We start from the raw sequence: 42,315 nt of genomic DNA, 5'->3' as shown, positions 1-42,315 counted from the left end.
GGTAATAAACTTAACTGATCTTGATCATAGGTCTTAAAAACTACTTTTCTACTCATTCTTAAAGTTAAAAAATAACTCAAAAATCTACAAAAAAAAGACTGCCTTTTTAGACAGCCTCTTTTCGTTAAGCGTGAGTTTTAGGTTAGGGTGTGTTAATGTCTAATAGGATTAATTAGTTGGCATCATTACTGATTCTATAGTGTGAATAATCCCATTAGAAGCCTCGATATCATTAGCCATGAGTCTTCCGGCATTTCCTTTTTTATCAATTAAATATATTTTGTCATCTCGCATAGAAGCAATTATTCGGGTGCCTCCTATGGTTTTTAATTTTACACTTCCCCCATTTTCTTTTATAGCTTTGATAATATCTTGTTTATTGATCAATCCACGAAAAATATGACAATCTATAACGGCTTCTAGTTTAGAGCTATTTTCGGGTTTTTGTAGATTTTTAAGAGTTTTAGGGTGTAACTTTTTAATTGCTCCATTTAATGGGATAAAAATTGTATAAGGTCCCTGTTCTTCTAATAATTTAGGGTATTTGGTCTCTTTAAGCATTTTATGAAGCTTTGTAAAACTTACATCAATAGAGATCTTTTCATAAATCGTAGGGATCTTTTTTTCTGTAGGAATGATACTTGCTTGTGCTAATAATTGATCATTTTTAGTAGCACTTGTCTTTCTGGTCTCATTACATGAAGTAAAGATTACTAATCCAGAAATCATAAGAATGCGAAGTGACTTTGTTATATTCATGGGGTCAATTTTTATTTCAAATGTATATTTTCAAATGATAATTTCCCCATATAAATGAGTATTCGTTGAGGTTAAATTAGAAAACGTTTAGGAATAATTAACATTTATCCTTTTTGAAATAGAATAGCTAAATACTTGATAAAAGCTTTGTTTTTTAGTTAAATTAAAAAGTATTTGGCATGAAATTGATTTTTTTAGAGCTAATACAGAAACACAAATTGTAATGTGTTTTATAGGAAGGAATACTATTTCTGAGATTCTATTGTAGAGATATTGTAATTATCAGAAAACAAAGAAAAGTTGCAGGGATACTACAATTAACCTGCAACTTTTAATCTGAGTTTAACACACTCAACACTTATGCTATGTATCGCATACCTTAGAAGACTAAGTCATGTATACCTATCGCTCTATATCATAAACATATCGATCCTTTCTAAAAGGAATACAGTCTTCATAGGTATTGTTATACCGGTTGATAACCTCGCTTAGTACAATACGTTGTTTTTGTAATACGTTTTTGATTTTCTTTCTACGACTTCTAAAGATGCTCATAACAAGTTGTTTTTGATTGATTAGTTGATTTGATTGATGAACGGATTATAGGTATTACCTATATCGTCTTTTGGTATTCCAGATATATCCTCTCGATGCACTTAATTTTTGAGCTATTTGATTGTTGTTTAAAGTTTTCATAACTGTACGTTTTTTGATTGATTATTTGATTTGATTGATGAATGAATATTTATGAATACTATCTATATCGTCTTTTGTTATTCCAGATATATCCCTTTGTACTACTTAATTTTTTAGTAATTTGATTGTTGTCTAAAGTTCTCATAATAGATGTTTTTTGATTGATTATTTACTTACAAGACGCAGAGAGTTGAAATTAGTTACAGTACTATGTATAAAAAGGTACTATTTTAACATTTTTTAACAATAATACCCTTTTTTTGAGGAGTATTTACATGAAAATCATGTAATAGTCAGTGATCTATTTAGATTATTTAGGAGGTGTAGTTTAAACAAATAGTAGCCAAGGTGCTACTGTTGTAAGTTATCTTAATAAAAAAGACTTTCAATATGAAATATGAAAATATTAATAGAACGGCAACATGATACTATCGAGTTGGTAGTTGTTTTTCAAGATTCAAGAAAGAGTACTGGGAGTCAGTTTATTTATAAAATATAGTATACTATAGTAGAAAGTACGTTAATTTAAAAAGACAGTCTAAATACAGCATTAGGTGTTATTCCTAACGAAAACCGTTGAATTACTTGTTCTAAAATTACTTCGAGCTCTTCTGGTGTGCTTCCTGTAGTACCTTCTATAGCAATTCCTCCGTCATCCAGTGGTTTTCGTTCTGCTTTGTAAATTAGATTTAAAGGCTTTATTCTATTATAAATATTTAGAACAGATACTCCCAATTGCGCTTTTAATTTTTTATTTCCTGCTGTAATAGTAAAGTCATATAAAGCAGAAGCATCTAACCTATGAAAATCAGGTAGCCTTCCACTATTTATTGACCCAAAATTTACAACCCCTGCATTTTCACCATCGGCATCAATTTTTATTTCATAACTATTTACCGGGGTTGTAGGTCTTCCGGATCTAAATTGCCACCCTAATGAGAATTGCCATTTTTTTAATTGTAAGGTATTAGAAATTCTAAAGCTATGCGTAATATCATTATTACCAGGAAACTTAAAAGGAGTATCTTTCAGATTAGGAAATTGAAACGTAATATCATTATAGGTATAGCCTGCCCATATTTTGTAGTTGTTCCATCGGTATTTTAGTAATACATCCAATCCTTTTATTATGCTTTCTCCTTTCTCCAGGTTTTCTAAGGGGTTACTAAATCCACTGGTAAAAGTAGTGAGCCCTTCTAGCTCTTTATAGTAGGCATCTACATCGATATTTAGACTTTTATGATGATACAATAGCCCTCCCGAGATTTGATTACTACTTAGTAAAGGAAACTGGTTGTCATCAGATAACCTCCATAAATTATTTTCTAATCGAAGTTCGGTATGATTAAACTCTACCAGTTGAGAAATAGGTTGATTTCTTCTTTCTACAGCCGTTTTGATTCTTAACCGATCTATTAAAGGATATTCAAAATTAACACGAGGTTCGATTAAAAATTCTCCTAATGAATTGTAGTGTAAAAATCTTAGGCCTGCATTGATGAAGCCTGTGTTTTTAAATGAAAAAGTATACTCTCCAAAAAGTGCATTTTTGAGATTGGTATCATCTTGATTCGCTACTTCTTTTTCATTATCAAAAGGTTCTTCTTTACTAATGGCGATATCTAAATCTGTATAAGAGAGTTCATACCCCAGGGAAAGCTTCTGAGTCTCTTTTAAGGTAGTAGTAGATATAAATTTTAAACCAACATCTGTAATATTGTTCTCCCGAATACTAATTTCTGACAGGTCTAAGATGTTATTGCCCGTTTCATCTTTTAATTCATTATTTTGATAAAAAGAGTTGTATTCAGAAAAATAAGCGGTAAGCTCTTCTTTTTGCTTTTCACTGGTTTTGTGCTTCCAGTTTGCACTTACTCCTTTGTTTTGTGTAATTAACGAGTCTACAATTTTCTCATCTCCTCCTGTAAAATCAAAATCCAAACGATTTCTGGTATATAAACCACTTATAGATATATTATTTTTGGTATTGGGTTTTAGAATGTACTTAGCGCTCACATCGGCAAAAGCAAATTTGTTATTACTCGTCTCTGGACTAAAATCGTCATCTGTTTCCAACTCAAGAATAGTACCATTAACATCTCTGGCTACACCAAAGTTGGTAAAAATCTTATCAACATAACTATCATAGGTGGGAGTTTCTACTACATCTGCATACGATCTTCTGGCAAAAGCATATATAGCAGCTTTTTCTGATAGCGGAGCCTTTACAAATCCGTTTACCGATAAACCATCAATTTCAAATCCTCCTTTTATTTTTTGCGGAATTGCATCTCCGCTCGAGATATCGATTATACCAGAAATACGATCCCCGTAACTGGCACTCGTACCAGATCTGAAAATAGTTGCTTTTTGGGTGGCAAAAGGATTAAATAATGAGAACATACCATAAAAATAACCAGTATTGTATAGTTTAATATCATCATATAATACCAAATTTTGATCGGGAGAACCTCCTCGAATCTGTATGCCGGTAGCAGATTCATCCAAGGTAGAAATACCAGGGATTAATTGAATACTTTGAGCGATATCCGGACTTACTAATCCAGGTAAGATTCCTAATTTTTCTGTATCGAGACTTATAGAACCATCTTTGTTTCTGTCAATACCAGAGGTAATATATCCCAATACAACAACCTCATCTAATGTAGAAGATAAAAGGTTTAATCCTACTGTGATACAGGGGGCTCCTATGGTATATGCAATGTTTTCTTCATCATATCCAATAAAACGAATACGAATAGTTCCTGTTTTTGAGGGAACATTGTCAAAACTAAAATACCCGGTATCATCTGTAACAATAGCTTGATCAGGATTGATACTAATGGTAACAAATGGAATGGGGTCTTTGGTACTTGCATCAATAACATACCCGCAGATGTTTCTTTTTGGAGTAATAATGACTTGTTGTGCAGATACTTTTTCAAAAATGAGATGCGTTTGTGACGCCAATAAAGGTAGCAGTTTATCAATAGTGATGTTTTCTTGCGATAATGTTATTGTTTTCGAAACAATAAAGTCCTGACTATATGAAAAGAGTAATGAAGTTTTGGATTCGATATCCATTAATACTTCTTTAAGCGGGGTATTGGTATAAGAAACAGAAATGTTTTGTTGTGCAAAAGATAGTGTGGTAACTAGAAATACAATTGCAAATACTACGTTGTGCTTCATTTAAAAACAGTTTATTAATATGTTTTACGTTAAGAATGTGGTGAACTTCTCGTTAAGTTAGAGAGATGTTCGATCATAGTCGTGTACAAATAACAACTATAAGTGTAATCTTATAAGGGATAATTTTAAGTTGGCTTATTGCAAATATACGATAGTTTTATCTTTAGATAACGCATAAGAAACTCCCATTGGGGTTAAAGTTGATTTCAATGCTTTTTCTAAGTCATCGTGTACAAAACTACCAGTAAATACTTTAGATAAGTCTATTTCATTTGTTTGGAATGTAATATTGTATTGAATACGAATTTCATTAAGCACTTCGTTTAATGGTTTTTCTTTAAAAGTACTGATACCGTTCATCCAACTGGGTATGTTTTCTTTTGTATTTTGGTTGGTAACCACATTTTCAGAGGAGGTAATTTGATCATTTTTCTTAAGAATATGACTTTCTGAAGTAGCTATTTTATCAAATCTTACGACTCCTTCAAAGCACTTTAGCTCGAAGGTATTTGATCTGGTTTTTACATTAAACTTTGTACCAAGAACAGTTACATTACCGTGTGATGTAATGACTTCGAACCCTTTTCCTTTTTCGACTTCAAAATAGGCTTCACCTTGTAGAGAAACACTTCTGTTGTCTAACCATAAAAAGCGTTTGTGGCTTATTTTAGAATCAGCATTTAGTTGTATTTTAGATCCATCGGGTAGTGTAACGGCTAATTGCTCACCAAAGGAGGTTGTGTAACTTTTTGAAGAGTTAAATAGTGTGAATAAGCCAAAAATTACCACTATCGAAGCGGCAATGGCAAACCAGGTTCGGTAATTGGTTTTTCTTTGCTTACCAAATGTGATTTTGGTTTTTGTAGCGATAAGCGACTGCCTTTTATCTATAGGAGGCGCTTTGTACTTTTGAATTTCTTCGTTGATACGATTAAAATCCTTGAAAGCTTCAGATTTTTCGAACTCAGATGCTTCTTCCTCGCTCAATTCTCCAGCTACCCATCGGGCTATAAAAGTCTTATCTGATTCATATTTTTCCATGACACTAATTAATATATACCTTTTCGGTAAATTGTAAACTATTTAAAACCCGTTTCTAAATAGCCTTATATGTAGTATACAGCTACAAACAAGAATACCCTATTTTTTTTTAAATATTTAAATCGCTTCCCAGTAGTTTTCTAAGGGTGATAAAAGCATTACTCATTCTTCTTTCTACTGCTTTTACAGTAATATTTGTAATTTCTGCTATTTCTTTATAGGTTTTTTTATCAATTCTACTTAACAGAAAAACTTCACGTTCTTTTACAGAAAGTTTGGCAATTGCCCATTCTAGTTTTTTACGGTATTCTTCGGTTTCCATAACAAAATCGGGACTTTCATTATTGACATCGTTTCTGGGGGTAGCTTCATACCTAAGCACTACTTTTTGATGTGCAAATTCATTAAGAAGCGCATTGTTGCATATAGTGAAGATCAAATTTTTAGCTTTTTCATAGATAATCTCTGCACATTTTTTCCAAAGCTTTACAAAAGCATCCTGTGCAATATCTTCTGCCTGCTGTAAATCACCACATTTATAATATATAAAATTTCTGGCCGATTCAAAATGTGTATTGAATAGGGAATCAAAGTTTTTTTCTTCACAAACAGAACGAGACTTTTCAGACATTTTCTAAAGATAATAAGTTTTCAAAATTATTAAAATAAAATAAAATTGTAATAACGTAGAAGTTAAACTTTTGACTTAAAAACATGGATTGAGATGAGTTAAATAGTACAACTCCATGATAGAGGTATTAATAGGAGATATGTCTTCTTTCTATACCAATCCACTAATAAACTGCTCTAATTCTTGTTCTCGGGTTAATCCCATTTTTTTACGAATACGATGCCTAGAAGCTTTGATAGAGCCCATCGTTACATTTCTAATGATCATGATTTCTTTAAGACTTAGATTCATGCGCATAAGTGCACAGATCTCACGCTCAGACTTGGTAAGATCAGGGTATAATGCTCCAAGTTTTTGATAAAACTCACGGTCTAATTGCTCTATGTTATCGCTTACAAAATCAAACTTACTCTCTGTAGTAATTTGTGAACTTAGGTCGGTAATTAAAGATTGAAAATCAGAAATATCAATCGCATCGGCATATCGTTTTACCTTTTTTAGTTTTAACAGGAACTCTTGCTTAAACTGCAAACGCATTTTATTATCTGCAATCAATTGTTTGGTCTGGTAGGTAGTATGCTTTAGTTGTTCGTCTAATAATTCTTTTTCTAGTTGTTCTTTTTTAAAACGTTCCCGGTTTAATTTTCTACGGTTATTGACGATGATCAATAAGATGATGATTCCTGCAGAAGCCAAAAGTAACAACGTAATATAAAGTCGGTTGGTGGCTTGTTCAGCTTCGTTTTTTAGCTTGAGTTCTTTTTTTTCACTGACAAACTGAAGGCTATCTGCCAGTTTTTCTTTCTGAAATTTATGATTTAACTCCAGGGCAGTGATCTTTTTAGCATTTTTTACATTGAAAATAGAATCATAATAAAATTTATGAGTTTTATAATACCCGAACGCATGTTTATAATCTCCCTTTTTTTCATAAATATGACTATGTAATTGGTAAATAAGAGGAAGCTTAGAAGTACCTCCATACTCTTTGGCATGGTTTAACGCTTCCTCTACATAGGCAATAGCTTCCTGATGCTTACCCAGGTCAGAATGTATTTTGGCAAGATGCATTAAATTATTGATGGTGAAATTGTAATCTTTTGTAGAGTTAAAAAGACCTAAATTTTCTTTATAAATCTTAATAGCTTCTTTGTAATTACCAGTAGTATAATAGATAGCAGCAATATTGTCATTACATTTTGCTTTACCCTTAAGCGTAGGGTAATACTTCTTAGAAAATTGATAACAATACATAGCAGAATCATTCTGCTTGTTATAATAATAGATGACTCCAAGCATATTATAGGTTCTTGCCAACTGTGTGCTATCTATTTTGCTTTGTTGTAGGGCAATAGACTTTTTAAAATACGATTTGGACTTATCATATTCTTTTTGATATCGAAATATCATGGCTATATTATGGTAGCTTTGAGCAATTTCAAAAGAATCCTGTAACTGTTCTCTGATTTCTAAGGCTTGTAATCGTAGTGCCAGGGAATTATTGTAGTTAGTTTGTCTGGATTCATATTTTCCTAATACATCCAGAACACGTGCTTTTTTTGCTAAAAAATAAGGAGAAGGAGTTTTGATACCTTCGATAAGTTGTAGAGTTTGATTCATCAAATCTCTTCCCTGATCAATGTTATGTTTTTCTACAACTCTGGTAAGCTCGATCAGGTAATGCACTTTTAAAGAATCATTGGCTGCAGTATCTACTTTGTGTCTTAGATCTATCTCTAAACTGTCTTGTTGTATCTGTCCTTTTACAGGAAGTAAAAACAATAGCAAGACCATCAACAACAAAACTCTCATGGGGTATAGGGGGATTAATAGCATACTACAAATATAAGAATATTGGTGAAAAGCAGCTCAACTGTTGTTTTTGATATTTCTTCGAAACCCTTATGAACAAAGGGGTGAAACTTTTTGTAACCATAAAAACAACTCCCATCCCGGTACAGATTTGTACTATTGCCTATTGAATTGCGAATATTTTTTTAACCTACAAGTTCCCTTTATATGAAAAAACGACTACTATTATTTTTTGTGGTGTTTTATACGATAGGAAGTAGTACTTCCGAAGTAGCTGCAAAAATTCTTAATGAGCCCCTTAAAGAAGAATTTTTTACACCACAGATGAGTATCATCAGCCCAGACGGCATGACCGTTATACCCAATGGTGATACAACTCCTGATCTAATAAAGGGGACACTGTATTTCGAAACCGGAACAGGTAACTCAGAAAAGACGCCTTTTACCATTCAAAACAGCGGCGACAGTGATTTAAATATTTCGAATATTACCGTTACCGGAGCCAATGCTTCAGATTTTGTGCTCAATGACATGTGGCCAGTCACGGTATTAAACGGAACATCAGAATTTATTGAAGTAAGTTTTGCACCACAATCGGCTGGAGTAAAAAACGCCGTAGTAACGATTACCAGTGATGATCCTACTAATCCGGTCTATACCTTTGCCATACAAGGAACCGCATTCGAAGGTGCTACAGGATTACATTTTGATGGTGTTAATGACAACGTTACGTTCAATAATGGTAACTATAGCCTGAGCGATGATTTTACCATCGAACTTTGGATAAAACCCGAAATTTCTGGTACAGGAGAGCATTTTATACTAGATAATCATACCGGTAGTACAGGATATAATTTACGTATCGATATGACCTCGCAATTACACTTTAACTTTTTTACCTCGAGTGGTGCTAAAAACCTAATGACTCCGCCGATAGTAAATAATCAATGGCAACATGTTGTAATTGTATATAATGGTACTAATTATAGAATATTTATTAATGATACAGAAGAAAACAGGGTAACACTCTCTGAAGCTATTGTAGATAGTAGTAATAATCTAACCATGGGAAGTGCCATGGGCGGAGGAGAACATTATGCCGGCGCCATAGACGAGCTTCGTGTATGGGATAAAGCGCTTTCTACCTGTAGACTTTCGAGCCAGGCAAATTGCCAGTTAACAGGAAGTGAAAGTGATTTAATCACGTATTATAATTTTAATAATGGAGAAGTTAACGGAAATAACTTTCCTGAATATGGTCTATTAGATCCCAATCATACCATTACTTCAGGGATCCCTCCTCAAGGAACATTAAATAATTTTGGACTAACAGGTGGTACATCCAACTGGATAGATGCTACTGCCAATGGAGTTTCAGGAACGTGTACCACATATAACGAACCTATTATAGGAATTACGTCAAACAGTAACGCCATTACTAATGGAGATACCACTATAACTACGAATAACAACACCTCTTTCGGAAATGTACAGTTAACACAGGCAGAACCTGCTGATTATACCATTAGCAATACGGGAGATAGTACATTAAATATTTCAAATATTGTGATCGACGGAGCTTCTGACTTTACCATTATAGAATCGCCAACTACAGTTGCAGCAGGTGCATCAGAAAATTTACGTATCCTTTTTACACCAGCTTCTATCGGAACCAAAAATGCAACGGTTCGTATTCTAAATGATACCTGTGACGATGCTACTTTTGAGTTTGCAATAGAGGGAACTGGTTTTATCCCTGCAACTGGATTAAGTTTTGACGGAACAGATGATCATATTAGTATTAATCATAATACTGCATTCAATACAAATACTTTTACAATAGAAGCATACTTTAGAGCAACATCTACAGCAGCGGGACAAGGCATTATATGTAAGTATGATACGACGGACATTAATGGGTTCTGTTTGTACTTAAACAGTTCTGGAAGGTTACAATTTGAGTACGCAGTACCAAACATTGAATCAACTAGTTCATCTGGTGCTTCTGGGCTTAATGATGGTAACTGGCACCATATCGCTTTAGCATTTGGAGATGGAAAGGTTATATTTTATATAGATGGTGTACTAGACAATGAGATTACTTTTAATAATATTCCAGATGACCCAACAAACACAGAATCACTTTACATAGGGTATTCTACGTTTAATAACGTTTATTTTAACGGAGATATAGACGAAGTACGTTATTGGTCTAGAACACTATGTTCAGATGAAATTATAGCACAGCAAAGCTGTGAATTAGCAGGAAATGAATCTGGATTAGTAGCTTACTATGACCTAAATGAAGGTAATGTTAGTGCTAATAATGCTACAGAAACAACTGTTGATGATGCTACCTCAAACAATTTAGACGGAACTTTAACAAATTTTGCATTAACAGGGAGTACTTCTAACTGGATAGATACGACGGCAAATGGTATTTCAGGAAATTGTTCAATTGCGATCCCAGAAATTAATGTACAAGGTAATGGTAATGATATTTTGAATGGGGATACGACTCCTGGCACTACCGATAATACAGATGCAGGAAGTGTCAATGTAGGTAGTGCCAAAGAAATGAGTTTCTTTGTGCGTAATACAGATGGTTCTGCTGCATTGAATATCGATGGTGTGATACTTACAGGGGATACAGATGATTTTACCATTACTCGAACCCCCCATAATAATCCTATACCAGCAACTGAATCTGCTTCATTAAAAATAGAGTTTACACCGACTTCGGGTGGTACAAAAACAGCTACGGTAATTATCGATAGTGATGATTGTGATGAGCCTTCATATAGTTTTACTATACAAGGAACTGGAATTCCTCCCGGAACTGGTTTAGATTTTGACGGCGCTAACGATTTGGTAACCATCCCACACAATGCCTCACAGAATAACTTGAATTTTTCTGTAGATTTCTGGATCAAAACTACCGATGGATTAGGAGGGGTCATCAATAAGTTTACCCCAGATGATAACAACGGGTGGCGTATTAACCTGGATGGAGGTAGAATAGAATTTTATTACTATGCCAGCGCGACCAATTATACTACGAGATTATTAAGCCCGACAACAAAAGTAGATGATGGGGATTGGCATCACGTAGCAGTTACGTTGAACTCTGGAAACGCCAGATGTTATATTGATGGTGAACTAGCAAGAAGTACCGGATGGAATGGAACCGCAACTGCAACTACGACTACTGCGAATATTCAACTAGGATACGCTGTTGCAGATTCACCTAGTGGTGATACGGGAGGTTATTTCGATGGTCAGTTAGACGAATTACGTATATGGACAAAAACATTAAGTGCATTTGAGGTAACACAACTTAATGGATGTACAACAGATATTTCTCAATCTAATTTAATAGCCAGCTATAATTTTAATGCAGGTATTGCAGCAGCAGATAATAGTGGGTTAACCACCTTAGCCGATAATTCTGGTAACAGCTATAACGGAACGTTATCCAATTTTGCATTAACAGGTGCAACCAGTAACTGGATTGATGCATCTGGTAATAATGTCTCAGGAAGTTGTGATTGTGTTGTCACTGGAGGTGTTACCTTAACTACGCAAGCAGAAGTAGATAATTATATAACTAATACGTTGGGTAACTGTGGGGTTATAGAAGGAAATGTAACGATCAACGGAACCATTACTGATCTGTCTGGGTTTTCTAATGTACATACCATTTTTGGGGATTTGTATTTAGAAGGGAATATTGTAGATGATCTGTCAGGATTTAATGCATTGACCACTATTGATGGAAATTTTACTTTAAAAAACATGTCTAACACTACCTCAATTGCTGATTTTTCTAATATTACAGACTTGGGAGGTAATTTTGAAGTTAATAATCTGGATCAATTAACTGACATATCAATTCTGAATCAAGTTACTTCTATTTCGAACATAACGATTACGGGTAATGGAATGCTATCAACGATTGCTTTTGATGAATTGCAAACCATGAGTTCAAGACTTTCTGTAACCTTTAATGGACAGCTAAGCGCTATTTCAGTTCCTAAACTTACCCAGATGAGTGGTGAATTTAGAATGAATAATAATGGTGCTACCATGACTAGTCTTACATTACCTGTTCTGGAGAGTACAGGAAATTTCCTAATTGCAGATATGTATGGTTTACAATCTATAAACGCTCCAGAGTTGCTAACGGTTACAGGTCGTATTTCTATTGGTAGTTGCGTTGCTTTAACTACGCTTACGCTTCCAAAACTAACCAGTATTGGAAACGATTTTTCTATAGATAACTCTTCATTACTGAACTCCATAACAGCAACAGTGTTAAGTACCATAAGTGGTGCTGCCCTATTTCATGATATGGCCGTGACTGATTTATCATTTTTATCAAGTGTTACAAGTATTGGAGGAGGCCTTTCTTTAACCGATATGACCGTTCTTAATACTATTCAGGGAATGGATAATTTAACAACTTTTGGTGGTTTCAATATATCAGATTGTGATTTGGTAACTAACCTGGAGGGCTTTCCTAAATTGGCTGTTACTTCTATAAACTCATTAAATATTGCTGAAAATGAATTAATCACGACATTCGATAATTCTTTCTTAACATCGTTAACTTCTATTGGGATTCTGGGAATTAGTTTTAACGGAAATCTGCTAGAAATTGATGCCTTACAAAATGTAGCTTCCCTTACAGGAAGTGATTCAACAATAAGAAATAATGATAGTTTACAGAGTGTGAACCTATACGCCCTTAGAAATGTTAGCAATAATTTGATTATCCAAAATCAGAGTAGTGCAATTACGAATCTATGTGGTTTGTATGATTATGTTACTATCGGAGATGGTGCTACGACCTTAACATTTCAGGGGACTAATCAAACTGCCTGGGACAGTGTACAGGATATTACTGATAATTGCGAAACCCCTATCATTACACTTATAGGTGACAATCCACAGACGATTGAATTGGGAGACGGATATACAGAGCTGGGAGCTACTACCAGCGATAGTTCTACAGTCATTATTGATAGTTCTGATTTTACCGATGCGGTAGGAAGTTATACGATTACTTATAATGCAGTAGGATTGTTAGGTAATAATGCTGCCGAGGTGACCAGAACGGTCGATGTAGTCGATACCACTGCACCGGTGATTACCTTGACTGGAAACAATCCACAAACCATAGAATTGGGAGATGGATATACCGAGTTGGGCGCTACAACAGATGATGGCACCATGGTAGTCATAGATACTTCAGACTTTACCGATGCAGTAGGAAGCTATACAATAACTTATAATGCTACCGATGCTTCTGGGAATGGTGCTACAGAAGTAACCCGAACCGTTGAAGTGGTCGATACCACTGCACCGATAATTACCCTAACAGGAGACAATCCACAAACCATAGAATTAGGAGATGGGTATACCGAGCTGGGTGCTACTGCAGACGATGGTAGTATGGTGGTTATAGATGCTTCAGACTTTACCGATGCGGTAGGAAGTTATACGATTACTTACAATGCAACCGATGCCTCAGGAAATAATGCTGTAGAAGTAACCCGAACCGTTAATGTTGGTGATACCACTGCACCAGTGATTACGCTAACAGGAGCGAACCCACAAACGATCGAATTAGGAGATGGATATACCGAGCTGGTTGCTACGGTAGATGATGGTAGTGCGGTGGTCATAGATACTTCAGATTTTACCGATGCGGTAGGAAGTTATACCATAACCTATAATGCAACCGATGCTTCGGGTAATAATGCTACAGAAGTGACTCGAACGGTGGATGTAGTTGATACGACTGCACCCGTCATTACTCTAACAGGCGCTAATCCACAAACCATCGAATTGGGTGATGGATATACTGAGTTGGGAGCTACTATAGACGATGGCAGTATGATTATCATAGACACTTCCGATTTTACAGATGCTATAGGAAGCTATACCATAACTTATAATGCTACCGATGCTTCGGGTAATACAGCTACAGAAGTAACTCGAACAGTTGATGTGGTGGATACGACTGCCCCGGTCATTACCCTAACAGGAGCTAATCCTCAATTTATAGTAGTAGGTGATGGATATACCGAGTTGGGCGCTACTACAGATGATGGTAGTATGGTGGTGATAGACGCTTCAGCTTTTGTAGATGCCTTGGGTGACTATACCATTACTTATAATGCTACTGATGTTTCGGGGAATATGGCTATAGAAGCAACCCGAACAGTGAGTGTCGTTCTGGTGTGTCCTTTATTGGATTTGCCAGCAGATAACTTTAATATTCAGGTTTCGGGAGAAACTTGTACCGATAAGAATAATGGAGGAATAACAATCAATGCAGCAGAGGCATTAGATTATGTTGCTCAGATAAATAATCAAACCTATAGTTTTAGCTCGACATTAGAAGTGACTGATTTAGCTCCGGGAACTTATCCCGTTTGTATTACCGTTGATGGAATTTCAAATTGCGAGCAATGCTATGAAATCACTATTCAGGAAGGAGTAACATTAGCAGGAAAGACTACAATAGATACGAACAATTCGTCAAACAAAATGTTAATAAACATCGAATCGGGTACAGCACCTTATACGCTTAGTATTAATGATAACGTCATTGCAGAATACCAAGATACTTCCTTTTCTGTAGACGTAAAACATGGGGATATTGTTGAGGTATCTTCTGGTAAAAGTTGTGAAGGGAAACTAGCTGCCAAAGTAGATTTGTTAGATCAGATCAGCATAGCACCTAACCCTACCTCGGGAGTATTGCTACTTACTATTCCGCAGATCACATCAAGCACGGTTTCAGTAGACATCTATAATACCGTAGGGGTAAAGGTAACTTCTGGGTTTTATACCGTTACTTCTGGTCAGGCCACGATATCGTTAGAAGCCCTACCAGTTGGAGTCTATTTTATGACCCTTAATGAAGCAACTTTAGGAACATTTAAAATCGTAAAACAATGAGAAAAATTTATGTAGTTCTGTATAGTGCCATGATGCTTTTTTCTTGTCATGGTGATGATGATTTTTCATCAACTACGAATCCACCAGTGACCAATACAGCACCGTCAACTCCAGCATTGATATTTCCGGTAAACAGTCAAACCTGTACCGCTCACAATCTGGAATTAAACTGGGGGCTGGCTAGTGATCCAGATGGAGATACGGTAAGTTATGTTGTTGAAGTTGCAACCAACAGTGATTTTTCAACCTTGTTTTTAAACGAAAATACAACAACTACTAACCAAACAGTTACCCTCGAAAAAGGTGTGATTTATTACTGGAGGGTAAAAGCTATAGACAGTGAAGAGAATGAAAGTGAATATGCTACCGCCCAAACATTTTTTACAGAACCCAATGCTCCTATACATAGATTACCGGCCGTTCCTATAGTAACAAGTCCGTCGTTAGGCGCCTCTTTATCTGGGAGTACGACCAATTTAGCATGGACTGCAGAGGCTACCAATGGAGATGAATTGTTGTATGATCTTTATTTTGGAGATACCAATCCGCCAGTATTATATGCAGAAGATATAGCGGTAAATTCGGCAAGTATATCCGTTGTAGCAAATACCCGATATTATTGGAGAGTGATCGTTAAAGATGCTTATCAAAACGCTACTATTGGACAGATATGGAATTTTGAAACAGAATAATAATATCAATTAGTATTTACATTGTAATTTTTATAAGCCATCGGTAACCCCGGTGGCTTTTTGTCTTTTAACTTCTCAAAAAGGGATGTCATTCTGCACTTGATGCGGAATCCATTATCATATTTTGAATACTCGCCTATAGTTTATCCCAAGTTCTTCAAAGGGCAGTGTAAAGAACTATGTTATGAATGTGTGTAGATATATAAAATAAAAATAGGGTATATAGATACTTAACTGTATAACATATAGAAATAAATAAGATAGTATCTCAAAATAATAATAATACCAGTTATACTTTGAATTTACTGTTAAAGAAAATGAGCTATTTTTTGTTTATGAGAAGAAGAAAAAATAAGCATAGCAGTAGTTACGGTTCTTTTTTATTCTGAAACAGAAACGAAAAAGAGTATTTTATTACGGTAAATTCAAAGTGTAAATGGTATAAATGCCCCTTGTATGATGAAAAAACTACTATTCCCTTTTTTAGTATTATTGATCAATGTTTATACCTATGCGCAAACATTTAGCGAACTCGCTACAGCAAATTTAACCGATGTAACTCAAAGTGATGTAGCTTGGGGAGATTATGACAATGATGGAGACTTAGATGTATTATTAACTGGTAGGGCAGGAAGTCCTAGAGTATCAAAAGTATATACCAATACAGCAGGAACGTTTACCGAGCTTGCTACAGCAAACTTAACAGGAGTAAATAATAGTGCTGTAGCCTGGGGGGATTATGATAACGATGGAGATTTAGACATACTATTGACTGGCTTGACAGGAAGTACACCCATTTCAAAAATATACACCAATACAGCAGGAACTTTTACAGAACTAGCTACAGCAAATTTAACCGGAGTACATTATGGTGCTGTAGCTTGGGGCGATTATGATAATGATGGGGATTTGGATATCCTATTAACAGGAAATACAGGAAGTACGGGAGTTTCAAAGATATATACCAATACAGCAGGAATTTTTACAGAACTAGCCACAGCAAACTTAACAGCAGTAACAGATAGTGCAGTAGCTTGGGGAGACTATGATAATGATGGAGATCTAGATATTTTGCTAACTGGGTATACAGGAAGTGTAGGGATTTCGAAAATATATACCAATACGACAGGAACCTTTACCGAACTAGCAACAGCGAATTTGGCACAAGTATCTTTTAGTTCTGTAGCTTGGGGAGATTATGATAATGATGGGGATTTGGATATTGTATTAACCGGTATTGAGGGGGTGAACACAAGTATTTCGAAAATATACACCAATACAGCAGGGACTTTTGCCGAACTTGCCACTGCAAACTTAACAGGAGTTAATGTTGGTGCTGCAAGTTGGGGAGATTATGACAATGATGGAGATTTAGATGTTTTGTTGAATGGCTGGACACCAAGTGGAAACATTTCAAAAATATACACCAATACGGCAGGTACTTTTACTGAGCTTGCTACGGCAAATTTACCAGGCGTTGCATTTGGTTGTTCTGTTTGGGGAGATTATGATAATGATGGGGATTTAGATATATTAGTAACGGGAGAATTTCCTACAACCTCAAAAATATTTACCAACAATACAGTTACCCCCAATACAGTTCCTACTGCACCTACTACTCCAACAGCAATTGTAAATAAAGACGAGGTTACCTTAAGTTGGACAGCAAGTACCGATGCAGAAACACTTAGTAATGGTTTAAGTTATAACGTATATATAAAAGAAGCACCAGTAGGATCACCTGTGTATGCTATAATACCATTGGCACAAGAAAATAATGGTTGGCGTAAACTCCCTGTTTTGGGCAATGCACAACAAAATACTTCATACACCTGGAAACTACCACAGCAATATCATGGTTCAAATACTAACTTTACTTTTAAAGTACAAGCTATTGATCATAGTTTTGCAGGTTCTGCGTTTTCTGCCGAGGGTACTTTTAGTGTAGATTTAAGACCGTTTACTGAACTTAATACTGCAAACTTAATGGATTTGCTTAATAGTTCAGTATCATGGGGAGATTATGATAACGACGGAGATTTGGATATACTTTTAATAGGGCAGGATTCACCAGCAACACTTAATGCATACTCTAAAATATATACGAATAATAATGGGACTTTTACAGAGCTTACTTCGGCTAATTTACAAGGTTTGAATTACAGTAAGGGAGCCTGGGGAGATTATGATAATGATGGGGATTTGGATGTATTAATAACGGGTTCTACAGGTAGTTTTTCAGGAATAACAAAAATATATACCAACACTAATGGAGTTTTTACTGAAGATACTGGTGCCAATTTACCAAACGTTGCGGGTGGTTCAGTAGTCTGGGGGGATTATGATAATGATGGCGATTTAGATGTTTTAATAACAAGACCATCTAAATCAGAAATTTATACAAATGATAATGGAGTCTTTTCAGAACTTGCTACTGCAAATTTATTAGGGGTTAGTGATAGCTTTGCCACATGGGGCGATTATGATAGTGATGGCGATTTAGATATTTTATTAACAGGATATACCGGGAGTACAGATGTATCAAAAATATATACCAATACTAATGGAGTTTTTACAGAACTTACTTCGGCAAATTTAACAGGGGTATCTTATAGTCATGTAGCTTGGGGCGATTATGATAATGATGGCGATTTGGATATTTTAATGGCAGGGCTTACAGGAAGTACTACAGTTTCAAAAATATATACCAACAATGCAGGTACTTTTACAGAATTGGTTACTGCGAATTTACCGGGAGTTCAATACAGCTCAGTTGCTTGGGGCGATTATGATAATGATGGCGACTTAGATGTGTTACTCTTTGGATTAAATAGTGGTATTCCTATTACTAAGATATATACCAATAATTCAGGTGTTTTTTCTGAATTAATTTCTGCAAGTTTAACTAGTGGATTTAATGGTAATGCTACTTGGGGTGATTACGATAATGATGGAGATTTGGATATATTAGTGTCTGGAGATAAGTCTCTTGGGGTAGGTTTTTCAAAAATATATACTAATAATACGCTTATTTCTAATACACCACCTACAGCACCTACGAATCCAACGGCTTTGGTAAATGGAAATGAAGTAACCTTAAGCTGGACAGCCAGTACCGATGCAGAAACACCTAGTAGTGGATTAAGTTATAATGTGTTTATAAAAGAGAGTCCGGTAGGATCTCCTGCGTATGTAAAATCTCCAATGGCACAGGAAAATGATGGATGGAGAAAGTTACCAGCTATAGGTAATGCACAACAAAACACTTCTTATATATGGAAATTGCCCGAAGAGTATCGTAATACAAACAAAGATTTTACTTTTAAAATACAGGCTATTGACCACAGTTTTGCTGGCTCAGAATTTTCTACAGAAGGTACTTTTAGTATTGTAGATTTAAGAAAGTTTATAGAATTGGGTACTGCCAATTTAACGAACGTTTTTCAAAGTGCTGTAGCCTGGGGTGATTATGATAACGATGGGGATTTAGATCTATTAGTAACCGGTAAAAAATCAATTTCCGTATCTACCGATCCTATTTCAACAATCTATACGAATACTAACGGAACTTTTACAGCATTAGCTACGGCAAATTTGATAGGAGTACAATCAGGAGCTGTAGCATGGGGCGATTATGATAACGATGGAGATTTAGATATACTCTTAACTGGTTTAGCTGCTGGCAATATAAATGTAGCAAAAATATATACGAATAATGGAGGGAGTTTTACAGAGTTAGCAACTGCTAACTTGCCAGGAATCGCTTTTGGAGATGTAGCTTGGGGCGATTATGATAATGATGGAGATTTGGATATATTCTTAACGGGAGGTATTTCTAAAATATTTACCAATGATGCAGGAACTTTTACAGAACTCGCTACTGCTAGTTTCCCAAGATTAAGTAGCGGTTCGGTAGATTGGGGCGATTATGATAATGATGGAGATTTAGATATACTATTAACAGGATATACAGGGAGTTTAGATATATCAAAAATCTATACCAATACCAATGGAGTTTTTACAGAACTTACCTCAGCGAATTTGACTGGAGTATCCTACAGTTCAACAGCTTGGGGCGATTATGATAATGATGGAGATTTAGATGTTTTATTGTCTGGATACACAGGAAGCGCTAGAGTGACAAAAATATACACCAATACAGCAGGAAGCTTTACCGAACTTGCAACTGCCAATTTATTAGGGGTGCAAGAAGGTTCTATAGCTTGGGGCGATTATGATAATGATGGCGATTTAGATATATTATTAACAGGTTCTGGGGGTAGTGCCTCAACCAGAATATATACAAATACTGCGGGTGTTTTTACTCACCTTATCACTAATGACTTACCAGGCTTAGTGGTTAGTGATGCCGTTTGGGGCGATTATGATAATGATGGAGATTTAGATATCGCATTGGCAGGGGTTACAAACAGTTCTTTCTTTTCAAAAATATTCACTAACAATATTGCAACTGCAAATACAGCACCTACAGCACCAACAAATCCAACTGCTGTGGTAAATGGAGATACCGTAACCTTAAACTGGACAGCTAGTACCGATACAGAAACTCCTGGTAGTGGATTAAGTTATAATGTATATATAAAAGATGCTTCGATAAGCTCAGCATACATAGTTAGTCCAATGGCACAAGAAAATGACGGGTGGCGTAAACTTCCTGCTATAGGTAATGTAGGACAAGGTACCAGTTACCTATATAAATTGACTGTTGCTTGTACTGCTAATTACACCTTTAAAGTACAGGCCATAGACCATAGTTTTGCGGGATCAGCTTTTTCTGCCGAAGGGAGTTTTAGTACTGTAGATACAACTAAACCAACAGTAGTTACTCAAGATATTATTATACAATTGGACGTGACAGGAAATGCTAGTATTACTTCAGCTCAAATCGATAATGGTTCTTCAGATAACTGCGGAATCCAATCGATGAGTTTAGATATAACATCTTTTGATTGCACTCATGTTGGAGCAAACACAGTTACTTTAACCGTAACCGATATCAATGGAAATTCGGATACTAATACTGCTACAGTAACCATAGAAGATAACATTGCACCAAGTGTAGTTACTCAAGATATCACCGTACAGTTAGATGCTTCAGGAAATGCAAGTATCACACCTGCACAAATTGATAATGGTTCATCAGATGCCTGTGGGATTCAATCGATGAGTATAGATACAACTGCTTTTGATTGTACTATGGTCGGAACAAATACAGTGACGTTAACAGTAACAGACGTGAATGGAAACTCGGATACCAATACCGCTACAGTAACTGTAGAAGATAACATTGCGCCAAGTGTAATCACGCAAGATATTACAGTGCAACTAGATGCTTCAGGAAATGTAAGTATCACGCCAGCGCAGATCGATGATCGTTCCTCAGATGCATGCGGAATCCAATCGATGAGTCTAGACACTACTACTTTCGATTGTACCCATGTAGGAATAAATACAGTTACTTTAACCGTAACAGATGTCAATGGAAATACAGATACTAATACCGCTACAGTCACAGTAGAAGATAACATTGCACCAAGCGTAGTTACACAAAACATCACGGTACAGTTAGATACTACAGGAAATGCGAGTATCACACCTGCTCAAATTGATAATGGTTCTTCAGATAACTGTGGGATTCAATCGATGAGTTTGGATGTAACGTCATTTGATTGTACTCATGTTGGAGTAAATACAGTGACCTTAACAGTAACTGATGTTAATGGCAATTCAGATGCTAATACTGCTATTGTAACCGTTGAAGATAGGATTGTCCCTATGGTGAATTGTGTAGCGCCATTTACGTTACCATTAGATGCTACTGGCAATGCCGTTATTACTACTTCTGATATCGATATTGGTAATACTGATAATTGCGGTGTGGCTTCAATGAGTATTGATACAACTACTTTTGATTGTACTACTGTTGGAGATAATATCGTAACCCTTACCATTACTGATGCCTCAGGAAATGTAAATACCTGTTCGACTATAGTAACCGTTGTAGATACGATTGCTCCTGTGGCTACTTGTGTAGCTCCCTTTACCGTACCTCTGGATGCTACAGGTAATGCTGTGCTTTCTCCTCAGGATATCGATTTAGGATCTATAGATGAATGTAATCTGGCAAGTTTGAGCATAGATCGACAACTATTCACACTCGATGATCTGGGAGCGCATACAATAATATTAACAGTGACCGACCATGGAGGCAATATGAGTAGCTGTACCACTGTAATCACTGTGGTAGATATAACCCCGCCGGTCATTACGTTATTAGGAGATGATCCTCAAATCATTTTTCTGGGAGATCCTTATGAAGAATTAAGTGCCGTTACAGACGATGGGTCTTCTGTTAATATAGATAACTCAGAGTATCAGAGTGAATTAGGAGAATACATCATTCGATATAGTGCCACTGATCCTTCTGGAAATCGATCTGAAGTAACAAGAAAGGTAATTGTACAGGAACGAGATGAGTTTATTTTTGAAATATACCCCAATCCGGCAATAGATCATTTCATAATCATAGGATCAAAGGATATGGATTTCTTTGAAGTCTATGATACTTCAGGACGAAAAATACAAAGTTATCCCAAAGAATTTGTCGGGCAGCGTATTCCTGTAGATCAATACCCGACCGGTATGTATTGGATAAAAGCCAACTTAGGATCCAAAGGCGTAGAATACAAACAAATCATGATAAAGAATAGATAAACCGATTGGATACCAATTGGATTTTTAGAACCTTATTAGAATTACGAAAAATAAAATAGGGTATCTAAAAACTTAACTGTATATGATATGATGCCATAAGTAATATGGCATCAAAATATCAAAACATTAATAATAAGCAGCCCTATTATGGTTCAAAATTACCCTAGTTTAGTAAACAAAGAACGACTAAAATATCTAAGATGGATTTTATATCTGATAATAGTTATCTTATCACAACAAAGTTATGCTCAACAATCGTTTAATTATCAGGCAGCAGTTCGAGATGCACAAGGAAACCCAATAGCAAATCAAGAGATTGGGGTGCAAATTACCTTACTTCAAAATAGTGCAACGGGTGCCAATATATATGAAGAAACACATACGATAACCTCAAATGGGCAAGGTATCATTGCTTTGGCAGTGGGCACAGGAACAACCCAGGATAATTTTATGGATATAGATTGGAGTACACAAAATTATTGGCTTCAAGTAGCCATAGACAGTACAGGTGGTTCTACTTATCAGATTTTAGGAGCGACACAGTTACAATCTGTACCTTATGCTAATTATGCCACAAACGGACCAGATGCTGACCCATTAAATGAAATAGAATTACCAATAGGAGGAGCTAACGGACAAGTTTTAGTAACTGATGGCTCTGGTAATTATAGTTGGGTAACCGATAAAGTAGATGATGCCGATGCCGATGCTACCAACGAGATCGAATTACCAATAGGAGGAACGAATGGTCAGGTTTTAGTAACCGATGGCTCTGGTAATTATAGTTGGGTAACCGATAAAGTAGATGATGCCGATGCCGATGCTACCAACGAGATTGAATTACCAACAGGAGGAACGAATGGTCAGATTTTAGTAACCGATGGCTCTGGTAATTATAGTTGGGTAACCGATAAAGTAGATGATGCCGATGCCGATGCTACCAACGAGATTGAATTACCAACAGGAGGAACGAATGGTCAGGTTTTAGTAACCGATGGGTCTGGTAACTACAGTTGGGTAACCGATAAAGTAGATGATGCTGATGCTGATGCTACCAATGAGATTGAATTACCTACGGGAGGAACCAACGGACAAGTTTTAGTAACTGATGGTTCTGGTAATTACAGTTGGGTAACCGATAAAGTAGATGACGCTGATGCTGATGCTACTAATGAAATAGAATTACCAACAGGTGGAGCTAATGGACAAGTTTTAGTAACCGATGGATCTGGTAACTATAGTTGGGTAACCGATAAAGTAGAGGATGCCGATGCTGACGCTACCAATGAGATTGAATTACCAACAGGAGGAACGAATGGTCAGGTTTTAGTAACCGATGGTTTTGGCAACTACAGTTGGGTAACTGATAAAGTAAATGACGCAGATGCCGATGCTACCAATGAAATAGAATTACCAACAGGAGGAACGACTGGTCAGGTTTTAGTAACTGATGGTTCTGGCAGCTATAGTTGGGTAACCGATCAGGTTGATGATGGTGATACCGATGCTACCAATGAGATAGAATTGCCAACAGGCGGTACTAATGGGCAAATACTACGAACCGATGGTAGTGGAAACTATAGTTGGGTGACTGACGCACAAGGAGCATTTAGTACTACAAATAATATCACCAGTAATACCTCTGGCACAATTGCTACAGATGACTTTGTGTTTGGAAGTTCGCAACTTAACGATATACAAAACAATGCCTCAGATAATATCAGAATGTATTTTGATAAAAGTAAAGGAGCTTTTAGAGCAGGTAGTGCTGTGGCTTCAGATGGATTTACAGGAGATTGGGATGATCCCAACGTGGGAACGTTTTCTGCAGCTTTTGGACGAGGAAATCTTGTGCAAGGAACGGCTGCGGTAGCTTTTGGAAGCTATAATAACTCAGGAGGAGAAAATGCTTTTTCTGCTGGGTATAATAATTTATCTTCTCGTTTTGCTTCTATTTCATTAGGAGCAGATAATAGTACTTCTGGTAATTATGCCGTTGGTATAGGACGAGGAACACAATCTACCAGTTATGGGCAATATACCATTGGGTTGTTTAGTGAGTTTGTAAACGGAAACGATGCAGCTTACATTGCTACAGATCCTTTATTTATTATAGGTAATGGGCTTAGTGATGGAAATAGAACTAATGCGTTGGTGATGCGTAAAAACGGGAATACGCAGTTAAATGGTTCTTTAACAATTGATGGAGATAATAAAGGAGCTGGTGCAGGTTATACGCTACCAGCGCAAGATGGAACAGCTAATCAAATTATGACAACCGATGGAGCGGGTAATGTATCATGGTCTAATGCGTCTTCTGGAAATACACTTCCTTCTGGAGGAACCAACGGACAAATTTTAGGAGTTTCTGCATTAGGAGTACAATGGCTGGATAGTGATGAAGTAATCTTGGATAATAGCACTACCAATGAGATCGAATTACCCGTAGGAGGATCAAATGGACAGATATTACGTACCGATGGTAGCGGTAATTATAGTTGGGTAAATGATAATGTGAATGATGGTGATGTAGATTCTACTAATGAAATCGAATTACCCGTAGGAGGAACTAACGGTCAGATATTGCGTACCGATGGTAGTGGTAACTATAGTTGGGTAACCGATGCGGTAAATGATGCTGATAATGACCCAACCAATGAAATTGAACTACCAACAGGAGGTACAGCTAATAGCTTATTGACTACCGATGGTAGTGGTAACCATAGCTGGACAAACGACGTATCTGCCAGCTCGGTAACTACACCTGCCCTAACGGTAACAAACCTACCTAGTTTTTCTGCGGATTTAACCGGTACACTAGTATTATCTGGTGCGGGTAACTTCTTTAGAGTACCAAGCTGGAGAACCAGTGATGCAACACTTACCAATTTACATGATAGTGGAAATCATTTTGATGAAGCTTCAGGAACGTTTACCGCTCCTGTAAACGGATTGTATTTCTTCTCGGCACAAGTACGCTTTGATGGAGTGAACTCGGGAGATTTTAGATTGTTACTAGGAATTCAGAATAAACTAAGCCTGGATAACGGAATGCACGCCATAAGCAAAGGAGATGCAGGCACCGATTTCCACACTCTTACAGTTAGCGGTGTAATGAAACTAAATGCAGGAGAGAAGGTACATGTAAATGTACAATCGAGTACCGATACAAGCTGGAGTTTACATAGCGAAAGTGGATTTAGTGGATATCTGATTAGTCGATTTTAAGAAGGTTAATTGTATGATAAAATAGAAATAAATTGTCACACTGAGCTTGTCGAAGTGTAATCTTCGATAGGCTCAGACTGACATAAGAACATGATTTAGTTGTATTCTTAAAGACATTTATCTCATGTTAGTTAATATAGAATTACCAATGAAAAAATATATACTTATTACAATAGTCTTACTTACGATCATGCAGTTGCAAGCTCAAGGCATAGAACGCCAGGTGATTGCATCATCAGGAATGACATTGATGAACGATCAGGTAACATTAGATTTTACGATAGGTGAAATTGCAATCACTACCATCAATAATGAAAGTTCTGTTTTGACACAAGGGTTTCACCAACCATCATATATGGTGATCACCACAGAACCTGATACACCAACAACTTTTTCATTATATCCCAACCCAACTTCGGGATGGGTCATCATAGAAGGAGAAGGAGTAAAAGAAATCAATTTATATAGCATAACCGGGCAATGGGTATTTACGAGTAATCAAAATAGTTTTGATATTTCTCATTTGTCGTCAGGAGTATATATGGCTCAAATAGAAACTATATCAAAAATGATCATCAAAAGAATTGTAAAAAAATAAACTACAGAGGGGAAAAGTAGTTTTGTTGACTGGTTATTTTTTAATCACCCGCTTCGGCGGGTGTTTTTTTGCTATCTAATCTATTCCAAATAGCAAAATATAGTTTGTAAAGGGAGCTTTTTGATAAAGTTTAAACCAGTTCAAATTAAAAGTAGGGTATAGTAACACAAAACTGTATATCATAAAAGGTCAAAAGGATGATGATATACCAAATGATTGGTTATCGATCACTTCTTTTTACTAGAATAACCGGTATAAACAATTTTGATGATTTTGAGTATGAGACTTACTCTATGTATTATAATGATATTTTCTCTGGCACAGGGACAACAGAAATCAGAGTATGTCGATACTCAAGACAGTCTGAAGGTCGAGCAATTATATAGGTTAGCCAAAGAAAATTCGGATCGCCAACCTCATGAAGCTAAAAAATATCTCTATCAGCTTGTACAGTATATAGATAGTTTGGTAGCTCCTCGAGGGTCGAAAAAGAAATACTTTAATAAAAAAAAGGCAGATGCTTATCATTTTCTAAGCTATTATGAGCGTAGAGAGCATAATTTTGATGAAGCTGCACTATTAGCGCAAAAAAGTATAGATATAAAACATGCAGAAGGGTTAGACTCTTTGTTAGCGATATCGTATCACCAAAAAGCGATAGCGTGGATTTCTGTAATAAACTCTATGGACGATGGTATAAAACAACTTAAGAAAGCAGAACAGGTTGCAGAAAAATATAAACAAACTGGGCAGTTACTAGAGATATACAGCTCGTTTGGGTCGGCATATGGCGTAAAAAAAGATACCGTCAACGCTATGAAGTATTATGATAAATCTATTCGTCTTGTTGATTTGATAGGTACAGATTATCAAAAGGCTGCCATATATGCTAATTATGCAAGTATCCTAAGACGTTTTAATGATTTTGAAGGTAATTTGTTTTATTTACTAAAGGCGATAGCCCTCCACAAAAAAAACAATAATAAAATAGGCTTGGAGTCTGGTTTATATGCTTTGGGAGTTCACTATACCAAAGTTGGCCAACCTAAAAAAGGCATTTCATATCTAAAAGAAGCAATTGAAATATGTGAAGCACTTAAAAGTGATGCCGTATTACCGTTTAGATACCAGGCCTTGAGCAGAAGTTATAAAGCTTTAGGTAACTATAAAGAAAGTTATAAGGCATATGTTACCTATCACAAGCTATTAAAAAAACGTAATGATGTAGAAGAAGCTAAGAAACTGGCAAAGTTAGAAGTCACTTTTGCGTTTAAGAAGCAACAAGCTATAGATAGTTTGAAGTTTGTAACAGAAAAACGAGAATTGGCTTTAATGACCAAGTCCGAAGAATCAAAAAAATATTTGTATTTAACCCTGTTTTTAACGACACTTATTGGTGGTGGCATTATAGCTTACTTTAGAAATCGAATCCATAAAAATAGAGAAGAAGCCGCTCTCGTAGCATTAGAAAAAAGTAGACAGGAATTAACAGTATATACGCAACGTCTATTAGAAAAAAGTAAAGAGCAAGAGATTTTGTCCACAGAATTAGAGCAACTAAAAGAAAAAATGGATGAAAAACTACCTATCGAGAATCTGCTAGAATTATCTAACTCCAGAATATTAACTAAAGAGGATTGGTTATTGTTTAAGCAAAAATTTACATTGGTGTATCCTTATTTTTTAATCAACCTAAAGAGCAAAGGTTTTCAGTTTACAGAATCTGAAGAACGTTTATTAGCATTAGAAAAACTGAATTTAAAGAATAGTGATATCTCCACCATTCTTGGGATTGCGCCCAAAAGTGTTATGGTAACAAGATATCGTCTTAAAAAGAAATTAAATATTCCTAAAGAAATTGATCTCATTGATTTTATCGAGAGGCGATAAAATGTAAATCTTCCCTATTTGATTCAATGTCTTCTATAAATCAACTGCTTTTTTATTAAAATACTGGTAATGAGTGTTTTTAGGGATAATTGTATCCCTTTTTGTATACCTCATTTTACTTAAATAATCGATGAATGGTCATATTATTGTGATCAATTACATATGCTTTTAGTCTTGTTACAAAAAATATTTTCAAAAAATAAATAGGGTTAAGCAGATGTTACCTGTATTAATTAAAAGAGATACAAAATATCAATAACTAATAAAGCCCCAGGTTTATGAAAAAAAAATACTTCTTCAGTTTAAATATTCCATTGCATATATATCAAAAGATGCTTTTCGAATCATGTCTATTCTATAGCTACTTATTAATGAAGTAGTAAATCAACCCATATATCAATCTGACAATGTATCTCAATGATACCATTGCATAGAAGATCTTATAGATTCATTTATAATCACTTTTAATACCTAAAAAACCCCTATACCTATGAAATATTACTATCAACTATTTAAAATCTTAAAAGAAAAGTTGGTTTTGCTACTTTTCTTTTTGGCGCTAGGAGCAAATGCCATAGCGCAGACCTATACCGAGGTAGAAAACAACAATACTATCGGTAATGCCTTAGCAAGTTCTCAAGTTCGAAAGTTTGGTCCTGGGAATTTTGAAGGAACTGTTTCTTCTTCAGATTCTGATTTTTGGGTAGTTTCCAGAAAATCTGATCAAGCAACACAAATAAAATTATTGGTACATACCAACTATGTTGGTAGCCCTTCTAGTGTAGATTTTAGAGTATGGGAGTATACTGGTGGTAATTGGGGAGTATCAGGTTCTGTAGTCGGCACTTTAAAATCCTCTCCAAACCCGGGTATTCTTTATTATGAAGTAGCACTCAATTATCAAAATAACCTAAATGGCGGTGGGATTAGTAATAACTATTATGCATTAGAGGTGTTTACAACTTCTGCAACTCCTATTAATTATTCGATACCATTTAATCCGTCAATACAATTCCCTTATTGTTATGAGCTTACTGTACCGGTAATAACTCCTTTACAGGTAAATGATACCGATGTAACTTTACCTAACTTAAGAGTAGATACATTTGACGATCGTTATTATATTGTTAAGTTCTCTGCAACTAATTCTTTTACAGATTTTACCGATCATTATATTCAGGATCAGGCCTTACCAATAGAAGCAGCTACAAATTTATATAGTGGTTCGGGAGAGCATATTGTGTACGTAGGTACTGATAACGGAGCGATTCAGTCGGCTATGAGCATGACCAATTTACAACGAAATACAACGTATTATTATAAAGTATACACCTATAGCAATTGTCAGGGATATATCAATTATAATAATACGGGAACACCTGTAGCGGTAACTACTTGTCCAGGTACAGTACCAGGTACGGGATCGGTAAATTCGGTATCACCAACATCACCAACGACCGCAACTATAAATACTTTAGGAAGACCAGCAGGAGCAGATACTTCTATGGGGTATTTAGTAAAAATTAGCGATACTAATAGTTTTACAGCACCACTTAGCGGAACCACTATCCCAACTGCTTCTGCAGACTATTCTGGTAAAACAGGAGAACAAGTAGTGTACACAGGTGCAGTAGGAAGTGTAGCAGGAACCACAGATGATATTAATCAAGTGATTACAGGTTTACAGATCAATACAAACTATTATGTAAAAGTATATACCTACGATTTATGTGGTGGTACATATAATTTTGAAACCACAGGTTCTACGGTAGTTACTACCAATTATGTATGTGCAGCACCATCATCGGCAGTAACAGGTGTAAATGCAAATGTAACAGGAACCGCAACAATGGATATTAGTTCATTTACACCACCTTCTAATACATCACAAGGAACGTTGGCATATGTAGTTAAGGTAAGCGATACAGATTCTTTTACAGTGCCTACAGGTGCACCAGCTTCTTCAAATACAGTTTACAATACAGTAACTGGTGGTGAACAGGTAGTATATGTTGGTACATCAGCATCACCAAATATATCGATTACAAGTTTAGCAGAAGTTACAACCTATTATGTAAAAGTATATGCATATAACACCTGTGCAGGTACAGATTATTTTGAAGCCATAGGAAGCACATCTGTTGCTATCACTACATGTGGAACACCCACAGGGAATTCAGAATTAAATTCGTTTAGAACAGATTTGCATTGGGAAAATAGAGTTTCCCCTATTATCTCAAACGTACCGGTTGGTGTAGAAGGACAGATTGTAAAAATGAATAGAGAGAATTCATTTTCAGATATAACGGGTTCTTTAAATACCTTACCAACAGCAGATGTAAATTATAGTGGTTCTGGAGAACAGGTAATTTTGGCAGGAGCATTTCCCGAGGGACAAGCCTTTACAGGACATAACTTATTGCCTAATACTCAGTATTTCTTTAAAATATATTCTTATAAAGAGTGTTCAGGAATCTATTATTTTTCAAATACTTCAGATGCTATCTCTACGTATACGGCAGGAGTAACAACAAATCTTGCTTCAAATGCTACTATAAATAATTTTACAGGAACTGCTTTTACCCTTGCATCATTTTCGGCTCCAGCTGTTAGCACTAATGGAAACCCTAAAGGATATATTGTAAAGATAAACACAACGAATAGTTTTACACCTCATAGTTTTAGAGGCCCTATACCCACACCTGATGCCGATTATAAGGGAGGAGAGCAAGTCGTGTATGTTGGGAGTTCTATAACACCTAATCAGGTAATTACAGGATTAACACCTAATACAACTTACTATTTCACTATTTATGCATATACAGATTCTGGAGCTCCATATTTCCGTAATAGCTATCAGCAAACAGGGCATGAATTTTCAATAGTTAATAATGGATCTTTGGTAACTCCAACAATTACTTTTGATAATGTAACTGTAAATGTAGGCGATGCAAATTTCAATTTGAATGGAACATCAGATTCTACCGGAGCAATTAGTTATCAGATTATTGATGATGGAGGAACAGGGACTACCTTAAGCGGAACTAATAATGAGACAGTAACGGTTGGAGGTAGCTCTGGAGTGGTTATTGTCAAAGCTTCTCAAGAAGCAACAGCAACGCATCAAAGTGCGGTTAAAACGATGATACTTACAATAGATAACCCACGAGCTACCTTATCAGGTTTTATTGGGTATCAAGTAAATTCAGGTATCGTAACATTAGATATGACCACTACTTTGGGTTCAAATTCTACTGGAGCGTATTCTTTTAGTATTATAGGACCAGATCTTGGGTATTCTATTACAGGAAATTTATTAAACGTTAATAATGTTGCAGGATCGATTATTATAGAAGTTACACAAGCAGCTGATGCTAATTATGGAGAGACAGTAGGGTATTATTCAACCCTATTTTATAATGGAGCTCTTACGCCTAAGGTATTTGCAGCACATAATCTATTTGATTTCTCAATAGATGCAGAAGAAAGTAAAACGATCCAAGAGTCAATAAATGCATTTGGGACGCCAACAACATACAGTATTGTAGATGACGGAGGTACCGGATCTACAATTTCGGGGAACATATTTACTGCAGGAATGGTACCGGGAACAGTAACATTACGATCTTCTTCTATAGAAGATCCAGGATATCTGGCTACCACAAAAGATGTAACGGTAACTGTAATTAGAACAGGAACATTACCACAAAGTATAACTTTTGGAGCTTTAGCAACAAAAACATACGGGGATACTACTTTTAATCTTACCGCAACTTCAGATTCAGGTTTGCCTGTTAGTTATGTGAGTTCAGATACCTCGGTAGCTACAATTTCTGGGAGTACGGTTACTATTGTTGGTAACGGTACTACTAGGATTACAGCTAGCCAAGCAGGAGATGTCGTATATGATCCAGCATTAGATGTAACGCAGGATCTAACAGTTGGTAAAAGAAGTATAGAAGTGACGGCAGATACTGGTCAATCAAAAGAACAAGGAGCAAGTGACCCCGTATTTGCTTATAGTATTACCAATGGAAATCTGGTAGGTAGCGATACATTTACAGGTGCGCTTAGCAGAAATACAGGAGAAACCGTTGGGACATATCCTATTACACAAGGAACATTAGCCTTAAGTGCTAATTATGACCTGTCATTTGTTTCTAACAATTTTGAAATTACAAAGAGAACAGCAACTGTTACTATTAATGATTTAACACAAACCTATGATGGTGGTGCTAAGCCTGTTTCGGTAACTACAAATCCGATTGGTCTAACAGTAGATGTTACCTATGATGGAGGAACAACAGTGCCAACCAGCGCAGGTGATTATACCGTGGTGGCAACCATTAATGATCCTAACTATCAAGGAAGTACTACAGAAACATTAACAATTACTAAAGCAACAGCTGCCGTAACAATTAATGATCTTGCACAAACGTATGATGGTACTACAAAACCAGTATCAGTAAACACAATACCAAATGGGTTAACAGTAGATGTTACCTATGATGGAGGAACAACAGTGCCAACAGATACTGGTAACTACGCAGTGGTTGCGACTATAAATGATACTAACTATCAAGGAACTTCTAATGAAACCTTAACGATTAATAAAGCAGACCAAGCAATTACTTTTGCAGCTTTAACAGCGGTAACTTATGGAGATGTTGATTTTAATTTAACCGCTACGGCTTCATCAAGCTTGGCAGTAAGTTTTACAAGTTCTAATACAGCGGTAGCTACCGTTTCTGGAAATACAGTGACTATTATAGGAGCAGGTACTACAACAATTACAGCGAGTCAAGTAGGAGATGCTAATTATAATGCTGCTACTACTGTTCCACAAGTATTGGTAGTTAATAAGAAAGATTTAGAAGTAACACCGGTAGTAACTAGTATTGAATACGGTTTACTTTTAGATCAATCAGGAACAGTACCATTGAATGTTACAGGGTTTGTAAATGGAGATGATAGTAGTACACTAACTCCTACGGGAGGAGGGTTTAGAGTTGAATACTTTGAAGGAGTATTTACTGGTATTCCGAGAAATGTTGGAATATATACTAACGGAGCTAGAGTTACTGAAGAAGGAACAACTCCGTATGAAATACATCCTAATTATAATTATACATACCCGTATGTATCTTTAGAAATTGTACCAAGAGAGGTTACCGTTACAGCCAATACGAATCAGTCTAAAGTGTATGGAGCTACAGATCCAGTATTAACATATACACCTACACCATTACCTGTTAATAATAATCCGACAGGAACAGTTTATAATTTTAACACATTTGCTTTATCAGGAAATTTAGCTAGAGCAGCAGGAGAAAATGCGGGAACCTATGCTATTAATCAAGGTGCTTTAGATGCTACAACTGGAAACTATAATGTGAATTTTGTATCTGATACTTTTGAAATTACAACAAGAACTATCGAAATCACTGCCGATGCCAAGTCGAAAACTTATGGAGATGCTGATCCTATATTGACGTATCAAATTACTAGTGGAGCGTTACAAGGTAGTGATACCTTTACAGGAAGTTTGACCAGAGCGACCGGCGAAAATGTAGGAACCCATGCCATTCAACAAGGAACACTATCGGCTGGTGCTAATTATACTCTAACATTTGTATCTGATGATTTAACCATTAGCCAAAGAGCTATAGAGGTTACTGCCGATGCCAAAACGAAAATTTATGGAGATGCAGATCCTACATTTACTTATACTATTACTAGTGGTAGTTTAGCGGGTAGTGATAGCTTTACAGGAGCATTAGCTAGAGTAACTGGACAAGCACAAGGAAACTATGCTGTTAATCAAGGTACTTTATCACTAGGAGCTAATTACAACCTTACTTTTGTACCAGGTAATTTATATATCGATTATAGATTTATTCGAATTTTACCAACAGCAACAGTTCAAAAAACGTATGGGAATCCTGACCCAGTGTTTTCTGTACCTTATGTACTTAATCTAGGTTCGTTGGCTTTTGATGATACAATAGAAGTGTTTGGTAACTTTAGAGAGTCTGGAGAAGATGTTGGAAATTACTTTTTCCGATCAGGTCTAAGTGCTGATATCACTTCTACAAATGGTGGTGGTTCTTCATATCAAATTACTTTTATGTTTCCGAGATCAACATATTTAGAGATTCTTCCTCGTGCTATTGAAGTAACGGCAGATGTACAAGCCAAAACTTATGGTGATGCTGACCCAACCTTGAGTTATCAAGTGACCAATGGAGCATTACAGTTTAGTGATACGTTCTCAGGAAGTTTAACTCGTGTAGCGGGAGAAGACGTAGGTACTTATGGTATTAATCAAGGAACGTTATCCGCTGGGAGTAATTATACCATAACATATGTTGGTAATGATCTAACGATTGGGCGAAGAGCCATCGAAATTACTGCCGATGCGTTAAATAAGCAATACGGAGATTCCGACCCTGTGTTGACTTATCAAATTACCAGTGGAAACTTAATTGGTAGTGATGCCTTTACAGGAAATTTAACTAGAGTAGCGGGAGAAACTATAGGAGCTTATGCGATCCAACAAGGAATGATTACCGCAGGCGGAAACTATACAATAACATTTGTATCGAATAACTTAACCATTGGTAAAAGAACCATTGAAGTGACTGCCGATGCCAAAACAAAAATCTACGGTGATGCAGATCCAGCATTTACCTATCAAATTACTAACGGAAGTTTGGTTGGTAGTGATGCCTTTACAGGAACTTTGGATAGAGCAGCTGGACAAGCACAAGGAAACTATGCTATTAATCAAGGTACTTTATCATTGGGTGGCAACTACAACCTTACATTTGTACCGGGTAATTTATTTATTAATTATCGATTCATTAGAGTAATCCCGGTCGCTCCTATTTCAAAAACCTATGGAGATGCAGATCCAGATTTAACCTGGCCATATATTATTACACAAGGATCATTAGCTTTTGACGATACCTTAGAAACTTATGGAACATTTAGAACTCCAGGTGAAAATATAGGAAGATATCAAATAAGAGGGTTGTCTGCTCGATTTACTTCTACTAATGGAGGGGAGTCTTCTTACTCCATAACATTTACTAATGGAGGATCTGTAAGTCTTGATATTACAGCTCGCGCGATCGAAGTAACGGCAGATGTACAGCATAAAATTTATGGAGATGCAGATCCAAACTTAAGTTATCAGGTAACCAACGGTGCATTGCAGTTTAGTGATACTTTTACAGGAAGTCTAACTCGTGTAACCGGAGAGTCTGTAGGAGCCTATGCTATTAATCAAGGCACACTTAGTGCAGGTAGGAATTATGCTATAAGTTATGTCGGTGATGACTTAACTATAGGGCAAAGAGCAATAACGATTACAGCCGATGATCAAATAAAAGTTATTGGATCAGCTGATCCAACGTTTACGCATCAGGTTACGTCTGGAGCCCTACAGTTTTCTGATACGGTTACTGGTAGCTTAACTAGAGTTGCAGGAGAAACATTGGGTAATTATGCTATTAATCAAGGCACGTTAAGTGTAAATAGTAATTATAATCTAACTTTTGTAGCGGGTACTTTAAATATTACCAATAAAATCCCACAGATAATTACCTTTGGTACGTTAACAGATCGTACTTATGGGGATGCTAATTTTGCTTTAACAGCTACAGGAGGCGCTTCTGGTAACCCAATTACTTATGTAAGTTCTAACACAGCAGTAGCTACGATATCAGGAAATACAGTTACTATTGTGGGAGTCGGTACAACTACGATAACTGCCTCACAGGCAGGAAACGCTACGTATGCCGATGCTGTAGATGTACCACAGTTACTAACGGTAAACAAAGGAGATCAGACAATTACTTTTAATGCATTGCCAAACGTAACTATCGATGATGCAGATTTTAACCTTACGGCTACCGCATCTTCTGGACTGGGAGTTACCTATACAAGTTCAGATCCAACTGTGGCAACGGTTACAGGAAATGTGGTAAGTATTGTCGGATTGGGAACTACTACGATTACAGCTTCGCAAGCAGGAGATACCAACTGGAATGTGGCAACCGATGTTTTACAATCATTGACCGTGGTAGAAGCTTGTCCTCTTGTAAATCTGTCTGCAAATAATTTCCAGATACAGACAGTAAGTGAGACTTGTACTGATAAAAATAACGGAAGTATCAGTATAACAGCAGTAAGTTCTCAAAACTATACCACTAACATTAATGGTCAGGCATATAGTTTTACAACTGCACTTACTGTAGATAATCTAACACCAGGAACTTATCCAATATGTATTGCTATCGATGGTTTTAGCAATTGCGAACGTTGTTTTGAGGCAGTGATTGAGGCAGCTTCTGTACTAGCAGGTAAAACAGAAATAATTTCTGGTATAGTTGCTAAAGAGGTACAGGTACATATAGAATCAGGTACAGCACCATATACGGTCATGATCAATGATGAAGTTATAGGAACCTATGCTACCAATAGCTTTTCGGTATCAGCCAAAAACGGAGATACTGTTGAGGTTACCTCTAGTATAGCTTGTGAAGGGAAGTTATTAAAAAGCATTGTCTCCAATGCTGGTATAAGTGCATATCCAAACCCAACACAGTCTGATATCACCCTAACTATTCCAGAAGGAAGAAGTACAATTGCTGTGACTATTCATAATATGTTAGGTACACATGTATTAACTAAAACATATGCTGTAATAGATAATAAGGTAATTATACCAATGTCTGCAATGCAGGCAGGAGTATACTTTGTACAGGTAAGTGAATCTTCAGAAATAATTAAAATTATAAAAGAATGAGAATATTATTGATCACTATAATAAGTTTTGGGGTACTGTTTTCTTGTAAAAAAGACGAGTTTTCTGATACAGTACCCAATCCAGATAGTACGAATACTGTCCCCGAAATACCTAATCTGGTATTTCCGGCAGATAAGCAGACCTGTACCCATACCAATCTGGAGTTTAGTTGGGAGGAATCTTCTGATGCCAATAATGATGTTTTGGCATACCAGGTAGATGTTGCGTTAGATGCCTCCTTTACAACAGGTTTAGTTACAATTTTTACCACCAAAACCTCACGTATGTTTACCATGCAAAAAGGAAAAACCTATTACTGGCGTGTTAAAGCTATTGATAGTAAGCAAGCCGACAGTGGTTATTCTATGGTTCATTCATTTTTTACAGAGCCCAATGCTGTGGTAAATCATATTCCTAATCAACCGGCGATCAACAGCCCACAAAAAGGAAGTAGTGTTTCAGGAGGAATGGTAACATTGGATTGGAGTGCGGCAGACCCCGATGGAGATCCTATAGTCTATGATGTGTATTTTGGAAATAGTACTCCTCCAACCTTAGTAGCTCAGGATATCACTACAACAACTTATGATGTTGCTGTAGCCTCTAATAGTACTTACTATTGGAAAATTGTTGCCAAAGATACGAAGCAAGGAATTGCCATTAGTCCAATATGGAATTTTAAAACGAATTAAGAATAATACGGTTAGTTATCTGAGTGGCTCCTAGTGATTGGTTTTTAGTACTTCTAAATACTAACACGATCAGTTGTTGGGAGCCTTAACTTGTAATAAGTTGATGCTAACTGGTACAGAAAATTTACTGTGTAAACAAAAAATAAATAGGGTCAACCCTAATTTAACTGTATAGTATAAAAGATAACTAATTAAATACCCCCTTATTACTATGAAAAAACTAGTACTGTTTTTATGGATATTGACTTTGTCTGTATATGGGTTACAAGCGCAATGCGGCCCAGGACAAGATACCACACCACCGGTTTTGGGTACGACTCAAGACGGAACTTTATCTAACCCTTTTAGAAACTTATTACCTGCAACAGTAGGTAGTGTGCCTAGTGGTACGTATTATTTTAATTTTAACGGAAACACCTTTCAAGGAGTGTTAGACAATGATACCGATGGTGGTGGTTGGCTAATGATTCTTAATTATGTGCATTTGGCAGGAGACAATTCTGCGTTACAAGTAAGAAACACAGACCTACCTTTATTAGGATCGTCTACCCTAGGAGATGATGAGGCTGCAACGGCCAATTGGGGACATATGGGTAATCAACTGGCAGCAGCTATTGATTTTGAAGAAATGCGATTTTATGCAGAAACTTCAGGGCATAGTCGAGTGATTAGTTTTAAAACCAATTATGCTAATGCTGTAAATTATGTAAAAACAGGAATTGGTAGTTTTAGCGGGTTAAGAGGAAGATTTAACATTCTTCCTGGCCATACAGCCAATATTCCGGGAAGTAGTCTTAATGGTTTTTTTAGTAGTAAAGGAGACTTTGCACTGACTGATTTCCCTTTTTATGTAGGTGGTACTTACCATTGGGGAGTTCGAGGATTAGGAAATCGTTGGGAGGTTGATGATTTTGGACTTAATAACAACAGTACCATTCATAGAGTATGGGTACGTGGGGATGCATCTCCTTTTGCACCAACCTCAAGCCTTACAGTTACCTTAGATACCAACGGTAATGCAACTGTAGATCCAACTAGTTTTGGTTATGGAGCCACAGATAATTGTGGTACTGCTAATTTAAGCTTGAGTCAAGCCAATTTTGATTGCTCTCATATAGGAGCCAATACCATACAACTAATCGCTACCGATGCTGCTAATAATGCGGCTAGCATCGATGTAACTGTTACCATAGTAGATTCTCCACCGGTAATTACAACCGATGGTTCTGCAACTATTGAATTAGATCCAATAACCGGAATGGCAACACTTACATTGGCAGATTTGAACGCTAGTGTTGCAGATGATTGTGGCAGTGCGACTTTAAGTCTAAGCAAAACCAATTTTACTTGTGAAGATACTGGCATAAGTCCAATTCAGTTAACGGCTACAGATGACAACGGTGCTACCAGTACAAGAGTTGTTGCAGTATTCGTAGAAGATAATACAGATCCTGTAATAGAATGTGTTGCACCTTTTACTTTAGAATTAGATGCAACCGGTACTGCTACCCTTACGCAAGAAGATATATTAACAAGTTTTACCGATAATTGTAGTATAAGTAGAGTAAGAATAAGTCCTTCTAGTTTTAGTTGTTCTGATTTGGGAGATAATTCGATCAGTATAACGGTATATGATAATGGTAGAAATCGTGTGAGTTGTACTACAACAGTAACCATAACCATGCCTTCTTGCCCGGGGGATCTCGTATTAGATGCTGATTCAAATGCATGTGGTGCAGTATATAATTATCCATGTGCCAGTAATATTACAGCAGGGCCGGCCAGTGGTACACTACTAGCCGTAGGTAGCACAACTACATTTACCTATGATATTCCAGATAATAACGGAGGTACTTCGACATGTACGTATGATGTAACCGTAAATGATACCATGGCACCACAATTTACCACCAAAGATCATACGGTGATGTTAGATGCCAATGGAACCGCAACTGTAGATGTGAATGATTTAATAGGTCCAGATGCTTTGGCTCGTGATTATACCGTAGAAACTACAGGAACCCTAGATAGAGTAGATATTAGTGCAAATGGTACTCAAGTGGTATTAGATGATGATGAGTTAACACCAGCCTTGCCTATTGGTTTTGAATTTGCATTTTATGGGTATCTATATACCGAGTTCTATATTTCGTCTAATGGGTTTATTACCTTCTCTGATGAAGGAGAAGATGGTTGTTGTAATGGACAAACCTTGCCAGATACTAGTGAACCTAATAATTTAATCGCTTTTGACTGGAACGATATAGATCCGGAAAGTGGTGGAACCATGCGTTATGCAACTATTGGAGATGCACCTAATCGAATCCTGATTATGGACTGGGATAGTGTGACTCATATAGATGATTCTAATGATATCACTACCACACAAGTAAAACTATTTGAAGGAACGAATCGTATCGAAATTCATACTACGAATATTCCTTTGACCGGTGATGATAAAACACAAGGATTAGAAAATATAGACGGTACCGCTGCGATACCTGTACCAGGTCGTAATGCTACACAATGGGGAGCTACCAATGATTATGTAGCATTTATACCTACATCGGCTGTGGCAGAAAATTGTGGGATTGATACGCTAGAGGTTACACCTAGTACTTTTGGTTGGACCAGTACCGGAGATAATACCGTGACCATTACTGCAATAGATGTGAATGGAAATACATCGATAAAGACTGCAACCGTAAGAGTTACTGCGGATTGTCCGTATATGGATTTGCCAGATGACAATTTCCAGTTACAAGCATTTAGTGAGACCTGTGTAGGTAAGAATAATGGAAATATACAGATTACAGCCAGCGAACATTTAAATTATATAGCATCAATTAATGGGGAAACCTATCCTTTTAATTCGAACCTTACAGTGGGTGACCTAGCTCCTGGAACCTATATGATATGTATTACCGTAGATGGAACTTCTGACTGTGAGAAATGCTATGAATTCACTATCGATGCATCATCATCACTACTCGGGAAAATAACAAAGAGTACATCAAAAAATCAAATTTTTATAGATATCGAGTCGGGTACAGCACCTTATATAGTGACAGTTAATGATAAAGAAATTGGACAATATAATTCTAAAAGTTTTACAGTCGATGTAAAAAATGAAGGAGTTGTAAATGTGTTTTCTAAAGTTACCTGTCAAGGAAAATTATCTCTAGTATTAGACCAATTACAGAATGTAGCTGTATATCCTAACCCTACCAATGCCAATGTAACGTTCAGTATTCCAGATGTGAATAGTGATACTATGACAGTAGAAGTTCATAACGCATTAGGAGTAAGTGTGTCTCTTGGAGTACATCCTGTAATAGCAAATAAAATAGAATTGCCTATGCAAAGCTTATCTGCTGGGATCTATTTTATTACCCTAAATCAAGACACTTCAAAAACCATGAGAATTATTAAAAAATAAATAAAGAAAACCATGAGATATTTATATATAACCATTTTAGCCGCACTATTTTTTTCTTGTGATAATGAGGAATTTTTAGCGGTAGATTTTCCTTTTAACGATAGTGATTTAGTATTAGAAATACCGATACTAAAATACCCCACAGACAACCTAATTTGTACAAATTTTGATTTGGAGTTTAAGTGGGATAACTCGTACTCGGTTTTTGGAGGGCCTTATACCTATAGTGTAGAAATTGCCAAAACAAATGATTTTAAAGAAGTACTCTTTAATGCATCTACTACAGATAACAGTTTTGCTTTTACATTAGAAAATGAAACCGCTTATTTCTGGAGAGTAAAGGCTCGTGATAAAAAAGGCTATGAGAGTCCATATTCTATTGTGCAGTCATTTTTTACAGAGCCGATAGCTATCGTAAATACACTACCAGTAATTTCTTCGGTGATAACACCTTCTCATGAACAAAATATATCTGGAAGTAATATAACGTTAGGTTGGAGTGCAACAGATGCAGACGAAGATGCTTTGACATATGATGTATACTTTGGCGAAACCAACCCTCCTGCATTAGTAGCAGACAATACAGTAGCGTCATTTTATGATGTTACGATCGCTGCTAATAAAACTTATTACTGGAGGGTGGTAGCCAAGGATACTAATCAGGGAGTTACCATAAGTCAGATATGGAGTTTTGATACCAATTAGAAGAAGAAAAAAAGAGTTTTATAAGTTATTCATAAAATAAAGGGGCAGAATAACTGTATATACTTTCTTATAATAAAAACAGCCATCTATATTTAGGTGGCTGTTTTTTTTATTTTCCTAAGAAGGTCGACCTTTAGTGTCGGTTTCTCTGGAGAGTTCAAAATCACATGAACTTTCGCTACCGTAAATACTTATTGGGTTTGTGATTAAAAGTGAAGAAAACATGTCTAGCGAATTTTGTTTGCTTGTTCTTTTGTCTTGTGTTTTCATAATGTATAAATATTTATGAGTAAGTAACTTTAAAAACCTGAGTTCGATTCTTAAAATAGGCAAATTTGGTTAGAAATTCGGTTTTGAAATTTGATTTGTGGTTTTTTAGGTAAGAAACTATAAGCAATAAGTCCAGATATTATATTGCTAAGGA

Annotated in this window: 17 protein-coding genes and 1 pseudogene; 10 read left to right on the top strand and 8 right to left on the bottom strand. The window is 36.3% G+C overall.

Going from position 1 to position 42,315, the window contains the following annotated elements:
• Window positions 1–168: 168 nt before the first annotated feature.
• From ABW636_RS20440 to ABW636_RS20415, 6 genes are all read right to left on the bottom strand, one after another.
• The gene (locus ABW636_RS20440) at window positions 169–759 is read right to left on the bottom strand and encodes a fasciclin domain-containing protein (RefSeq protein ID WP_367591949.1); all 591 of its coding nucleotides are present in this window, start codon (window positions 757–759) and stop codon (window positions 169–171) included.
• A 402-nt stretch (window positions 760–1,161) separates the two neighbouring features.
• Window positions 1,162–1,314: a hypothetical protein gene (locus tag ABW636_RS20435; protein ID WP_367591948.1), complete on the bottom strand. Its 153-nt coding sequence runs from the start codon at window positions 1,312–1,314 to the stop codon at window positions 1,162–1,164.
• Window positions 1,315–1,980: 666 nt separating this feature from the next.
• Entirely contained in the window at window positions 1,981–4,647 is a 2,667-nt protein-coding gene (locus ABW636_RS20430) for a TonB-dependent receptor (protein WP_367591947.1), read from the bottom strand.
• Between the two features lie 135 nt (window positions 4,648–4,782).
• Complete coding sequence (locus ABW636_RS20425; protein WP_367591946.1) at window positions 4,783–5,688, bottom strand: FecR family protein; 906 nt, start codon at window positions 5,686–5,688, stop codon at window positions 4,783–4,785.
• 109 nt (window positions 5,689–5,797) lie between these two features.
• The gene (locus ABW636_RS20420; protein ID WP_367591945.1) at window positions 5,798–6,319 is read right to left on the bottom strand and encodes an RNA polymerase sigma factor; all 522 of its coding nucleotides are present in this window, start codon (window positions 6,317–6,319) and stop codon (window positions 5,798–5,800) included.
• A 150-nt stretch (window positions 6,320–6,469) separates the two neighbouring features.
• Window positions 6,470–8,131: a tetratricopeptide repeat protein gene (locus ABW636_RS20415; protein ID WP_367591944.1), complete on the bottom strand. Its 1,662-nt coding sequence runs from the start codon at window positions 8,129–8,131 to the stop codon at window positions 6,470–6,472.
• A gap of 207 nt (window positions 8,132–8,338) precedes the next feature.
• On the opposite strand from ABW636_RS20415, the gene ABW636_RS20410 reads away from it, so the two are divergent.
• From ABW636_RS20410 to ABW636_RS20365, 10 genes are all read left to right on the top strand, one after another.
• Entirely contained in the window at window positions 8,339–15,100 is a 6,762-nt protein-coding gene (locus tag ABW636_RS20410; RefSeq protein ID WP_367591943.1) for a LamG-like jellyroll fold domain-containing protein, read from the top strand.
• Window positions 15,097–15,792, top strand: a complete 696-nt coding sequence (locus ABW636_RS20405) for a fibronectin type III domain-containing protein (RefSeq protein ID WP_367591942.1) — start codon at window positions 15,097–15,099, stop codon at window positions 15,790–15,792. The genes ABW636_RS20410 and ABW636_RS20405 overlap by 4 nt, the downstream gene beginning before the upstream one ends.
• A gap of 456 nt (window positions 15,793–16,248) precedes the next feature.
• Entirely contained in the window at window positions 16,249–22,527 is a 6,279-nt protein-coding gene (locus ABW636_RS20400; RefSeq protein ID WP_367591941.1) for an FG-GAP-like repeat-containing protein, read from the top strand.
• A gap of 147 nt (window positions 22,528–22,674) precedes the next feature.
• A complete protein-coding gene (locus ABW636_RS20395) occupies window positions 22,675–25,755 on the top strand; it encodes a DUF8740 domain-containing protein (protein WP_367591940.1) in 3,081 nt (1,026 codons plus the stop codon).
• A 148-nt stretch (window positions 25,756–25,903) separates the two neighbouring features.
• Window positions 25,904–26,353 carry a T9SS type A sorting domain-containing protein gene (locus ABW636_RS20390; protein ID WP_367591939.1) on the top strand — a complete coding sequence of 150 codons (450 nt, stop codon included), beginning with the start codon at window positions 25,904–25,906 and terminating at the stop codon, window positions 26,351–26,353.
• A 279-nt stretch (window positions 26,354–26,632) separates the two neighbouring features.
• Window positions 26,633–28,243 (top strand): tetratricopeptide repeat protein, encoded by a 1,611-nt coding sequence (locus ABW636_RS20385; RefSeq protein ID WP_367591938.1) that lies wholly within the window; start codon window positions 26,633–26,635, stop codon window positions 28,241–28,243.
• A 490-nt stretch (window positions 28,244–28,733) separates the two neighbouring features.
• Window positions 28,734–37,055: an MBG domain-containing protein gene (locus ABW636_RS20380; RefSeq protein ID WP_367591937.1), complete on the top strand. Its 8,322-nt coding sequence runs from the start codon at window positions 28,734–28,736 to the stop codon at window positions 37,053–37,055.
• Window positions 37,052–37,747, top strand: a complete 696-nt coding sequence (locus tag ABW636_RS20375) for a fibronectin type III domain-containing protein (protein WP_367591935.1) — start codon at window positions 37,052–37,054, stop codon at window positions 37,745–37,747. Before ABW636_RS20380 ends, ABW636_RS20375 begins: the two co-directional genes overlap by 4 nt.
• Window positions 37,748–37,958: 211 nt before the next feature.
• Window positions 37,959–41,186 (top strand): T9SS type A sorting domain-containing protein, encoded by a 3,228-nt coding sequence (locus tag ABW636_RS20370; protein ID WP_367591934.1) that lies wholly within the window; start codon window positions 37,959–37,961, stop codon window positions 41,184–41,186.
• 12 nt (window positions 41,187–41,198) lie between these two features.
• Entirely contained in the window at window positions 41,199–41,891 is a 693-nt protein-coding gene (locus ABW636_RS20365; RefSeq protein WP_367591933.1) for a fibronectin type III domain-containing protein, read from the top strand.
• A 117-nt stretch (window positions 41,892–42,008) separates the two neighbouring features.
• Here the strand turns inward: ABW636_RS20365 and ABW636_RS20360 are convergent, their stop codons facing one another.
• The gene (locus ABW636_RS20360) at window positions 42,009–42,161 is read right to left on the bottom strand and encodes a hypothetical protein (protein WP_367591932.1); all 153 of its coding nucleotides are present in this window, start codon (window positions 42,159–42,161) and stop codon (window positions 42,009–42,011) included.
• Window positions 42,162–42,211: 50 nt separating this feature from the next.
• Window positions 42,212–42,315: pseudogene (locus ABW636_RS22600) on the bottom strand (IS982 family transposase); the annotation flags it as partial.

This window comes from Aquimarina discodermiae (assembly GCF_040786235.1).
Classification (GTDB): Bacteria; Bacteroidota; Bacteroidia; order Flavobacteriales; family Flavobacteriaceae; genus Aquimarina.
Note: the sequence above shows the minus strand (reverse complement) of the source record. Positions and strands in the feature narration are given on the sequence as shown.

Excerpts from the sequence above, each read along its gene's own strand:
- ABW636_RS20405 (WP_367591942.1), top strand. The coding sequence starts at position 15,097 with ATGAGAAAAATTTATGTAGTTCTGTATAGTGCCATGATGCTTTTTTCT.
- ABW636_RS20365 (WP_367591933.1), top strand. The coding sequence starts at position 41,199 with ATGAGATATTTATATATAACCATTTTAGCCGCACTATTTTTTTCTTGT.
- ABW636_RS20400 (WP_367591941.1), top strand. The coding sequence starts at position 16,249 with ATGATGAAAAAACTACTATTCCCTTTTTTAGTATTATTGATCAATGTT.
- ABW636_RS20375 (WP_367591935.1), top strand. The coding sequence starts at position 37,052 with ATGAGAATATTATTGATCACTATAATAAGTTTTGGGGTACTGTTTTCT.
- ABW636_RS20420 (WP_367591945.1), bottom strand. The coding sequence starts at position 6,319 with ATGTCTGAAAAGTCTCGTTCTGTTTGTGAAGAAAAAAACTTTGATTCC.
- ABW636_RS20395 (WP_367591940.1), top strand. The coding sequence starts at position 22,675 with ATGGTTCAAAATTACCCTAGTTTAGTAAACAAAGAACGACTAAAATAT.
- ABW636_RS20360 (WP_367591932.1), bottom strand. The coding sequence starts at position 42,161 with ATGAAAACACAAGACAAAAGAACAAGCAAACAAAATTCGCTAGACATG.
- ABW636_RS20435 (WP_367591948.1), bottom strand. The coding sequence starts at position 1,314 with ATGAGCATCTTTAGAAGTCGTAGAAAGAAAATCAAAAACGTATTACAA.
- ABW636_RS20380 (WP_367591937.1), top strand. The coding sequence starts at position 28,734 with ATGAAATATTACTATCAACTATTTAAAATCTTAAAAGAAAAGTTGGTT.
- ABW636_RS20425 (WP_367591946.1), bottom strand. The coding sequence starts at position 5,688 with ATGGAAAAATATGAATCAGATAAGACTTTTATAGCCCGATGGGTAGCT.
- ABW636_RS20410 (WP_367591943.1), top strand. The coding sequence starts at position 8,339 with ATGAAAAAACGACTACTATTATTTTTTGTGGTGTTTTATACGATAGGA.
- ABW636_RS20385 (WP_367591938.1), top strand. The coding sequence starts at position 26,633 with ATGAGACTTACTCTATGTATTATAATGATATTTTCTCTGGCACAGGGA.
- ABW636_RS20440 (WP_367591949.1), bottom strand. The coding sequence starts at position 759 with ATGAATATAACAAAGTCACTTCGCATTCTTATGATTTCTGGATTAGTA.
- ABW636_RS20370 (WP_367591934.1), top strand. The coding sequence starts at position 37,959 with ATGAAAAAACTAGTACTGTTTTTATGGATATTGACTTTGTCTGTATAT.
- ABW636_RS20415 (WP_367591944.1), bottom strand. The coding sequence starts at position 8,131 with ATGAGAGTTTTGTTGTTGATGGTCTTGCTATTGTTTTTACTTCCTGTA.
- ABW636_RS20430 (WP_367591947.1), bottom strand. The coding sequence starts at position 4,647 with ATGAAGCACAACGTAGTATTTGCAATTGTATTTCTAGTTACCACACTA.
- ABW636_RS20390 (WP_367591939.1), top strand. The coding sequence starts at position 25,904 with ATGAAAAAATATATACTTATTACAATAGTCTTACTTACGATCATGCAG.